Origin of the sequence: Streptomyces pactum, assembly GCF_002005225.1 — a bacterium.
Lineage (GTDB): Bacteria > Actinomycetota > Actinomycetes > Streptomycetales > Streptomycetaceae > Streptomyces > Streptomyces pactum_A.
This window is the reverse complement of record NZ_CP019724.1, coordinates 6,985,113-7,042,455: the sequence shown is the minus strand read 5'-3', so window position 1 is coordinate 7,042,455 and position 57,343 is coordinate 6,985,113. Positions and strand designations below refer to the sequence as shown.

Sequence of the window (57,343 nt, the reverse complement as noted above, 5' to 3'; positions counted from 1 at the left end):
TGACCCACATCAACTACGCGTTCGGCAACGTCACGGGCGGCAAGTGCGCCATGGGCGACGCCTACGCGGCGACCGATCGCGCGTACACCGCGGCCGAGTCCGTGGACGGGGTCGCCGACACCTGGGACCAGCCGCTGCGCGGCAACTTCAACCAGTTACTCAAGCTGAAGGAGAAGCACCCCGACCTCAAGATCATCTGGTCCTTCGGCGGCTGGACCTGGTCCGGCGGCTTCGCGGAGGCGGCGAAGGACCCGGCGGCGTTCGCCCGCTCCTGCCACGACCTGGTCGAGAACCCCAGGTGGGCTGACGTCTTCGACGGCATCGACATCGACTGGGAGTACCCGAACGCCTGCGGTCTGAGCTGCGACACCAGCGGACGGGACGCGTTCCCGAAGCTGATGAGCGCGCTGCGTGCCGAGTTCGGCCCGGACTACCTGGTCACCGCGGCGATCACGGCCGACGCGACGCCCGGCGGCAAGATCGACGCGGCCGACTACGCGGGCGCGGCCCAGTACGTCGACTGGTACAACCCGATGACGTACGACTTCTTCGGCGCCTGGGACGCCGCCGGTCCGACCGCCCCGCACTCGCCGCTGACCTCGTACTCCGGCATTCCGAAGGCCGGCTACCACACCTCGGCGACGATCGCGAAGCTCAGGGGCCTGGGCATCCCGGCGTCGAAGCTGCTGCTCGGCATCGGCTTCTACGGCCGGGGCTGGACCGGCGTCACCCAGTCCGCGCCCGGCGGCACCGCGACCGGCCCGGCGAAGGGGACGTACGAGAACGGCATCGAGGACTACAAGGTGCTCAAGTCCACGTGCCCGGCGACCGGCACGGTGGCCGGCACCGCGTACGCCAAGTGCGGGAACGACTGGTGGAGTTACGACACTCCGCGGACCATCGCCACCAAGATGGCGTACAAGAACCAGCAGGGTCTGGGCGGCACGTTCTTCTGGGAACTGAGCGGTGACACCGCGGACGGCGAACTGATCAGGGCGATCGACTGACCACGGCCACGGGGGCCCCCGGGCGGGGGCCGGCGCGGGCCTCCGCCCCCTCGTCCGTCAGCCGTCCCGGCGGGCGGGAGCCGGGGCCGGGTAGGCGGGGTCCAGCTCCTCGATGGCGCGCAGGGTTCCGCCGAGCGACTTCACCAGCAGGTCGCGCATGGTCTCGCGGGGCAGTTCGGGACGGCCGATCCAGTCGAGGGTGGCGCCCTCGACGCCGCACACCCAGGAGAGCAGCCCCATACGGGCCAGTTGTCCGATGTCGGAGCGGCCGTACGCCCCTTCGGCGATGGTGACGACTATCGCCTCGCGGACGCCGTCCCGGATGGCGTGCACCTCGGCGTCGAAACCGACTCCGCCGCTGACGATCGTGCGGTAGGCGGCCTGGTTCTGCTCGGCGTAGCGCAGATAGCCCTCGATGGTGCGGTGGACGCGGTCCACCTGGGGCAGTTCGGTGCCGCGCGCCGCGGTGGTGACCAGGTCGGCGACGGAGTCCTGGATGATCGCCAGGTAGTAGCCCCGCTTGGACTGGAAGTAGTAGTAGATCAGCCCTTTGGCGACATGCGCCTGGCGGGCGATGTCGTCCATCGAGAGCGCGTCGTACGACGTGTCGGCGAACAGCCTTCGCCCGATGGCGATGAGTTCGGCGCGGCGTGCCGCCGAGCGCTCCGTGCCGCGCGCCCGGGGACGGGCGTCGGCACGCTGTTGACTGATATTCAATTTCGACCCTGGTCTCCTACGGGCGGCGGGACATCCGCAGTATTGCAGGTCGGTTCGTGGGGCAGGTCACACGACGGTCACGTCACAGCAGGCCGAGCTGCACCACGAGCATCGCCATCACCACGACGAGGGTCCAGCCCATGACGTGCTCGAAGATCTTCGGGCCGTCGTCCTTGGGGCCGCCGGTGCGGACACGGGTGGCGGTGGCGGTGTGTGCGGTCATGGCTTCTCGCTGCTCTCGACGTTGGGTGGACTGCGCCCGGAGGCTCCCCTCGCGGTGACCCTGTCCACCTTGCCACCGTGAGCGGCTTTCGCGGCCGAGACCTCGGTCACAGCGACGACCCCCGGAGTGCTGCGGTTCCGGGGGCCGTCGTCACGGGCGGGCACGGGCGGGCACGGGCGGGGAGACAGCGGGTCAGCGCACGCCCACCGCCGCGAGGGCCCTGCGCTGGCGGGGGTTCGGATGGGCCGGGAAGTACAGGTAGCAGACGCCACCGGTGCCGGAGACGACCTTGCCGCTCGCGTTGTACCGCTTGGTCCTGAGCCAGATGTTCTCCCACTCGCGCCGTTTGTAGACACGGCGCACGGCCTCGTTGTCGTCCGAGGCGGGGTCGTTGGCGATCACGTCGCCGTCGGCGGTGAAGCCGATCACGGTCATCAGGTGCCCCGAGGTGCCGTAGCCGGCCCCGGTCAGCTCCTCCTCCAAAAAGGACTGGGACGTTATGGCCGGGATACCGGCCGCGATCAGCGTCTCCAGGTCGGTGAGGGAACCGAGGCGCGTGACCACGCCCTCAAGGCCCTTGAAGGTGGCCGCGTAGGCGGCGTTGAAGGGCCAGTTGCCGCAGCCCGCGTACTGGTAGTCGTACGTGTACCTGGCCGCGTGGCAGACCTGCGGGTCGGCGTACGAGGGATCGACCCAGGCGAGCTGCTCGTCGGTGAGCCGGCCGCCCCAGTACTCGATGATCATCTGCGAGGAGGTGGGGCTGCACCAGGCCTCGCCGCCGTTGTCGTACTCGGGGTACTGGCCCTTGTGGATCTCCTGCGAGTACCGCGGAACGCGCAGCTCCCGGGCGAGGCCCGGGGCGGAGGCCGGGACGGTGAAGCGGTCGGGGATGTCGGAGCCCATGGCACCGAGCCGCCAGACGGTGGGCGTCGCCCTCGCGCCGGGGCGGCGGTGGAGGGTGAGCCTGAGCCGGTAGGAGGCCAGGCGCAGGCCGGTGGAGGCGTCGTCGACGGCGAACGTGTCCGTCCACACGCTGCTCCTGCCGTCGCCCTGGTCGTCGACCGAGGTCCGCCGGATGTCCCGGTCTCCGTCGCCGGACGCCCAGCGGCCCATCACGTACCAGGGTGTGTCCGTGCCGTCGGAGTAGGTGCCCTTGAGTTCGACCTGGATCCAGGTGCCGCTCGGGGTGTGCGCGTTCCAGGAGGCGATGACCTCGGTCGAGGGCACGGCGAGCCGGTGCACGGGCGAGGTCCAGGTCGCGTACTCCCAGGCGGTGGTCCCGCCGGTGTGCGGGTCGGTGTAGTCGGTGGTGCCGGCCGGGGTGCCGATCACGACACCGGGCCGGGCGCCCGCGACGGCGCGCGCGCCCCGCGCGGTCCCGCTCCGCCAGTCGCGGAACGTGGTCCAGGCGCGGTGGTCGACCTGTCGGGCGGTGGCACGGTCGGGGTCCGCGCCGCCGGTGCCCGGGCCCGTGCCGGGCACGGCGTCGGCGGTGGCCGGGATCGCGCTGCCCGCCACGGCTGCGGCGACGGCTGCGGCCAAGACGGTTCTGCGGGACGGCTGTTCGGCTCTGCTCATGGGCGGAAGACCCCCAGGTGTCCGGGTCGGGCGGGTCCGTTGCACGGTTGTGCGCCAACTATGGCCGCAGGCGCCCACTCCTGCCAGCACCTCTGCGCCCGCCACGCCATGATTATTGGTATCGACCAGTGGCGTGGGCTCGGGGCCGAGGAGGAGTACGGCGGCGGGAGGGGGTGGGCCCGGCGTCACGGACCACGTGGCCGGCCCCGGCCCGTCGGATCGGCTGGGTGCGAACCGCGTGCGCGCGCCGGGGCGGGTTCGGTGGACGCGACCGGCGTCGGGCGTGACCGGTACCGGCCTTGGAGGCGTGGCCGGAGGCCGGATATGCCGGAGCCGGCGGGGAGACGCCACGCCGGTCGCGAGGCGCGACGCCCGCCGGGATACACACACCGGCCGCAAGACGCCACGCCGGCCGGGACACACCACCGGCCGCAAGACGCCACGCCGGCCGGGACACACCACCGGTCGCGGGGCGCCACGTCGGCCGGGAGACGCCACGCCGGCCGAGCGAGCGGGCGGGGAGGCGGGGAGGGCGGCGCCTCGCGAGGTGGCCGGGGTAGTCCGGGCGGCCGGGACTGCGGCGGACACGGTTAGAGTGCGGGCGAACGATGTCCGCCCCCTCGCGCCCGGGAACCGCCATCCACGACCTCGCAGCCCGGATCCACCGGCTTCCCCCCTCCTGCGGGCCCGTGCGTCTGGTCGGCGTCGACGGGTACGCCGGCTCCGGGAAGTCCACGTTCGCCGGACGGTTGGCCGCCGAGCTGGGCCGCGTGCCGGTACTGCACCTCGACGACATCGCCAGTCACGAGGAACTGTTCCACTGGACCGGGCGGCTGCTGAGCCAGGTGATCGAGCCCCTGCGACGCGGGGACACCGCGCACTACGCCCCCTACGACTGGCGGAGGCGGTCCTTCGGCGCGCCCCGCCCGCTGCCGCCGGCCCGCGTGGTCGTGGTGGAGGGCGTGGGGGCCGGCCGCGAGGCGCTGCGCCCGTACCTGGCCCACCTGCTCTGGATGGAGCTGCCGCGCGAGGAGGCGTGGGCCCGCGGGCGGGCGCGCGACGGAGCGGAGCAGCGGACGTTCTGGGACGATTGGATCCCGGCGGAGCGCCGACACTTCGCCGACGACCCTTCGCGCCCCTTCGCGCATCTTCTGGTACGGCAGAGGGAGAAGGGGTACGAGGTGGTTCCGGGACCTGCGGGAACCGCCTCACCGAGCCACTTCCTCACGCAGGGTGACGGACCGTCCGCAATGTGCTGAACTCGTGAAGATCACTGCCCGGCTGGCGCTCGGAGTGCCTCAACTCCGCTTGACCCGGGGACCGTACAGGTCTTACGTTCTGGATATGCGGCCACTCGGAGCCGCCCGCAGACGCGAAGCCCCCGGTTGTTCCCCCGTGACCGGGGGCTTCGTTCTGCCCTGAGCCCGGTTTCCTGCTGCTCGGCGGCGCGAATCGCTCACCCTCGGTCACCATTCCGTACGCTCCCCGTCCACTCCCACCTCGCGCAACGGCCTGCCCCGGCACCCTTCGGAGGAGGGACCGCCGCGGGTACGATGCCCTCGGTGCGACCTACGGGCGGTTGCCGCGCGCACCTTGCAACTCCGGTCCTCGGCGCAGCCGTTGGCCGAGGCGGTCGGCGGGCGACGGCTCGGCGGCATACCGACGGGGGCACGGTACGTGGGGGACGGGATGGACTTCGGCACGCAGGGCGCACAGGCCCCGGCCGACCTCGCCTGGCTGCGCGGCGTGGACGCCTACACCATGGGGGCGTATCCGCAGGCGGAGGAGGAGTTCCGGGTGGCGGTGCGCATCGATCCCACGATGGCCGACGGCTGGCTGGGACTGCACGCGCTGCGCGTCGACACCACCAACGCGCTGCTGCGGATGTTCCGGCACCGGGAGCGCTTCGGCGAGCAGCGCGCCCGCCACCGTCGCACGCTCAACTCCTGGTACTGGCTGGGCTGGTGGGTGCAGCCCGTGCTGGAGAGTTCCCGCGACCTGCTGCTGGCGCACGCCTCCCACTGGCTCGACGGCCGCCACGTCCCGGAACTGGACCGGGCTCTGGCCGGGCTGCCGCCCGTGGACACCGACCCCCAGGTGCGCTTCCTGCACGCCTGCCGCGCCTACCTCGTCAAGGACTGGGAACAGCTCGTCCGGCACACCGACCCACTGCTCGGCGACCCCCTTCTCGGCATCGAGGCCGGCCTGTTCAGCGGCATGGCCCGGGTGCGCCTGGAGATGTACGGACAGGCCGAGCCACTGCTGTCGGCGGCCCTCATGCGCTGCCGCAGCGAGCAGCCGCAGCGCAAGGAACTGCGCTACTGGCTGGCGCGGGCCCACGAGGGCACGGGCCGCAGCGCCGCGGCACTGCCCCTGTACCGGGCCGTGCACCGCGTCGACCCGGCCTTCATGGACACCTCGGCACGACTGGCCGCGATCGCCGAGAGCGACGGCTACGACGACTCCACCGATCTCGCGGGGCTCGCCCAGGCCGGTCTGGGACCGGAAGGCCTGGACGGTCTCGACCCCCTCTTCGGCACCGAGGAGCGCGACCTCAAGCTCTCCGTACCCGATCCCTCGCCGGCCGCCGCACCGCTCCCCTCGCTGAGCGGTCCGTCCGTGCGCGAGAAGGCCGACGGGCCGGACCCCTCCCTGCCCACCGGCCCCACCGACCCCGCCTTACTGGAGGAGGCGCTCGCGGAGCTGGAGCGCATGGTGGGGCTGGAGCCGGTGAAGCGCCAGGTCAAGGCCCTGTCCGCACAACTGAACATGGCGCGGCTGAGGGCCGGGCAGGGTCTGCCGGTCCAGCCGCCAAAGCGGCACTTCGTCTTCTCCGGCCCCTCCGGCACCGGCAAGACCACCGTGGCCCGCATCCTGGGCCGTGTCTTCTACGCCCTCGGCCTGCTCGGCGGCGACCACCTGGTGGAGGCGCAGCGGGCCGACCTGGTCGGCGAGTACCTCGGCCAGACCGCCGTGAAGGCGAACGAGCTGATCGACTCCGCGCTCGGCGGCGTCCTCTTCGTCGACGAGGCGTACTCCCTGTCCAACTCCGGCTACGGCAAGGGCGACGCGTACGGCGACGAGGCGCTGCAGGTGCTGCTGAAGCGGGCCGAGGACAACCGGGACCACCTGGTGGTGATCCTGGCCGGCTATCCGGAGGGCATGGACCGGCTGCTGACCGCCAACCCCGGACTGTCCTCCCGCTTCACGACGCGGGTCGACTTCCCGTCGTACCGGCCGCTGGAGCTCACCTCGATCGGCGAGGTGCTCGCGGCCGAGAACGGGGACGTGTGGGACGAGGAGGCACTGGACGAGCTGCGGTCGATCGCCGGGCACGTGGTGGACCAGGGGTGGATCGACGAGTTGGGTAACGGGCGGTTTCTGCGGACGCTGTACGAGAAGAGCTGTGCCTATCGGGATCTGCGGTTGTCCGTGTATCCGGGGACGCTGACCCGGGATGATCTGGCGACACTGCGGTTGCCGGATCTGATGCAGGCGTACGGAGAGGTGCTGTCGGGCCGGGGGCCGCAGGATCCGTCGGCCTTGTGAGAAGCGGCTCGGCGCCTACGTCGCCAGCGTCACCTCCCGGTGGGCCGGATCCCGTACCTCCCCGACCAGCAGCTCGAGTACGTCCTCCAGCGCGACCAGACCCAGTACCTTCCCCGACGCGTCCGTCACCTGGGCCAGGTGGGTCGCCGCGCGGCGCATCACGGTGAGGGCGTCGTCGAGGGGCAGTTCGGGACGGAGTGTGGTCATCGGGCGCCAGAGGTGCTGTGGGACGGCCCGGCCGGAGTCGTCGGAGTCCATGACCAGGTCGAGGACGTCCTTGACGTGGAGGTAGCCCATGAAGGCGCCCGCCTCCGCCGCGACCGGGAAGCGCGAGTAGCCGGTGCGGGCGGTGAGGTCGACGATCCCTGCCGGTGTGACGGACGGGCTGACCGTGATCAGGGACTCGCGTGCGAGGAGCACGTCGGTGACCGGGCGGGAGCCCAGTTCCAGGGCGTCCTCCAGGCGTTCCTGCTCCTCCGGGTCGAGCAGACCCGCCTGGCCGGCGTCCTCCACCAGCCGGTTGAGCTGCTCGCTGGTGAAGACGGCCTCCACCTCGTCCTTGGGCTCGACGTGGAAAAGCCGCAGGATGCCCCGTGCGCAGGCGCCGAGCGCGGCGGTGACCGGCCGGCAGAGGCGGGCGAAGGCGACCAGGCCGGGGCTCAGCCACAGCGCGGCTTTCTCCGGGGCGGCCATCGCGAGGTTCTTCGGGACCATCTCGCCGATGACGAGGTGGCAGAAGACCACGGCGGCCAGCGCGATGACGTAGCCGAGCGGGTGGATCACGCCGTGCGGCAGGTGGATCCACTCGAAGACCGGCTCCAGCAGATGGGCGACCGTCGGTTCGGCGACCGCGCCGAGGGTGAGGGAGCAGACCGTGATGCCGAACTGGGCCGCGGCCATCATCTGCGGCAGCCGCTCCAGGCCGTACAGGACCTGGCGGGCCCGTGCGGTGCGGAGCGGTTCGATCTGGCTGCGGCGGACGGAGACGAGGGCGAACTCGGCACCGACGAAGAAGCCGTTGGCGAGCACGAGCAGCGCGGCGAAGAGGAGTTGCAGGACGCTCATCGGGCTGCCTCCGGCACGGTGACCGGCGCCGTCCGCACCAGTCGTATGCGTTCGGCGCGGTAGTGGCCGACCTGGCGGACGGAGAGGCGCCAGCCGGGGAGTTCCGCCCGGTCGCCGACGGCCGGGATACGGCCGAGCAGGTCGGCGACGAGACCGGCCACGGTCTCGTAGGGTCCCTCGGGCGCGTCGAGGCCGACGCGCCGCAGCGCGTCGACGCGGCAACTGCCGTCGACGTCCCAGGCGGGCCGGCCGTCCTCGGGCGGGGCGGGGGCGAGTTCGGGGAGGTCCAGGCCGTCGTGCTCGTCGCGGACCTCGCCGACGAGCTCCTCGACGATGTCCTCCAGGGTGACGACGCCGGCCGTGCCGCCGTACTCGTCGACGACGACCGCGATGGGCTGCTCGCTGCGCAGGCGGGTGAGCAGGGGCCTGACGGGCAGGGTCTCGGGGACCAGCAGCGCCGGGCGGGCGATACGGCCGGCGGGGGTGCGCAGCCGGTCGTGCGCGGGGACCGCGAGGGCGTCCTTGAGGTGGACCATGCCGACGATCTCGTCGATCTTCTCCCGGTAGACGGGGAAGCGGGACAGGCCGGTGGCGCGGGTCAGGTTGACCACGTCCTCTGCGGTGGCCGAGGAGTGCAGGGCACTGACCTTCACGCGCGGGGTCATGACGTGCTGCGCGGTCAGCTCGCCCAGCGACAGGGTCCGGACGAAGAGGTCGGCGGTGTCCTGTTCCAGGGCACCGGCCCGGGCCGAGTGCCGGGCCAGGGAGACCAGTTCGCCGGGGGTGCGGGCGGAGGCCAGCTCCTCGGTGGGTTCGATGCCCAGGGCGCGGACCAGGCGGTTGGCCACGGCGTTCAGCGCGGCGATCACCGGGTGGAAGAGCCGGGCGAAGGCGTGCTGCGGGCCCGCGACGAAGCGCGCGACCTGGAGCGGCTTGGACACCGCCCAGTTCTTGGGCACCAGTTCGCCGATCACCATCTGCACCGCGGAGGCCAGCAGCATGCCGACGACGACACAGACGCCGGGGACGGCGCCGTCGGGGAGGCCGGTCGCGGTGAAGGGGCCGTCCAGCAGTTGGGCGAGCGCCGGTTCGGCGAGCATGCCGACGACGAGGGAGGTGATGGTGATGCCGAGCTGGGTGCCGGAGAGCTGGAAGGACAGCTCCTTGAGGGACTCGACGACCCGGCGGGCACGTCGGTCACCGCCGGCGGCGGCCTGCTCGGCGTCGGCGCGTTCGACGGTCACCAGGCCGAACTCGGCTGCGACGAAGAAGCCGTTGGCGAGGATCAGCAGGAACGCGGCGGTCAGGAGCAGCAGGGGGGTGGTCATGATGCCGCCGCCTGTGGGAAGTCACAGCAGGGAGCGGCGCAGGTACTGCAGGACGATCCGTCCATCGCCGGAGGGAGTCACTCCTCGGTCAGCAGGAACCCCCGCGCACCGGGCGGAGCGACAGGGGTGAGGACGCGACGGCCGCGTCGTCGTTCCCAGATTAATCACGAAAAGGGTGCCCGCGGCAGGGGCGCCGCTGCCGCGTCAGCCGCGGGGAGCCTCGGGGGCGGCGGCGGAACGGGCCTCGACGAGTGCGCGCAGAGCACGCGCGTCCTGGACGGCGCGCTGCCGGGCGATACCGGGCTGGATACCGAGCGCGGGCAGGCTGGTGCCGTCACTGAGGTCGAGGAAGGCCCAGGGATCGCCGTTGCGGAGGTTGACCCGGATGATCTCGGCCCAGGCGAGGCGCCGCTTGGCGGTGAGGTTGACGACGGTGACGCCCGCCTCGTCGGCGGTGACCCGGGGCCGGGCCAGCAGGAGCAGGACCCCGGCGAGGAGGAGGGCCGTCAGCGCGAAGCTGAGGCGCTCCCCCGTGCCGAGCCCGTCCAGCAGCATTCCGATCGCCGTGATGGTCGCGAACGTGCCGACGGCGAGGACGGTCAGGACCGCACGGGTGCGCCCCGGCCGGAAGGTCACCGGCAGTGCGGGCGGGTCCGGCGTGGCGGGAGGCGTGGTGTCGGGCATGGCGTCGCTCCGGGTCGCGCTCAGAGACGGCAGGCGTGGATGGCCGTGGTCAGGATGGCCCGGGCACCGATCTCGTAGAGGTCGTCCATGATCCGCTGGGCGTCCTTGGCCGGGACCATCGCGCGGACGGCGACCCAGCCCTCGTTGTGCAGCGGGGAGACGGTCGGGGACTCCAGGCCGGGGGTGAGTGCCACGGCCTTCTCCAACTGCTCCACACGGCAGTCGTAGTCCATCATCACGTACGTCCGGGCCACCAGGACGCCCTGGAGGCGGCGCAGGAACTGCTGCACCTTGGGTTCGGTGGTCTCGTCGGGCTCCGCGCCGGAGCGGCGGATCACGATGGCCTCGGACGTCATGATGGGGTCGCCGAAGACCTCCAGGCCCGCGTTGCGCAGCGAGGTCCCGGTCTCGACGACGTCCGCGATGACCTCGGCGACACCGAGTTCGATGGCGGTCTCGACGGCTCCGTCGAGGTGGACGACGGAGGCGTCGACGCCCTGGTCCGCCAGGTGCGCGGCGACGATGCCCTCGTAGGAGGTGGCGACGGTCCGGCCCTTGAGGTCCTCGACGCCGCTCGCGGTGCCCGGCTTGCCGGCGAAGCGGAAGGTGGAGCGGGCGAAGCCGAGCGGGAGGATCTCCTCGGCGTCGGCGCCGGAGTCGATCAGCAGGTCCCGGCCGGTGATGCCGATGTCGAGCTTGCCGGAGGAGACGTAGATCGCGATGTCGCGGGGGCGGAGGTAGAAGAACTCGACCTCGTTCGTCGGGTCGACGATCCGCAGTTCTTTGGACTCGCGGCGCTGCTGGTAGCCGGCCTCATGCAGCATCTCCCCCGCGGGGCCTGACAGGGAACCCTTGTTGGGGACGGCGATGCGCAGCATGAGGTCGGCTTCCTTTGCGTGAATGGGGTGGAAAACGGCGGTCGGGCTCTACAGGTGGGCGTAGACGTCGTCCAGGGAGATCCCGCGGGCGACCATCATCACCTGGACGTGGTACAGGAGCTGGGAGATCTCCTCGGCCGCCGCCTCCTTGCCCTCGTACTCGGCGGCCATCCAGACCTCGGCGGCCTCTTCGACGACCTTCTTGCCGATGGCATGGACCCCCTTGTCCACCAGCTCGGCGGTGCGGGAGGTGGCTGGGTCGCCGTCGGCGGCCTTGTGCTGGAGCTCGGTGAAGAGCTCCTCGAAAGTCTTCTTGGACATGGTGGCGCCCACTTTACGCGTAGTGCCCACCGGCCTGACGCCACGGTTCGGATACCGAGCGGAGCGTGGCCGCCGTGGCGACGGCCGCGGTCACCGCCTCGTGCCCCTTGTCCTCGGTGGAGCCCTCGAGGCCGGCCCGGTCCAGGGCCTGCTCCTCGGTGTCACAGGTGAGGACGCCGAAGCCGATGGGGACGCCGGTCTCCACGGAGACCTGGACGAGGCCCTGGGTCACGCCCTGGCACACGTAGTCGAAGTGGGGGGTGCCGCCGCGGATGACGACGCCGAGGGCGACGATCGCGTCGTAGCCGCGGCCCGCGAGGACCTTGGCGACCACCGGCAGCTCGAAGCTGCCGGGGACCCTGAGCAGGGTCGGCTCGTCGATGCCCAGCTCGTGCAGGGCGCGCAGCGCGCCGTCCACCAGTCCGTCCATCACCTTGTCGTGCCACTGCGCCGCGACGACGGCGACCCGCAGGTCTCCCACGTTGCGTACGGACAGCTCCGGTGCACCCTTGCCGCTCATGTCTCTCCTGGGGTCCTTGCTTACTGGTTGCCGCAGGTGGACACGGGCGTCGTGTCCAGCCAGGGCAGGTCGTGTCCCATCCGGTCCCGCTTGGTGCGCAGGTAGCGGAGGTTGTGCTCGCCGGCCTGGACGGGCATCGGCTCGCGGCCGGTGACCTCGATCCCGTGCCGGACGAGGGCGTCGCTCTTGTCCGGGTTGTTGGTCATCAGGCGCACGGCGCGCACGCCGAGGTCGTCGAGGATCTGGGCGCCGGCGCCGTAGTCGCGGGCGTCGGCGGGCAGGCCGAGTTCCAGGTTGGCGTCGAGGGTGTCCCGGCCACGCTCCTGGAGTTCGTAGGCGCGCAGCTTGGACATCAGGCCGATGCCGCGTCCCTCGTGGCCGCGCAGGTAGACGACCACTCCCCGGCCCTCGGCCTGGATGCGGTCCAGGGAGGCGTCGAGCTGGGGGCCGCAGTCGCAGCGCTGGGAGCCGAAGACGTCGCCGGTGAGGCATTCGGAGTGGATGCGGACGAGGACGTCCGTTCCGTCGCCGAGGTTGCCGTGCACGAGGGCGACGTGCTCGACGCCGTCGACGGTGGAGCGGTAGCCGTACGCCGTGAACTCGCCGTGCCGGGTGGGCAGCCGGACCTCGGCCTCGCGGCGGACGGTGGGCTCCTCGCCGCGGCGGTAGGCGATGAGGTCCTCGATGGAGATGATCGTCAGGCCGTGCTTGCGGGCGAACGGGATCAGCTCGGGCAGCCGCAGCATGCGCCCGTCCTCGCCGGCGATCTCGACGATGGCGCCGGCCGGGCGCAGGCCCGCCAGGCGGGCGAGGTCGACGGCGGCCTCGGTGTGGCCGTTGCGGACGAGGACACCGCCGGAGCGGGCGCGCAGCGGGAAGATGTGGCCCGGGCGGACCAGGTCGTCCGGCTCGGCGGTGCCGCTCGCCAGGAGCTGGAGGGTGGTGGCGCGGTCGGCGGCGGAGATGCCGGTGCTGACGCCGTGCGCGGCGGTGGCGTCCACCGAGACGGTGAAGGCGGTCTTCATCGACTCGGTGTTGTCGTCGACCATCTGCGGCAGGCGGAGCCGGTCGAGTTCGTCGCCCTCCATGGGGGCGCAGATCAGGCCGCGGCACTCGCTCATCATGAAGGCGACGATCTCCTCGGTCGCCTTCTCGGCGGCGATGACGAGGTCGCCCTCGTTCTCGCGGTCCTCGTCGTCGACGACCACGACCGGGCGGCCGGCGGCGATGTCGGCGACGGCCTGCTCGACGGGGTCGAGCGTGAGGTCGTCGAGGCCTTCGGTGCTGTAGAGAATGGGTGCCGTGCTCATGCGGGCGCTCCTTCCGGGACGGGCCGCGCCGCGGTGCGGGAGCGCAGCCACCAGTCGCGCAGGCCCCACAGGACGAGCGCGCCGTAGATGACGTAGACGAAGCCGGAGAAGGCGAAGCCGTTGGCGAAGTTCAGCGGGACGCCGACCAGGTCGACCAGCAGCCAGGCGAACCAGAACTCGACCATGCCGCGCGCCTGGGCGTACATGGCGACGACGGTGCCGACGAAGATGTACGCGTCCGGCCAGGGGTCCCAGGACAGCGAGGGATAGAGGGTGAACAGGCCTCCCACCGCGAGGGTTCCCACGACTGCGGCACCCACCAGAAGGAGTCGTTCGAGGCCGGTGGCGAACCGGACGGCGATGGTTCCGTCCTGGGTCTGCCGCCGGCCGCGGTTCCACTGCCAAAAGCCCCAGGCGGCGACGGCCATGACGACGATCTGCTTGCCCGCGCTGCCGGACAGGTGGGCGGTGGCGAAGGCGGTGAAGAGGACGAGCCCGGAGACGAACTGCACGGGCCAGGTCCAGATGGAGCGCCGCCAGCCGAGTGCGAGGCCGAGCAGACCGATCACGTTGCCGATCATGTCCGACCATTTGATGTGCTGGTCGAAGAGCGTGAACGCCTCGGAGTTGAGCCAGTTCACCGGGTGCCCCCCTGGACGCCGAGCAGCCGCTCCACGTACTTGGCGATGACGTCCACCTCGAGGTTGACCGGGTCGCCGGGCTGCTTCAGACCGAGCGTGGTCAGGGCGAGGGTGGTGGGGATGAGGCTGACGGTGAAGAAGTCGGGGCCGGCGTCGACGACGGTGAGGCTGATGCCGTCGACGGTGATGGAGCCCTTCTCCACGACGTAGCGGGCGAGGTCCGCGGGCAGGGAGATCTTCACGAGCTCCCAGTGCTCGGAGGGCTTGCGCTCCAGGATCTCGCCGGTGCCGTCGACGTGGCCCTGCACGATGTGCCCGCCGAGGCGGGCGCCGACGGCGGTGGGGCGCTCCAGGTTGACGCGGGAGCCGACGGCGAGAACGCCCAGGCTGGAGCGGTTCAGGGTCTCGGCCATCACGTCGGCGGTGAACTCGTCGCCCTCGTGGTCGACGACCGTGAGGCAGACGCCGTTGACGGCGATGGAGTCGCCGTGCCGTGCGCCGTCGGTGACCACGGGGCCGCGCAGCCGGAAGCGACAGGCGTCGTCGAGGGTTTCGACGGCGGTGATCTCACCCAGCTCTTCGACGATTCCGGTGAACACTTCCCGGGTCCTCCTGCCTCTTCGGGCACGGACTCCGGGGCTGTCGGAACGACAGAGATCGCGAGCGAGGACACCGGGAGCGACGCCGGACGGGACCCGCCCGGCAACGGGCGAGCCCAGAGATCGGCGGCGCGCACGTATGCTCGCCCGCCGCGCACTGCCTCCCATCCGGACTTTAACCGTCGGTCCAGGAATTTCACCTGGTCAACCGGTCGCTGGAGGCGACCGGGTCGCGGACTGTAACCGCCGGTTCGGACTTTCACCGACCCCGGAGTGCGCTGCTTCTGGTACACGGCCAGTGTGCCACGCCTGATCGCCGTCCATGCGGACGCAGCGTGTGCGGTAGCTCACAGCTTGCTTTACGAGAGGCCCGGGAGGCACGACGGTCGTCCCCAACTGGGCCACCACCCAACCACCTTGAGATTGGTCCATACCTATTGACTCACTGGTCTAGTCCTCTCTAGGGTCTGCGCAACTTCCGTGGAGAGGAACCGACTGTGCCTTCCCCGTCACCCTCCAGATCCCGCCACAGAGCGGGGCCGGCCCTGTTCGCGGCGGCCGCCGCCGTCGCCGGCCTACTGCTCGCCGGCCTCCCGGCGACCGCTTCGCAAGCCGCCGGCCAGGAGACCTGTCGTCCCGACGGGCTCTACCGGACCCCCGGCGTCAACGTTCCCTACTGCTCGGTCTACGACTCCGCGGGCCGGGAGAAGATGGGCGCCGACCACCCGCGGCGCGTGATCGGCTACTTCACGGGCTGGCGCACCGGCAAGGACGGCAAGCCCGCCTATCTCGCCTCGGACATCCCGTGGGACAAGATCACCCACATCAACTACGCCTTCGCGCACGTGGACGGCGGCAACAGACTCTCCGTCGGCTCGGACACCGCGAAGAACCCCGCGACCGGCATGACGTGGCCCGGGGTCGAGGGCGCCGGGATGGACCCGGACCTCCCCTACAAGGGCCACTTCAACCTGCTCAACAAGTTCAAGAAGCAGCACCCGGACGTCAAGACGATGATCTCGGTGGGCGGGTGGGCCGAGACGGGCGGCTACTTCGCGGACGACGGCACCCGCGTGGACTCGGGCGGCTTCTACTCGATGGCCACCCACGCCGACGGCTCGGTCAACCAGGCCGGCATCGAGACCTTCGCGGACTCCGCGGTCGACTTCGTCCGGAAGTACGGCTTCAACGGCGTCGACATCGACTACGAGTACCCGACGACGATGAAGGACGCGGGGAACCCGCTCGACTGGTCCTTCGCGAACGGCCGCCGGGCGGGGCTGGTCAAGGGATACGCGGCGCTGATGAAGACGCTGCGCGAGAAGCTCGACCGCGCGGGCGCCGCGGACGGCAGGCACTACCTCCTCTCCGTCGCCGCGCCGTCCTCCGGTTACCTGCTGCGCGGCATGGAGACCTTCCAGGTCCAGAAGTACCTGGACTACGTCAACATCATGTCGTACGACCTGCACGGCGCCTGGAACGAGCACGTCGGCCCGAACGCCTCCCTCTTCGACGACGGCAAGGACTCCGAACTCGCCGCCGCGGGTGTCTACACCACCTCCCAGTACGGCGGCGTCGGCTACCTCAACACCGACTGGGCCTACCACTACTTCCGCGGCTCGATGCCGGCCGGCCGGATCAACATCGGCCTGCCGTACTACACGCGCGGATTCAAGAACGTCACCGGCGGCACCGACGGGCTCTGGGGCAAGGCACCCTCCACGGACTGCCCGGCGGGCTCCGGCCTGACCAAGTGCGGTGACGGCGCGGTCGGCATCGACAACCTGTGGCACGACCTGGACACCGACGGCGAGGAGTCGCCCGCGGGCTCCAACCCGATGTGGCACGCCAAGAACCTGGAGAAGGGCATCGTCGGCGACTACGTCACCGACTACGGCTTCCCCGCCGACACGAAGCTGACCGGGACGTACGCCCGCAAGTACGACGCCACGCTGGTCGCCCCCTGGCTGTGGAACGCCGAGAAGAAGGTCTTCCTGTCCACCGAGGACGAACAGTCGGTGAAGGCCAAGGCGGACTACGTGGCCGACCGCGGCATCGGCGGCACGATGGTGTGGGAGCTGGCGGGCGACTACGCCTGGGACGCGGGCAGGGGGCAGTACGTGCCGGGCTCGACGCTGACGGACACGATGTACGACACGTTCAAGTCGGCCTCCCCCTACGGTGCCGAGCGCGCCACGATCGACATGCCGGCCGAGGCGCTCGACGTCGACGTGGCGTTCGGGGAGTTCCCGCTCGGCGACTCCAACTACCCGATCAGCCCCAAGCTGAAGATCACCAACAACACGAAGACGGCCCTGCCCGGCGGTACGGAGTTCCGGTTCGACTACGCCACCTCCGCGCCCGGCAACGCCAAGGACCAGTCCGGCTGGGGCACTTCGGTGATCCGCAGCGACCACACGGGCGCCAACGTCGGCGGCCTGAAGGGCGACTACCACCGCGTCTCACTGAGGCTGCCGGCCTGGCAGTCGCTGGCGCCGGGCGCCTCCACGACGGTGGACCTCGTCTACTACCTGCCGGTGTCGACCCCGTCGAACTGGACGGTCTCCTTCGGCGGGAAGACGTACGCCCTGGCGGGTGACCTGGCCCGCGGAACGACCGTCGTGGAGCCCGGGACCGGGACGCCGACCCCCACCCCGACGCCCACGCCCACGGGTTCCGGGTCCCCGAGCCCGAGTCCGAGCCCGACGGACGGCACCGGGCAGTGCGCGGCCCCGGCCTGGGACGCGGCCACCCCGTACGGCGGTGGCATCACGGTGTCCCACGAGGGGCACTCGTGGAAGTCGAAGTGGTGGACGAAGGGCGAGGAGCCCGGCACCACGGGTGAGTGGGGCGTCTGGCAGGACCTCGGCGCCTGCTGACCCCGGAAGGACCGGCCCGGCGGCGGTGACGAAGGCCCTTGCCCGCCGCCGGGTCTCCAACGCCCGCCGGGTCGCCCCGAGCGCGTCGCCGGGTCTGCCGAGGCGTCCGCCGCGCCCCCGGCAGGGTGAGACGCGTGACGACCCCGTCGGCCCCGTCTGTCCGGCCCGGCCTGCCGTATGCCCGGCCGGGCCGGGGAAGCCGCTCGCCGAGGACGTGGTCCGGTGGGGCGACGGCGGTGGCGAGGTCACCGCGCTCCGGCGCCCGGTCGGCGGCCGCCCGGAGGCCGTCCGCTTCGTGCAGAGCGGCCTCCCGTATTTCGCGGCCGGCCGGCACATCTGCGTCACCGGGGTCAACGGCGACGGCGCGCTGGTCGCACGGCCCGGCGCCCCGGTCGGCGGTGAAGGTGCCGCCCGCCGGGAAGGCTTACCGGGGGTTCCGTACGGGCGGGCACCCCGCGCCCGAAGGGGCGGTCGACAAGAGGACGTTCGAGGAGCATCCGGCGGTGCGCCTCGGACGGCGGGACGGACGGGCGGCGCGGATGAGCAGACGGGCGTGGCTGCGGTCGGGGCTGGGACTGCTGGCCGGTGCGCAGGTGGTGCTGGGGCTGTGGATCTCGCTGCTGCCCGAGTTGTTCTGGAAGTGGCCCTGGGTGTCTCACCTGCCGCCCTACAACGAGCACCTGCTGCGGGACTTCGGCGGGGCGAGCCTCGCCCTGGCGGTGGTGCTGTGCTCGGCGGTGGCGGCGATGGAACGGCGGTTGGTGATCACGGCGCTGGTGGCCTACCTGGTGTCCTCCGGCGCCCACCTCCTCTTCCACGCCCGGCACCTGGAGCCCCTGTCGGCGGCGAGCGGTGCGGGGTTCATGGCCCTGCTGGGGGCGGCGGTGGTGCTGCCGGCGGCCCTGTTGTGGCTGGCGGCGGACGGGGTGGCCTTCCGCGAGCCCGGGCCCGCAGGCCGCCGGTCCGCTCCCTGAGCACCCGCCGTCCCGGCACGCGGACCGGAGCGGATGGCCCGACGGAGCGGATGTTCCGACGGAACAGATGTTCCGACGGAACAGATGTCTCGGCGGAGCGGATGTCTCGGCGGAGCGGCACGTGATCCGGACGCTGTGCTGCGGGGACATCCGCTCCGGCCTGGGCGCTCCGGCCTGGGCGCTCCGGCCTGGGCGCTCCGGTCTGGGCGCTCCGGCCAAGACGATACGGGGCCACTCCGTCAAGGCCGCCCCGGCCTGGGGCCGCAGCGGTCAAGGCCGCCCCGGCGGCGCGAACAGTTCGTCCTGGGCGCGGTCGCGGGCGGTCAGCAGGGCCCCGCGCAGTACGGCGCCGCCGCCCAGCGTGCTGGGCCGGACCTCGGTGGCCAGCGGCGACATCCGGGTGAGACGGTCCTGGACACGGGCGGCGAGCGCCTCCGCGCCCGCTTGGCCGATCTCACCGGCCAGCACCAGACAGCCGGGGTCCAGGACGGAGACGACGGCGGCGGCCCCGAGGGTGACCCGGTCGGCGAGCGCGTCGAGGAACCGTCCGGCGGCCGGGTCCGGGGCGCCCGCGTACCGCTCCCGGTCCGTTACCGACCGGCGTACCGCCTCCCGTACCAGCGCGGCGGCGTGCGGCTCGGGCCCCTCGGGCGTCGCCGTCACGCCGTGCCGCGCCGCGAGGGCGGTCACCGCCGCCGCCCCCGCCACGGAGTGGAAACCGCCGTCGCAGTCGGTGGCCGACGGCAGGCCCGAGGTACCGGGCACCGGCATGAAGCCGACCTCCCCCGCGCCGCCGGAGACGCCCCGCCGCAGCGTGCCGTCGAGGACGACCGCGGCACCGATGCCCCGGCCGAGCCAGAGCAGGACGAACGTGTCCCGGTCCCGGGCCGCCCCGGCGCGCTGTTCGGCCAGGGCGGCGAGGTTGGTCTCGTTCTCGACGCCGACCCGCGCCTCGGGGAACTTCTCCCGCAACGCGGCCATCAACCGCCGGTGCCACTCGGGCAGGCCGGTGGAGTCGCGCAGCTCCCCGCTCGCCGGGTCGATCAGGCCGGGTGCGCCGATGCCGACGGTGTGCAGCCGGTCGGCCCCGGCCTCCTTCGCCGCCCGCTCGACCAGACCGACCGCCTGCTCCACCGCGGGCCCGGTGCCGGCCTCGTCACCGATCGGCACGGACGCCTCGGCCAGCACCCGGCCGAGCAGGTCGGAGACCAGTACGGCGACGCCCTCGGTGCGTACGTCGAGGGCGGCGAGGTGGGCGCGGTCGGCGACGATGCCGTACAGCTTGGCGTTCGGCCCCCGGCGCTGCTCGCCCGACTCCCCCGCCACCTCGATCAGGCCGGAGGCGGTGAGGCGTTCGACGAGGTCGGCCACGGTGGGGCGGGACAGGCCGGTCAGGGTCTTCAACTGGCCTGCCGTCAACGGGCCCTCCTGCTGGAGCAGGCGCAGGGCGAGCCGGTCGTTGATGGCCCGGGCGGTGCTCGGGGATGCGGGCATGCCGGGATCCTTCCAGATCGGCGGCGCGGGGGCCCACGCCGGTAATCGCCTATCTATCAGGCAGGGTTCCTGATAGTTTACGCGGCGCAGTGACGCCAGGAAGCGAGCCGGCCGCACAGACCCGACGGAGGGGCCCGAGAAATGAGCGCAGTGGTCTACGAGCAACACGAGGTGAGGAGCGCCCGGTACGCCGTGGCGGCCGTGTTCGCCGTGCACGGCGCCGTCACCGGCTCGTTCGCGACCCGCGTGCCGTGGATCCAGGACCACGCGGGGGTGAGCGCGGGCCAGTTGGGGCTGGCGCTCGCCTTCCCGGCGATCGGCGCGTCGCTCGCCATGCCGCTGGCCGGCGGCGTCAGCCACCGCTTCGGCGCCCGCACCGCGTTGCGCGGTCTGCTGGCCCTGTGGACGCTGGCGTTGGTCCTGCCGGCCCTCGCCCCGAACCTGCTCACCCTGTGCCTGGCCCTGTTCGTCTACGGCGCCACGGCGGGCATGTCGGACGTGGCGATGAACGCGCTCGGCGTCGAGGTCGAGAACCGGCTCGACAAGTCGATCATGTCCGGCCTGCACGGCATGTGGAGCGCGGGCGCCCTGATCGGTTCGGCGGCCGGTACGCTCGCCGCCCATCTCGGCTCGGACGCCCGGCTGCACCACGTCCTGGCCGCCGCGGTGCTGACGGTGGCGGGCCTGATCGCCTGCACGTGGGTGCTGGACCTCCAGCCCGCCGAGGACGAGGACCCGCCGCCGCGGTTCGCGCTGCCGCCCAGGTCGGCGTTGCTGATCGGCGCGGTCGGTTTCTGCGCGGTGTTCGCGGAGGGGGCGAGCCTGGACTGGTCGGCGGTCTACCTGCGGGACGAACTGGAGACCTCGGCCGGTCTGGCGGCGGCGTGCACGACGGGCTTCACGCTGACCATGGCCGTGGCCCGGCTCGCCGGCGACAAGGTGGTGGACCGGTTCGGCGCGGTGCGTACGGTCCGGGTGAGCGGTGTGCTGGCCACTCTCGGCGGTCTGCTCATCGTCGTCGGGGGCCATCCGGCAGTGGCGATGGCCGGCTTCGCCCTGATGGGGCTCGGCATCGCCGTGGTCGTCCCGCTGTGCTTCGCCGCGGCGGGCCGCGCCGGCTCCAATCCGAGCCTGGCCATCGCGGGCGTCGCCACCATCACGTACACCTCGGGCCTGGTCGCTCCGGGCGCGATCGGCGGTCTGGCCCAGGCGACCAGCCTGGTGGTGTCGTTCGGCCTGGTGACGGTGCTGGCCTGCTGCCTGGTGCTGTTCGCGAAGGTGCTGCGCGCCGGGGACCGCGACCGCCCGAAGATCAGTCCGTCGAGCGCAGCAGTGCCCGACCGGCGGTCCTGAAGGTGTCGCTCCACGGCGCCGGGCGCAGCGTCTCGGAGTCCAGCCGGACCAGCACCCGGGTGCCGTGCGCGTAGGTGGTCCCACCGTCCGCCGAGCAGAACCGGAAGCCGTACGTCAGCCCGGTCGTGCCGAGCCGGTCCAGCCAGAGGTGGACGGCGTACGCGCCGGGCCGGGTGACCGGCGCCTCGTAGCTGATCGTCAGTTCCCTGACCGCGTTGCAGGCGTCGCCGGCTGCCGCCCAGTCGCCCTCGAACCGGAAGCCGTGCTCGGTCCACAGCTCGGCCCAGGCCCGCTCGGCCATGACGGGGTAGCGGGCGTTGTGCAGCAGGCCGAGCGCGTCCAGGTCGTCGAAGTGGACGGTGACGGGGACGAGCCGGCCGTAGGAGAGGGCGGGGGCGGCGGGGGCTTCGGCGGTCACGGGCGGGGCTCCTGGTCTTGCTCGGCTGTGCTCACACAGGTACTCACGTACGGTCGATCCCCTCCATCCTAAGCGGACGCTCAGCATCAGCCGCCGGGAAGGTGCTGGTCAGCGGGGGGCGCGGGACGGGGGACCGTCCGGTACCCCTGACAATGGTGCGGACAGTCCTCACGTACAGAGAAAGCGAAACCTCACCATGGACCTCGGCGTGCGCTGGAAGCTGCACGGTGACGGGCGCACGCCCGCACCCGGAGCGGTGGTCCGCCCCGACGAACGGCTCTCGTGGCCCCGCACGGCCGGGCTCGGTGCCCAGCACGTGGTGGCCATGTTCGGGGCGTCCTTCGTGGCTCCGGTCCTGATGGGCCTGGACCCCAACCTCGCGATCATGATGTCGGGCGTGGCGACCGTCATCTTCCTGCTCGCCACCCGCGGCCGGGTGCCCAGCTACCTCGGCTGCTCCCTGTCCTTCGTGGGCGTCGCCGCGGTGATCCGCGCCCAGGGCGGCACCAGCGCCACGGTGACCGGCGCGGTCCTGGTGGTCGGTGCCGCGCTGTTCCTGGTGGGGCTCGCCGTGCAGCGGTTCGGGGCGCGGATCATCCACGCCGCGATGCCGCCGATCGTCACCGGCGCGGTGGTGATGCTGATCGGCTTCAACCTGGCCCCGGTCACCGCCTCCACCTACTGGCCGCAGGACCAGTGGACGGCCCTGCTGGTGATGCTGTTCACCGGTCTGGCCGTGGTCTGCCTGCGCGGTTTCTGGTCCCGGATCGCCATCTTCCTGGGGCTGGTCTTCGGTTACGTCCTCTCCTGGGCCCTCGACCGGGTCTTCGGCAAGATCCACTCGGTGGACGGCAGCGGCAAGCTCACCGACCACTGGCGGCTGGACCTCTCCGCCGTGGGACAGGCCGACTGGATCGGTCTGCCGTCCTTCCACGGGCCGAGCTTCGAGTGGTCGGCGATCCTGGTCGCCCTGCCGGTCGTCATCGCGCTGGTCGCGGAGAACGCCGGGCACGTCAAGGCGGTCGGCGAGATGACGGGCGACCCGCTCGACGACAAGCTCGGCACGGCGATCTCCGCGGACGGCGTCGGCTCGATGCTGTCCACCGCGGTCGGCGGCCCGCCCAACACGACGTACTCCGAGAACATCGGCGTGATGGCCGCGACCCGGGTCTACTCGACGGCCGCCTACTGGGCCGCCGCCGGCTTCGCGCTCCTCTTCGGCCTCTGCCCCAAGTTCGGCGCGGTCGTGGCCGCCATCCCCGGCGGTGTCCTCGGCGGCATCACGGTCATCCTCTACGGCATGATCGGCCTGCTCGGGGCCCAGATCTGGATCAACGCCGAGGTGGACCTGCGCAATCCGCTGAACCTGGTGCCGGCCGCCGCGGGCATCATCATCGGCGTCGGCAACGTCAGCATGGAGTTCACCGACACCTTCTCCCTCAGCGGCATCGCGCTCGGCACCGTGGTCGTCATCACCGGCTACCACGCCCTGCGGGCCTTCGCCCCGGCCCACCTCAAGACACAGCAGCCGCTGCTGGACGAGGGCACGTCGTCGTACGACGAGCAGGCCGAGGCGTCGTACGACGAGCAGGCCGGGGGCGACGACGGGACTCAGCGCGCCAAGTCGTAGGCGTACGACGGCGTGAAGGTGCCCGGCGTTCCCCTGCAGCCGTCCGACTCCCCCGGCAGCTTGACCCACAGGTAGGCGTCGACGCGCCCCATGCCGGTGGACAGCGTCGGTGCGCGGCCGAGCTTGCGGCCGGCCGGGTCGCACCACTCGCCGTCGGTCGGGGCGCCGTTGCCGTTGCGGCTGGTGTCGATGACGGCGCCCAGGCTCGCTGGGCCGCCGAGGGCGTCGAGGACCGCGCGGTCGTAGGCGACCTCGTCGGCGGTGGCGTGGAAGTTGGAGACGTTGCTGAAGATGCCGTCGGAGGAGTCGGCCGAGGCGGCACCCGCCTGCTTCAGCCAGCCCGCCTGCTTGGCGGGCGCGTGCCAGCCGGAGTGCCCGGCGTCGAAGTAGACCCGGGCCTTGGGGTTGGCGTCCTTGAGCACGCGCCCCGCGCGGGCCAGGGAGGCGAAGCGGTCGGCGCGTTCACCGGCGGACAGGCACTCCGCCTGGGCGACCGAGTCGGGCTCCAGCACGACGATGACGTCACCCGAGCCGAGCCCGGCGGCGAAACGGTCGATCCAGGCGTCGTAGGCGTCGAGGTCGGGCGCCCCGCCCTGGGAGTGGCCGCCGCAGTCGCGGTCGGGTACCGCGTACGGCACGACGACCGGCACCCGGCCCGCTTCCGCGCCGCCCGACGTGACGGCGCGGACCCGGGAGGCGATGGTCCCGGGCGAGTAGTCGGCGAACCACACGGCGGCCGGGTGACCGGCTATACGGGACTCGATGACGTCCCGGCGCGGGTCGTCGGGGTGGGCCCGGACCCAGTCGAGGACCTGGGACCTGGGGTGCCGGTAGAGCCGGGTGGAGGCCGGGGCGGTCCGGGACTCCTCCTGCCCGGCCCGCCCGGACTCCCCGGACGTCTTCTCCGGCTTCGGCGCGGGACCGGGGCTCGTCCTCTTCGCCGGGGCGGAGGGCGAGGCGGAGACCGACGGCGTCGCCGACGCGGACGGTACGACCGGCAGGGACTGCAGCCGCGGCGACCGCGTCACCTGCGGCCGGGCCTCGTCCACCCCGCCGCCGTCGTCGCCGAGCGCGGACAGCATGCCGGTCGCGGTGCCCACCGCGACCACGACGGACGCCGCCGCGACCATCGCGCCGCGGCGGGCGGCACGTCTGCGCTCGGCCCGCCGAACGGCCAGGCGCCGGGCACGAAGGCCTGACACGTGTGGTTCCCCCTCCCCCGCACGGCGGGCGCGTTCCCCCGTTCTGGGGAAGCGTCGGGTCCGCCGGCACTGCCGCCAGCCTAAAGCTGCGACCCTGCCGCCATGGCGCACTGCGAACAAGTCCCGGCGGCCGTCCGCACGGTGGACACGGTCCTGATCCGGATGCGCGCCCTCGACGCGGCGCTGCCCGTCCGGGACGGGGTGGCCGTCTTCAACCGCGTCTACCTGGCCGTCACCGAGGCGGTCGACCGGCACATCGACACCGGTCGCTTCGCGGACGCCCGGGCCGCGATCGCGCTGGACGTACGGTTCGCGGAGCGCTACCTGGCCGCCGTGGACGCGCTGGAGGACGGGCACCGGCCGCCCGCGTGCTGGCGGCCGCTGTTCCAGTTCCGCCGCCACCCCGGCGTACGGCCGCTGCAGTTCGCGCTGGCGGGCATCAACGCGCACATCGGCCACGACCTCGCGCTGGCCGTCGTGGACACCTGTCGTACGCTCGGCTGCGACCCCGTCGAGCTGGAGGACGAGTTCGACCGGGTGGGCGATCTCCTCGTGTCGCTGGAGGAGCGCATCCGTGACGAGCTGATGCCGGGCCCCGACCTCCTGCAGATCGCGGACCCGCTGACCCATCTGCTCGGCTCCTGGAGCCTGGAGCGCGCCCGCGACGCCACCTGGGCGGCGGCCCGCGCGCTGTGGGCGCTGCGCCGGCTGCCCGATGTCGCCGGCGAGTTCACCGAGCGGCTGGACGCGGCGGTGGGCCTCGCGGGCCGCATGCTGCTCACCCCGCTGCCGGACCGACCCCGCCAATATCCCCGGTGAGCGCTCCGGTGACCGCCCGGCGGCCGCAGTACGTTGAGAGTTGGGCAACATCGCGTCCCGACTGCGAAGGAGCACCCAGGTATGACGATCCGGCTCGGTCTCGGCCTCCCCCAGATGCGGCAGTACGACCTCGGCAAGGACGTCCCCGAAGTGGCCCGCGCGGCGGAACGGATGGGCTACGAGAGCCTCTGGGTCTTCGAACGGGCCCTGTTCCCCGAGCCCGCCTCCCAGGGGCTGTACGGCATCGAGGGCCTGCCCTGGCCGGACGAGTACCGCGACGTGGCGGAGCCGCTGGTCACCCTGACCCTCGCCGCCGCGGCCACCGAACGGGCGGAGCTGGGCTCCAGTGTCCTGGTCGCGCCGCTGCACGTCCCGTTCCGACTGGCCAAGGCGCTGGCTTCGCTGGACGCGGCCAGCGGCGGCCGGGTGGTCGCGGGCTTCGGGACCGGCTGGTCCCACGACGAGTACGCGGCGGCGTCCGTGCGGCCGTTCGCCGAGCGCGGGCGGGCCCTGGACGAGCTGATCGAGGTGTGCCGCGCGGTCTGGGGGCCGGACCCGGTGGTGTACGACGGCGAGGTCACCAAGATCGCGTCCGCCGTCGTCGGCCCCAAGCCCGCCCGGCCGATCCCGGTCCTGCTGGCGGCGGGCAGCGGCAGGGCCCGGCGCCGGCTGGTCGACCACGCCGACGGCTGGCTGCCCAACGCCATCGGCGTCGAGGCCGTGGCCGAGCAGTGGCGGGTACTGCGGGATCTGGCCGCCGAGCGCGGTCGTACGGAGCCGATCCGGACGGTGCTGCGGGCCAACGTCCGCTACCGGACGGCGCCCCGGGACGCCTCCGGCCGAAGCCCCTTCCACGGCGTCGTCGACCAGATCGTCGAGGACCTCGCCGCACACGCCGAGATCGGCCTGGACGAGATCCTCCTCGACTTCCAGAGCACGGCCCGGGACGCCGAGGAGCTCAAGGACATCGCCGCCGAGGTGTACGAGAAGGCGCGGGCGGGCGGGATCTAGTCCTCGGGCAGCTCGACCGGCGCGATCTCGTCGTAGACGTCACCCGGACCCGGGTTGGTCGCGTCGGTCTCCCCGCCGAAGTGGCGCATGACGCCCCAGACCGCGTTCAGCGCGGTCTGGACGGCACCCTCGGCCCAGCCGGCCGTCCAGGAGATGTCGTCGCCGGCGAGGAAGATGCCCCGCTTGTCCTCGGGCAGCTCCTCCTGCATGAAGTGCGTGAACAGGCGCCGCTGGTAGCGGTAGTGACCGGGGAGGTTGGCCTTGAACGCGCCCATGAAGTAGGGCTCGTTCTCCCAGGAGACCGTCACCGGGTTGCCGATGATGTGCTTCCTGATGTCGACCTTGGGGTAGATCTCGCCGAGCGACTTCAGCATGACCTCCATCCGCTCGTTCGCGGACAGCGGCAGCCACTTCAGGCTGTCGTCGCACCAGGTGTAGGAGAGGCAGATGACGGCCGGCTTGTCCGGTCCGTCGTCCAGGAGGTAGGTGCCACGGGTCATGCGGTCGGTGAGCGTCATCGACATGACGTCCCGCCCGGTGTCCTCGTCCTTGTCCAGCCAGAAGGGCCGGTCCACCGGGACGAAGAGCTTGGAGCTCTCCATGTAGTGGGTGCGCTCGATCGCGGTCCAGTGGTCGATCGGGAAGAGCGAGTCGTCGCAGGCGATCTTCGAGAGCAGCATCCAGGACTGGGCGGTGAAGATCGCCGCCTGGTACGTGCGGATGTCCCCGTCGGCGTCGGTCACGGTGATGCGGTTGCCGGCGGTGCGGTTCAGCCGGGTCACCGCCGGGCGCGGCTCCCCGTCCGCGTGCAGGGACTTCAGCGAGGTGCCGTACGGCCAGTGGACGATCTTCTCCGGCTCGCGCTCCCAGAGCCTCAGCGGCAACTGCTGGGAGCCGCCGACGATGCCGCGGTGGTGGTCGTCGGCCTCGGTGTAGACGACGCGGAGGATCTCCAGGATGGAGTTGGGGAAGTCGGTGTCCCAGCCGCCCGTGCCGAAGCCGACCTGGCCGAAAATCTCGCGGTGCCGGAAGGACTTGAAGGCCTCGGAGTCGCAGAGGAAGCCGTAGAAGGTCTGGTTGTCGAACTTCTCGACCAGTTGCGCCCAGATCTCGCGGATGCGCGGGACGTCGCGCTCGCGCAGGGCGCGGTTCATGTCGGAGAAGTCGGCGCCCTCTTCGAGACACTTCGCCCAGGCGTCGGCGACGTCACGGTAGACCTGGGGCAGGTCGTCGAGCGCCTCGGCGTAGTGCGACTCGCCCTTGAGGTCGACGACGGTCGAGGGTGTCGCCTCGGCGAGGGGGTTGGGGAACGAGCGGGTCTCGAGCCCCACCAGGTCGATGTAGTGCTGGAGGGCGGTGGAGGACGGCGGGAAGCGCATCGCGCCCATCTCGGCGGTCAGGGACGGGTCGCACCCGTCGAAGCCCACGGTCCGCAGTCGCCCGCCGATCCGGTCGGCCTCGTACACGACGGGCTTGAGGCCCATCTTCATCAGCTCGTAGGCGGCCACGATGCCGGAGAGACCGCCGCCGATGACCGCGACCTCGGTGCCGTGCTCGGTCGCGGGTATCTGCCCGAGGCCCGCCGGGTGGGCGAGGAAGTCGTCGTACGCGTACGGGAAGTCCGGCCCGAACATGGTGATCGGCGGCTGCTGCTCGTCTGCGTGCTCGATCGCGTTGGGCACGGTGGACGTCATGGGGTACGGACTCCTTGCGAGGGCGGGGTGGAACAGGGGGGCCGGGGGCTCGGGACTCAGGCGAGGGCCCCGTAGAGGCCGGGACGGCGGTCCTTCAGGTACGGGTTGGTCTCGCGGGAGGCGGCGAGGAAGACCGGGTCGACGTCGGCGAGGACCAGTTCCTCGGCACGCCCGGCTCGGGCGCGGGCGGTACCGTCGGGCCCGGCGAGGGTGGAGAGCCCGACGAACTCGAACTCGCCCTCCCGGCCGACGCGGTTGACGTACGCCACGTACATCTGGTTCTCGAAGGCCCGCACCGGCACGACGGACTCGGCGACGAACTGGAAGGGGTGCATCTGCGCGGTCGGGACCAGCAGCAGGTCGGTGCCGGCCAGGGCGTGGGCGCGGACGTTCTCCGGGAACTCCACGTCGTAGCAGATCATCAGGCCGACGGTCACTCCGTCGAGTTCCGCCTGGACGACCGGCTGCCCGCCCGGCGTGAAGTGGTGGCGCTCGAAGCAGCCGAAGAGGTGGGTCTTGCGGTAGTTCGCCAGTCGGGTGCCGTCGGCGGAGACGAGCTGGACGGAGTTGAAGACGCCCTCGCCGGCCCGCTCGGGGTATCCGTAGGCGATGGCGAGTCCGTGGCGCCCGGCAATCTCCGCGACGGCGTCGGCCGAGGCGCCGTCGGCGGGCTCGGCGAGGACGGCGACGTCGTCGCCGATCGCGTACCCGGTCAGGAACAGCTCGGCGGTGACCAGCAGCCCGGCTCCCGCGGCGGCGGCCCGGCCCGCGGCCTCGTCGAGGACCTTGAGGTTCTCGGCGGTGGAGCCGGGCCTGCCGGAGCTCTGGAGCAGGGCGGTGCGCATGCGTGTTCCTCACCGGTGGGAGGGGGTCGGGGGGCCAGATAGACGGTACGGTCGGCGGACACGGCCGGACAAGAAGGACCCGTTGCGCGCCGGTGAGTGGATCGTTGCGTTGGCGGGGCACCCCACGGCGATTCGTTGTGCACCCCCACGGCCGGACCGCCCTCGGCGCCGCGCACGGCCCCGGCATCCGCCCGTCCTGCGCCCGCCGCCCCGGCTACCCGCCCGTCCACGGCCGCCGGCCCCCTCCTGACCATGTGCCGGCCCCGCGCGCGCGGGAGCGCGGACCGGCCGGCCCAGCGGCCTGCCGTCTGCCGTCTGCCGTCTGCCGTCTGCCGTCTGCCGTCTGCCGTCTGCCGTCTGCCGTCTGCCGTCTGCCGTCTGCCGTCTGCCGTCTGCCGTCTGCCGCCTGCCGCCTGCCGCCTGCCGCCTGCCGCCTGCCGCCTGCCGCCTGCCGCCTGCCGCCTGCCGCCTGCCGCCTGCCGCCTGCCGCCTGCCGCCTGCCGCCTGCCAGGGTAGGCCCGGCCTCGCCGACGGCAGGCGGCTCCGGAACTCACGGCGTTGGGACTCGCGGCTGCGGAGCCCACGGCTCCGGGGCCGCCCGCGGACGTACCCCCGGCTCCTCCCGAGGAGGCAGACCGTGCCGCTCCTCCCCCGCCGCGCGGCGGAGGGCGGCCCCGTCCTGAGCGCGATGTGGCGAGAGCGCGGCGCCGGGACAGTGGTGGGTGTTCAGTTCGCCAGTTTCCGCCTGCGAGAGGACCGCCGTGAAACGCCGTACGATGACCGCCGCACTCTGTACCGCACTGCTTCTCACCGCCGTGACGACGGGCGCCGCGGTCGCCTCCGGCCCCCACGAGGAGCGCCCCCCGAGGGAGGCCGCCGCCCTCACCGGCACCGCCAAGCTGTACCGGTCGGCCGGGGACGACATCACCTTCACCTTCGACGCGCATCTGGCGGCCGAGGACAACGACGACCCGCTCAAGGCCACCGGAACGTTCGAGTTCAGCCACTACGTGAACGGCGAGGGCGCCCGGGCACAGGTCGCCGTCGACTGCCTGCTGACCGGCGGTGACGTGGCCGTCGTCTCGGGTCTCGTCACCGACTCAGACCTGCCCGGCGCCGAGGGCGAGCGGGTCGGCGTCACCGTCCACGACCGCGGCCGCCACGACCGCCTCGGCTATAGCTGGGCCGCGACGGGCAGCCCCGCGGAGGGCGGGGAGCTGCCCAGGTGCGTGTCGTCGGCACCCTTCGAGAAGGTCAGGAAGGGGACCGGCGACTTCGAGGTCGTGCCCTGGCAGCCGCGGCTGTAGTGCGGGCGGCGGTGGCCAGCAGCAGCGCCGTCAGCAGGTACGGCGCCGCGGACAGGGCGAACGCGGTGCCGTGCCCCGTGACCGTGGCGGCCGCCGCATACGCCCCGAAGGTGGTGAGGGTGCCCAGCTCGGTGCCCAGGCCGGCGACCGAGGTCAGGGTGGCTCGGCCGGTGTCGTCGATGCGCTCCTGGAGACGGGCGTCGGCCAGCACGGTCGCGAGCTGGAAGCCGCCGAACGCCACCGCGACCAGGACCAGGGCGGCCGGGGTGCCCGCCACGGCGCCCACCGCCAGGGCGAGCGCCGAGCCGGTGAGCAGGGCGGCGAACCCGGTCGTGGTCAGGCGTCCGGCGGTACCGGCCAGCAGGCTGCCGGCCGTGGCCCCGGCCCAGATCACGAGCAGCAGCCAGGGGACGGTCTCCCGCGCCACGCCGGTGTCGCGCACCAGCAGCGGCGTGTACTCGTCGAGGGCGCCCCACACCGCTGTCACGGCCGGTACGAGGAGCAGCGCGCCGCGCACGGACCGGTCGGTGCGGGCGGCCGCGAGTCCGGTGCGCAGGGCGGCGGACCACCGGTCCCCGTCGGCGGACGGTGCGCGGTGCTCGGGGAACCGTGTCGCCACGGCCGCCCCGGCCAGGCAGACCAGCACGCTCGCCGCGCCCACCGCGTCGTAGCCGCCCCGGGCGAAGACCGGTCCGGCCAGGCCCATCGCGGTCATCGTCGCGGCGATACCGACCGCCCGCGCCCGGCCCATGACGCGGGCGTACCGGTCGGCGGCGCCGGCCCGGTCCAGTTCGTCGTAGACCAGCGCCTCCAGCGCTCCCGAGCCGAGCGCTCCACCGGCGCCCCACAGCACGAAGCCGAGCGCGAAGGCGCCGTAGGAGGGCACGAGCACCCACAGGGCGAAGCCGGCGGCGGTGAGCAGCGGGGCGAGCACCAGCAGCAGCCGCCGGGAGACGGCGTCGGCCCAGGCGCCGGAGGGTACCTCCAGGACCACGCTGGTCAGCGACCACAGGACGAACAGGGAGGACATCTGCCAGACGGACAAACCGGTGTCGCTGAACAGCAGCGCGTACACCGGGTACAGCAGGACGAAGTCGTCGCAGAACGCGGAGGCGTACAGCGTGCGCGTCAGCCGCCGGGTACCGGCGGTGGCGGGGGCACGCCCGGGTGAGAGAGTCATGAGGCCTTCCCGAGGGGGCGGATCGGACACCGGGGGTACGGCGTCCGAGGCGGCCCTCGGGAGGAGGCACGGCTGGTGGATCAATGTCGCCAGGTCATGGCACCGATGCTAGACGGCACCGGGCCCGCTGCCCACCGATTACCGGAGGCTGCCCCGGCTACCGGAGGCAGCCCCTGCTCACGTGGGCGATCCCGACGAGAAGCGCCGAAGCAGTGGCGAGAGCACGAGCACGGACCTGGTCCGCTCCACGAACGGCTCGCCGGCGATCCGCTCCAGGACCCGTTCGAAGTGCCGCATGTCCGAGGCGAAGACCTGGGCGACCGCGTCCGCGTCGCCGGTGACGGTGGACGCGGCCACCACCTCCTGGTAGCGCTCCAGGCCCCGCTGGATGGTCTCCGGCGAGGTGTTGCGGCGGCAGAAGATCTCGACGAACCCCTCGGTCTCCCAGCCGAGCGCGGCGGGGTCGACCCGAACGGTGAACCCGGTGATGGCTCCGGTGGCGCGCAGCCGGTCCACGCGCCGTTTCACGGCGGGCGCGGAGAGGCCGACCGACTGCCCGATGTCCGCGTAGGAGCGGCGGGCGTCCTCGGCGAGGGCGTGCACGATGCGTTCGTCGAGATCGTTCAGCACTGCGGGTCGTTCACTTCACTTCTGGTGCGTCTGGACTTGTGAGGTGTCCGGCGTGGCGAGCCGGGAGCGGCGATGGCCGTACCCGAAGTAGAACACGAGCCCGACCGCCATCCAGACACCGAAGACCACCCAGGTGACGGTGGACAGGCTGCCCATCATCCAGACGCAGAAGGCGAGGCCCAGCGCCGGCAGAACCGGCGACAGCGGCACCCGGAAGGTGCGGGGCATGTCCGGACGGGTCCGGCGCAGCACCACGACGGCCACGTTGACCAGGGCGAAGGCGAAGAGGGTGCCGATGCTGGTGGCGTCGGCGAGCTGCCCGAGCGGGACGGCGGCGGCCAGGACGCCGCAGAACAGCGAGACGATCAGCGTGTTGGCGCGGGGCGCGCCGGTCTTCGGGTGGACCCGGGCGAACACCTTGGGCACCAGTCCGTCGCGGGACATGGCGAACAGGACGCGGGTCTGGCCGTAGAGCACCGTCAGGACGACGCTGGCGATGGCGATGACGGCGCAGAACGCCAGCAGGGTGCCCCAGAAGTCCTGGCCGGTGACGTCGGTCATGATCTGGGCGAGGGAGGCCTCGGAGTCGGTGAAGTTCCGCCAGGGCTTGGCGCCGACGGCGACCGCCGCGACGAGGACGTAGAGCACCGTGACGATGACGAGGGACAGCATGATCGCGCGGGGCAGGTCGCGCTGGGCGTTCTTGGCCTCCTCACCGGCGGTGGAGGCGGCGTCGAAGCCGATGTACGAGAAGAAGAGCGTCGCGCCGGCCGCGCTGACGCCGGCCATGCCGAGCGGCATGAAGTTCTCGTAGTTGCCGGAGCGGAAGCCCTGCACGCCGATCGCGCAGAACAGCACCAGCGCCGCGATCTTGACGACGACCATGATCGTGTTGGCGCGGGCGGACTCGCGGGCACCGCCCAGCAGGAAGGTCATGGCGAGGAGCACCACGATCAGCGCCGGCAGGTTGAAGATGCCGCCGTCGCCGGGCGGGGCCGAGAGCGCCGCCGGGATGGTGACGCCGATGGTGCCGTCGAGGAGTTCGTTGAGGTACTCGCCCCAGCCGACGGCGACGGCGGCGACCGACACGCCGTACTCCAGGACCAGGCACCAGCCGCAGACCCAGGCGACCAGCTCGCCCATGGTGGCGTAGGCGTACGAGTACGAGGAGCCGGCGACCGGGATGGTGCCGGCCAGCTCGGCGTAGGACAGGGCCGAGAAGAGCGCCGTGAGGCCGGCGATGACGAAGGAGAGCGTGACGGCCGGGCCGGCCTTGGGGACGGCTTCGCCGAGGACGACGAAGATGCCGGTGCCGAGCGTGGCGCCGATGCTGATCATCGTGAGCTGCCACAGGCCGAGGGAGCGGCGCAGCGTGCCGCCCTCGCCCTGGCCGCCCTCCGCGACCAGGCGTTCCACGGGCTTGCGACGCATGAGGCGCGCGGCCAGGCCCGGGGAAGAAGGGGTGGCCGATGCGTCGTGGTGCGGGGGTGCGCCTTGGTCGAGCACGCGTTGACTCCTCTGTCGCTGCCGGTCGCACCGCCGGTGGTGAGCGGGAGGGCTCTCGGCGGGCTGCTGGAGCGGCGGGGACCGGCGGACACTCCCGTGCAGAGCGGGAACCCACCGAGCGGGGTCCCCGCCACGCCACGTACAGCGCAGAACACTACGAGCGGTGCGGCCCCCCGGTAATGCAGCAACCTTGCGCATCTCCGCACGATCGTTGCGTTCACCGGGACAGGGCGCGTGTTCGTTGCGCGGAGGCTGTGGAGCGCCCCGCACCGGGGTCGGTGGGCGGTGGATCTGCCCTGGTCAGCGACCATCCGGCTCCCCGTGGCCGGCCGTGTCCCAGTCGCGTCGGCCCCGTCGCGACCGAGCCTCCGGGGCGGTCGGGTGCGCGTTCCGGGCCCCGCACCGACGCGTGCGCGCCTCCCGGGCGCCCTGCTCGCCGGTGCGCGGCGCGGCCCCGATCCGCCGCCAGGAGGCGGCCGGCCCCCGGGCCGCGCGGACGGCGAGCCGGGCCCGTGGGCGGCGAGCCGGGCCCGTGGGCGGCGAGCCGGGCCCGTGGGCGGCCTCGCGGGCCGCCGCCTCGCTCAGTGCGGGCCGTTGGAGGAGCCGGGTGCGGTCTAGGTGTATTGATCACGAGCCTTGTTAACGCCGGCGGGGCTTGATCACGGCGAAGACCTCCGGTGTGGTGAAGCTGTCTAGGAACGCACCACACGGAGGTCTTCATGTCCCACCGTAATGCCCGGCTGACCGTTCACGGCAGGCGGCTGCTGGTCGAGCGTGTCCGTTCCGGCCGTCCGGTAGCGCATGTCGCGGCCGAGATGGGCGTCTCACGGCCCACGGCTCACAAATGGCTGCTGCGCTGGCGAGCAGAGGGCGAGTCCGGCCTGCACGACCGTTCCAGCCAGCCCCGCAGGACGCCGCACCGGACCCCGGCCGCGCTGGAGGACCGGGTCTGCCGACTGCGGCAAGAACGCAAGCTGGGCCCGGCCCGCATCGGACCGATCCTGGGCCTGCCCGCCTCCACCGTCCACCGGGTCCTGGCCCGACACGGCCTGAACCGTCTGGCCTTCCTGGACCGCCCCACCGGACAGGTCATCCGCCGCTACGAACGCAGCCGGCCCGGCGAGCTCGTCCACGTCGACGTCAAGAAACTCGGCCGCATCCCCGACGGCGGCGGATGGCGCATCCACGGCCGTGCCGCCTGCCCCGACCGCCGCCGCACCACCGGCTTCGACTACATCCACTCCGCAGTCGACGACCACAGCCGCCTCGCCTACAGCGAAGTCCACCCGGACGAGAAGGCCGCCACCTGCGCGGCCTTCCTGCAGCGGGCCGCAGCCTTCTTCGCCACCTGTGGCATCCTCCGCGTCGAACGCGTCCTGACAGACAATGCCTGGCCCTACCGCAAGAGCTTCGCCTGGCGGCAGGCGCTTGCCGACCTCGGCGCGTCCGGCAAGCTCACGCGCATCTACCGGCCGCAGACCAACGGCAAGGTCGAACGCTTCAACCGCACCCTGCTCGACGAATGGGCCTACCTGCGGCCCTACACCAGCAACGCTGAACGCACCGCCGCCCTGGCAGACTTCCTGCACACCTACAACCACCACCGTTGCCACACCGCACTCGGCGGCCACCCACCCATCAGCCGCGTGAACAACGCTTCAGGTCAATACATCTAGGGCCTCCTCGCCACCGGCGTCCCCGGCCGGGGACTCACCTCACGTCAGGGTGGCTCGACGTCAGCCGCCCTGACGACACCAGGGCCGGCACCAGGACCCGGCACCGGTGCCCGACACCATGGGCCGGGCGCCCGGACTCGGGCGCGGTCAGCCCCAGCTCGCGTGCAGCGGCTTGCCCTCGGCGTAGCCGGCCGCGCTCTGGATGCCGACGACGGCCTTCTCGGCGAACTCCTCCAGGGAGGCGGCACCGGCGTAGGTGCAGGAGGAGCGGACGCCCGCGATGATCGAGTCGATCAGGTCCTCGACGCCGGGACGGGTCGGGTCGAGGAACATCCGGGAGGTGGAGATGCCTTCCTCGAACAGCCCCTTGCGGGCCCGGTCGTAGGCCGACTCCTCGGAGGTGCGGTTGCGCACCGCGCGCGCGGAGGCCATGCCGAACGACTCCTTGTAGGGGCGGCCGTTGGCGTCGTGCTGGAGGTCGCCCGGGGACTCGTACGTGCCCGCGAACCAGGAGCCGACCATCACGTTCGACGCACCGGCCGCGAGGGCCATCGCCACGTCGCGCGGGTGCCGGATGCCACCGTCGGCCCACACGTGCTTGCCGTACTTCCTGGCCTCGGCGGCGCACTCCAGGACCGCGGAGAACTGCGGCCGGCCGACGCCGGTCATCATGCGGGTGGTGCACATGGCGCCGGGTCCGACGCCGACCTTGACGATGTCGGCGCCCGCCTCGATCAGGTCGCGCACGCCCTCGGCGGAGACGATGTTGCCCGCGACGATCGGGACCCGCGGGTCGAGGTCGCGCACCACCTTGACGGCGCCGATCATCGACTCCTGGTGACCGTGCGCCGTGTCGATGACGAGGGTGTCCACACCCGCGTCCAGCAGTTGCCCGGCCTTGCCCGCCACGTCGCCGTTGATGCCGACGGCGGCGGCGACGCGCAGGCGGCCCCGCTCGTCGGTGGCCGGGGTGTAGAGGGTGGCGCGCAGGGCGCCCTTGCGGGTCAGGATGCCGGCGAGGCGGCCGTCCTTGTCCACGGCGGGCGCGTAGCGGCGGTTGGCGGTGTCGAGGGTGTTGAAGGCCTCGCGCGGGTCCATGTCCGCGTCGATGAGGATCAGGTCCTTGGACATGACCTCTTCGAGCTGGGTGAAGCGGTCCACGCCGCTCAGGTCGGCGTCGGTGACCACACCGACCGGCTTGTAATCCTCGTCGACGACGACGCCGGCGTCGTGCGCGCGCTTGGGCAGCAGGGACAGCGCGTCGGCCACGGTCTGGTGCGGGGCCAGCACGATCGGGGTGTCCAGGACGTGGTGGCGGCTCTTCACCCAGGAGACGACGTCGGTGACGACCTCGATCGGGATGTCCTGCGGGATGACCACCAGGCCGCCGCGCCGGGCCACCGTCTCGGCCATCCGGCGGCCCGCGATGGCGGTCATGTTGGCGACGACGAGCGGGATGGTGGTGCCCGTGCCGTCCGGGGAGCCGAGGTCCACGCCCTGCCGGGAGCCCACGGCGGAGCGGCTCGGCACCATGAACACGTCATCGTACGTCAGGTCGTACGAGGGCTGGATGTCATTCAGGAAACGCACGTGCTGCACATCCCAGTCGATCAGAGGTGGCCCCCGGACAGGTCAGCCAGGGGGAAAGAGCACGTACTTCATTCTCCCACGGCGGACGCCCGGCAACTCCCGGTCGGATCATCCAGGCTGGTCAGCGACCTCTTTGGACGATCCTCCAGGCCCGAGGGTCACGAAGAGCCCCGGACCGCGGTCCGTCGCCTCGGCGAAGACCTCCTCGGCGACCGCCCACTCGCCCGGCCGCGCCTCGGCGTACTCCCGCCAGCCCCGCACGACGAGGACCAGCCCCCGCTCCACCGAGCCCTCGGGCCAGACGGAGGGGTCGGCGAGGGAGTCGGCGAGCGCGTCCCAGTTCCGGCCGAACCAGTCGGGCAGCGCCAGGTCACGGGCGCAGCGGTCCATCAGGCCCGCCTTGTCCGTAACCCCGTCGAGGTCCAGCGTGACCACGAGCCGCCCCGCGAAGTCCTCGATCATCTCGCGCCCTTCTCCCTCTCGTGAGCGCCCGGTCGCCCGATCGCCCGATCGCCCCGTCGTCATCCGGTCGTCCGATCGCCTGATCACCTGACCGGTCGTCAGACCCCGTCGGGATCCGTCCGGTTGAGCGTCGACTTGGGCGCCGAGCCCGACGTCATCAGGTAGTCCGCGGCCGACGTGTCCGTGACCAGGCTGGTGACGAGACCGGAGCGCAGCACCGCGTCGATGGCCCCCGCCTTGCGCTGCCCGCCCGCGATCGCCACGACCTCGGGGATGCGGCGGAGCTGGTCCGCCTTGACCGTGATGCACCGCTCCCCCAGGTCCCGCCCGACCCGGCGCCCCTCGGCGTCGAAGAGGTGCGCGGACATCTCGGCGGCGACACCGAGCGAGGCGTAGTGCGCGCGCTCCTCGTCGCTGAGCATGTCGTGCACCGTCGAGATGCCCGGCTCCCAGGAACCGATGGAGACGCAGGCGACCGTGACCTTGTCGAAGTACTCGAAGGCCCGGGCGATCCCGGTCTGGTGGCGCAGCGCCTGCGCGGTGGCCGCGTCCGGCAGCAGCATCGGCGCGTAGATGGGGTGGGCGTCACCGCCCGACACCTGGGCGGCGCGGCGCACGGCCTCCACCGAGCCGCGCTCGGCGGTCCCGGCGTCGTACACGCCCGTCAACTGCACCACCGTGCACGGCGGCAGCTTGTCGAGCGCCGCGGCCATGTGGATGGTGGAGCGGCCCCAGGCCAGGCCCAGCACATCCCCCTCGTTGACCAGCTCACCGAGCAGGTCGGCGGCCACCTCTCCCAGGTTCTCCGGGTCGGGCGTCTCCTCGGCGTCGGCCGGGGACTCCACCACGACGGCGTGCCGGAGGCCGTAGCGGGCCCGCAGGGCGTCCGAACGCTCGGCGTCCAGCTCGGCCGGCACCCGGATCTCGATTCGTACAAGGTCTCTCTCGAGGGCGGTCTCGAGAACCCTGGCCACCTTGAAGCGGCTGACGCCGAACTCCTCCGCGATCTGGATCTTGGACTTGCCCTCGAGGTAGAAGCGGCGGGCCATGGCCGCCGCCTGGACCAGCTCAGCGGGTCCCATCCGCATGGCTGAACGGCCCGCCGACATACCCGACACGGCGATCTCCTCACTGCTGTTCACACTCTGGATACGCCGTTCATCCTTGCAGATTCGGCGCACTTGATCAGCCCTGATGAGAGCCGTTCACTTTCTGTTCCTCAGTGGTCGCACGCCCAAGACGCCTTGGCGGTCGCCGCCTCGGCCTGCGTGCGCAATGCACGTACCGCCTCGGCCGGGTCGGACGCCCCGTACACGGCGGAACCCGCGACGAAGACGTCGGCGCCGGCGTCGGCGCACTGCTCGATCGTCGATGCCGACACCCCGCCGTCGACCTGGAGCCACAACTCCAGACCGTGCTTTTTGATCAGCTCACGGGTGCGCCGGATCTTCGGGAGCATGATGTCGAGGAACGCCTGCCCGCCGAAGCCCGGTTCAACCGTCATGATCAGCAGCATGTCGAGTTCGGGCAGCAGATCCTCGTACGGCTCGATCGGCGTCGCGGGCCGCAGCGCCATGGACGCGCGGGCGCCCTTGGCCCGGATCTCCCGGGCCAGCCGCACCGGCGCGGCGGCCGCCTCCACGTGGAAGGTGACGGAACCGGCCCCCGCCTCCACGTACTGCGGCGCCCACCGGTCCGGGGCCTCGATCATCAGGTGGCAGTCCAGCGGGGTGTCCGTCGCCCTGGCCAGGGACTCCACGACCGGCACGCCGAGCGTGAGGTTCGGGACGAAGTGATTGTCCATGACGTCGACGTGGAGCCAGTCGGCTCCCCCGACCGCCTTGGCCTCGTCCGCGAGGCGGGCGAAGTCGGCGGACAGGATGCTGGGGTTGATCTGCGCGGCCATGCCCCAAGACTGCCATGCTCGGCGGGGGCGGGGGGCGGCGGTCCCGGGGTACGCGGTTGTTTCGCGGGTGCGGGCGGGACATGGCTGGTCGCGCGGTTCCCCGCGCCCCTTGGAGCGCGTCCCGGCGGGCGGGCGGAACCAGGGGGCCGCCGCGCCCGCCGACGTGAGGCGCGGTTACGCGGTGCGGCGGATCAGGGCGAGGTACATCGCGTCGGTGCCGTGCAGATGGGGCCAGAGCTGGATGTCCGGGCCGTCGCCGAGGTGCGGTACACCGGGGAGCAGGGGGCGGGCGTCGAGCAGTTCCGTGTCGGGGAACTGCTTGAGGACGTCCGCGACGACGGCGCGGGTCTCGGCGAGGTGGGGCGAGCAGGTCGCGTAGCCGACGACGCCGCCGGTCCGTACCGCCTCCAGGGCGCCGCGCAGCAGCCCGCGCTGGAGCGGGGCGAAGCCGTCCAGGTCCTCCGGGCGGCGCCGCCAGCGTGCCTCGGGGCGGCGGCGCAGTGCGCCCAGCCCGGTGCACGGCACGTCGACCAGGACGCGGTCGAAGCTGCCGGGCCGCCACGCCGGGCGGGTACCGTCGGCCGCGATCACCTGGTACGGCCCCGGGTTCCCGTCCAGTGCCCTGGCCACAAGACCGGCCCGGTGCGGCTGCTTCTCGGAGGCGAGCAGGAAGGCACCGCGCTCGGCGGCCAGCGCCCCGAGCATCGCGGCCTTGCCGCCCGGCCCGGCACACCCGTCCAGCCAGCGCCGGTCCGGTCCGTCCAGGGGCGCGTTCGCCAGCGCGAGGGCGACGAGCTGGCTGCCCTCGTCCTGCACGCCGGCCCGGTTCTCCCGGACGGCCTCGACGGCTCCGGGCTCGCCTCCCTCGCTCAGCCGCACGGCGTACGGCGACCAGCGCCCCGGCACGGCGGCCTCCTCGCCCAGCAGCTCGTCGGCCGTGGCGCGCCCGGGGCGGGCGACCAGGGTGACCTCGGGCCGCTCGTTGTCCGCGGCGAGCAGTTCCTCGATGCCGGCCCGGCCGCCGCCGAGCGAGTCCCACAGCGCGGAGACGACCCAGCGCGGGTGCGAGTGCACGACGGCGAGGTGGTCCTCGGGGTCCTCGTCGTAGGGCGGGGCGACCCGCTCCAGCCATCCGTCGAGATCGTCCCGTGCGACCTTGCGCAGCACGGCGTTGACGAACTTGGCCCGCCCGTCGCCGAGCACGACCCGCGCCAGCTCCACGGAGGCGGACACGGCCGCATGGGTGGGAATCCGCGTCCCGAGCAGTTGGTGGACACCGAGGCTGAGCACGTCCAGCACCGGCGGATCGACCTCCCGCAGCGGCCGGTCGACGCAGTCGGCGATGATCGCGTCGTAGGTCCCCTGCCGGCGCAGCGTCCCGTACACCAGCTCGGTCGCCAGGGCGGCGTCCCGGGCGTCGAACTTCTCGGGCCCCTCCTTCTCCCGCGCCTTGCGCAGCAACGGGGGCAGGACGAGGTTGGCGTAGGCGTCCCGCTCGTCCACGGCCCTGAGCGCCTCGAAGGCGAGGACGCGGACGGGGTCCTTCTGAGGCCTGCGGTACGGCTTGCCGGGCTTGCGGGGACGACGAGGCTGCTCGCTCACGAAAAAGGTGCTCCGGGTGTGGGGTGAAGTGCGCTCACCAGCGTACGTCGGGCCGGCGAACGGTGATACGGAGGCGGTGGTCAGCCGCCCAGCAGCTCGCCCTCGGCGATCCGCGCGCCACGCGCCCAGTCGGCGGCCCGCATCGGCTTTTTGCCCTGGGCCTGCACCCACAGCAGCTCGACGGCGTGCGAGCCGGTACCGACGTGCACGTTGTTCTTGCCGGCGGCGAGCCGCCCCGGGGGGAGGTCCGTCCGGTCGGGCGCGGGCACGGCCTGCACGAGCTTGAGCCGCTCGCCCCGGAAGGTGGTCCAGGCCCCCGGGGCCGGGGTGCAGCCGCGGACCACCCGGTCGACGCGCAGCGCCGGGGCGGCCCAGTCGACCCGGGCGTCCTCGACGGTGATCTTCGGGGCGAGGGTGACACCGTCGGCGGGCTGCGGCACGGCCTTCAGGCTGCCGTCCTCGATGCCGTCCATGGTGGCGGCGAGCAGCCCGGAGCCGGCGAAGGCGAGCCGGGTCAGCAGGTCACCGCTGGTGTCGGTGGGCCGGACGGTCTCGGTGACCGTCCCGTAGACGGGGCCGGAGTCGAGGCCCTCCTCGATCAGGAAGGTGGACGCCCCGGTGATCTCGTCGCCCGCCATCAGCGCGTGCTGCACGGGAGCGGCGCCGCGCCAGGCGGGCAGCAGCGAGAAGTGCAGGTTGACCCAGCCATGGGCGGGCACGTCCAGCGCGACGCGGGGCAGCAGGGCGCCGTAGGCGACGACGGGGCAGCAGTCGGGCGCGATCTCGCGCAGCCGCTCCAGGAAGTCCGGGTCGCGCGGCTTCGCGGGCCTGAGCACCTCGATCCCGGCCTCTTCCGCGCGCTCGGCCACGGGAGAGGCGACCAGCCGGCGCCCGCGCCCGGCCGGAGCGTCGGGCCGCGTGACGACGGCGGCCACCTCGTGGCGCCCGGAGGCGATCAGGGCGTCCAGGGCGGGAACGGCGACCTCGGGGGTACCGGCGAAGACGAGCTTCATGGGTGGGACGGGCCTCTCGGGCGGGGGTGGTTGCGGGCGACGCACCAGTCTACGAGCCCGGACGCGGCGGAAGGCCTCCGACGGCTCGGCACCCGGGGCGGTGGGCGCCCGCCCGCCCTCCGGCCGGCCGCGGGTGGTGCGCCGGTGGTCCACGGACGGGAGGGGAGCCCGAGGCCGAAGAGCGAGGCGCACAGCACCGCGGGCGGCGCACGCATATGCCGCCACGCCCCCACCCCGTGACCCGCGGAGCGCCCACGCGTTGGTCAAGGAAGAGTTGACCCCGGGCCGCCCGCGCGGCCCGATTCCTTTCAACGCCGGTTCGAGAGGCTTGTTCATGGCCGACCACGCAACCCACGACGCCCAGGCTCGGGCCAGCCTGCACTTGCTGGTGCGGGACATCGAGCGGGTCCGCCGGCAGGTGGACGCGCTGCGCACCCTCACCGCCCAGCTCGGCAACGTCTACCGCCCGCGCCGCTCCGGTCCCTCCACGGGCTTCGTCGTCTACGGACGCGCCCCCGCCCCGACGGTCCGTCTCGCCCAGGAACTCCGGGACAGTGTCGAGACCCTGGTCACGGCCGCCGTGGACTTCGACCGTTCGCTCGGTTTCTCGTGGGACGCGGTGGGCTCCGCGCTCGGCGTCACCAAGCAGGCGGTACACCGCCGCTACGGCTCCCGCCGCGCCGCGGCCCAGGCGGCCCCCACCATCACCGAGGCCCCCGAGCACGCACCGGAACCGGCGGGCGCCCACCCGGTCAACTCGGGCTCCGGCCTCCCCGCCGTGCCCACGGTCCCGGCCGCCCGTTCCATGCCGACCCAGCCGACGGCGGGCAGTCAGGCCCTGCGCGACGACGTCCGGCCGACCGCCTTTCCCGGCCCGCGCAACGGCTGAGCCGCTACGCCCGAGTCGCTGCGGCCCAAGCCCGCCGTCCTCCCGGTCCACAGGAGGACGGCGGGCTCCTGTGTGCGGGCCTCGGCCGGTCACACCTGCGCGCACGTCCTCACCCGATGTCGGGCGGATCGATCCGCACCCACACCGCCGCCTCGCTCCCCCGCGCCATCCGTGCCGCCTGAGCGGCCTTCAGCGCCCCGGCCAGCGCCGCCCCGCGCCCCGGCGGCACCCGCACCAGCGCCCGCTCCCAGTGCTCCCCGGGAGGCGGCGCACCCACCCGCCGCGGCCGCCCCGCGGCCGTGACCGGCAGCGGCACCGGGCCCAGCACCTCGGCCTCACGGGGCAGTTCGACGGCGCCCAGGAAGCCCGCCACCGCTTCGGCCGGCCCCGCCACGGCCGCCATCCGCGACACCGGCGGAAAGCCCAGCTCGGCCCGCTCGGCCAGTTCCCGCACCGCGTGGCCGACGGGGTCCCAGCGCACCAGCGCCTGCACCGGCCGCAGGGTCGGCTCGGCCACCGCCACGACGGTGCCCCCGGCGCTCTGCGGGCGCACCAGGGCGGCGGCGGCCAGCCAGCGCCGCAGCGCGTCCTCGCCGGCGCGCAGGTCGGGCCGCCCGAGCATCGCCCAGCCGTCGAGCAGCAGGGCCGCCGCGTAGCCGCCTTCGGCGACGGGCTCGGCACCCGGGGTGCTCACCACCAGCGCGGGCGTCTCCGGCACGGTGTCCAGCACCTGCTCCCGCCCCGAGGTGCGCACCGGCACCGCCGGGAACGCCCGCCCCAGTTCCTCGGCGGTGCGGCGCGCCCCCACGACCTGGGCGCGCAACCGGAACGCCCCGCACTCAGGGCAGTGCCACCCGCCCTCCTCGCGCCCGCACCAACTGCACCGCAGCGCGGCACCGGACTCCTGCCCCTCCAGCGGCCCCGAGCAGTGCCGGCACCGCGCGGGCGTCCGGCACGCGGCGCACGCCATCCGCGGCACGTAACCCCGCCGGGGCACCTGCACGAGCACCGGTCCCCGCCGCAGCCCGTCCCTGACGGCCTGCCAGGCGAGGGTCGGCAGCCGAGCGGCGCGGGCGGCCTCGTCCCGGGCCAGGTCCTGGTCCCCCACGGTCCGCACCAGCGGGGCGGCGGCCCGCACCTGCTCCCGCGCGGCGACCAGCGGCCGTGCCCAGCCGGTCTCCACGAGCTGGGCGGCCTCCACGGTGCAGCTCCAGCCGCCCAGGAGGAAGGCACACCTGTCCTGGGCGGCGCGCAGCAGCAGCACCTCGCGCGCGTGCGGCTGCGGGGCGTGCGGCTCGCTGTGGCTGTCGTCGCCGTCGTCCCAGAGGGCGACCAGCCCGAGGTCCCGGACCGGCGCGAACATGGCGGCGCGGGTCCCGATGACGGCCCGTACGGACCCCCGGCGCACCGCGAGCCACTGCGCGTACCGCTTCTCGGGCCCGGCGTCGGCGGTGAGCACTGCGTGCCGTCCCGCGCCCAGCAGGGCGGTCAGCGCGGCGTCGGCGCGTGCGACGGCCCGCCCGTCGGGGAGTACGACGACCGCGCCGCGGCCTGAGGCCAGGGTCGCCGCGACGGCCCGGGCCAGTTCCTCGGCCCACTGCGGGCCGGGCAGCGCGTTCCACACCGCGCGCGGCGCACCCCCCGAGGCGAGGGCCGCGACGAACGCGGCCCCCTGCTCGTACCGCGCCCAGGGCCCCGGCTCCGGCACCGGCGGCGGGGGCAGCGGATCGGGTGACGCGCGCTTCTCGGCGCGCGCGTTGCGCGGCGGTACGGCGAGCTGCAGCACATCGGCGAGGCTGCCCGCGTACCGGTCGGCGACCGCCCGTGTGAGTCCGAGCAGTCCCTCGTCCAGCACCCGCTCGGGCGAGACGACCTGGGCCAGCGCGGCGAGGGGACCCGAGTAGTCGGACTCGGCGAGCCGCTCGATCAGGAACCCGTCGACGAGCCCCCCGCCCTCGCGCCGCCCGTCCCGCACCCGGTGCCGCCCCGCGCCGAACCGCACCCGCACCCGCACTCCGGGCCGGGCGTCCGCGTCCAGCTCCTCGGGCACGGCGTAGTCGAAGTACCGGTCGAGGTGGAGCACGCCCTTGTCGACGAGGACCCGGGCGACGGGCAGCTCCTTGGCGAGCGCGGCTCCGCGCCAGGTCCGCGGTTTGGCCCGCGGCGTCTTCGCCCGGCGCACGCTCTCCCGGATGAGCGCGAGCTGCTCGGGCGGCGCGTCCTGCGCGCCACCACCCGCCGGTTCGTTCTCGCTGCTCACGCCTGCATTCCTACCAAAGACCACTGACAACCGACGGCGCCCGGGCTCGCACCCCCGCGCCGCGTACCCGCCCGCGGACACGCCGAGGCCCGGCGCCCCCCACCGGGGACACCGGGCCTCGCGACGTACCAGTCGGGCGGGGCGCTCGGGCTCTTACAGCCCCGCCGCCTGCCGCAGGGCGTCCACGCGGTCCGTGCGCTCCCAGGTGAAGTCGGGCAGCTCACGGCCGAAGTGGCCGTACGCCGCGGTCTGGGCGTAGATCGGGCGGAGCAGGTCGAGGTCGCGGATGATGGCGGCCGGACGGAGGTCGAAGACCTGGTCGATCGCCTTCTCGATCTTCTCCGTGTCGACCTTGGCGGTGCCGAAGGTCTCCACGAAGAGGCCGACCGGTTCGGCCTTGCCGATGGCGTAGGCGACCTGGACCTCGCAGCGGGCGGCGAGGCCCGCGGCGACGACGTTCTTGGCGACCCAGCGCATCGCGTACGCGGCGGAGCGGTCGACCTTGGACGGGTCCTTGCCGGAGAAGGCGCCACCGCCGTGACGGGCCATACCGCCGTACGTGTCGATGATGATCTTGCGGCCGGTGAGGCCTGCGTCGCCCATCGGGCCGCCGATCTCGAAGCGGCCGGTCGGGTTGACCAGGAGGCGGTAGTTCTCCGTGTCCAGCTTGATGCCGTCCTCGAGCAGCGCCTTGAGCTCCGGCTCGACGACGAATTCCTTGATGTCCGGAGCCAGCAGGGACTCCAGGTCGATGTCGCTCGCGTGCTGGGAGGAGACGACGACCGTGTCGAGGCGGACGGCCTTGTCGCCGTCGTACTCGATGGTGACCTGCGTCTTGCCGTCCGGGCGCAGGTACGGGATGGTCCCGTTCTTGCGGACCTCCGACAGGCGCTTGGACAGACGGTGCGCCAGGAAGACCGGGAGCGGCATCAGGGTCGGCGTCTCGTCGGACGCGTAGCCGAACATCAGGCCCTGGTCGCCCGCACCCTGCCGGTCCAGCTCGTCCTCGTCGCCCTCCACCCGGGTCTCGTAGGCCGTGTCGACGCCCTGCGCGATGTCCGGGGACTGGGCGCCGATCGAGACCGAGACACCGCAGGAGGCGCCGTCGAAGCCCTTCTTCGAGGAGTCGTACCCGATCTCCAGGATCTTGCCGCGGACCAGCGTGGCGATGTCCGCGTAGGCCTTGGTCGTGACCTCGCCGGCCACGTGCACCAGACCGGTGGTGATCAGGGTTTCGACGGCGACCCGGGAGGTCGGGTCCTCACGCAGTAGCGCGTCGAGAATCGTGTCGCTGATCTGGTCAGCGATCTTGTCGGGGTGACCTTCGGTCACGGACTCCGAGGTGAACAGGCGACGGGACACAACGCTCCCTGGGGTTGCAGCGGCTGCTGGCTGATCATTGGTGGACGGCACGGGGAGCTGCACCCGGCGACGTCCGAGAACAGTTTATCGGTCGCGCTCCGCCACGGGCCCACCCTCCCCCACTCACGGCTGCGCTCGAGCGGGGCCCCCACCGCTTTTCGGAAGGGCTGTGACCTGCGGCACGGGCATTCTGCCCGGAACGGAGCGCCCTTGGCCAGGGCCGCCACGCTCGAATGCGGCGGGGTTCGCGGGCCGGATGGAGTGAATGAGTCATTCAGCCGAGCCGTTCCGCCACAAGGTCCCACACGGTTTCGGCCAGGGCTTCCTTGGGGCCGTGCGCCACCGGGGTCTCGCTGCCGTCGGCACCGAGGACCACGGCCTCGTTCTCCTCGGAGCCGAAGGTCTTGCGCTCCCCCACCTCGTTGACCACGAGGAGGTCGCAGCCCTTGCGCTTCAGCTTGGCCCGGCCGTTGGCCAGGACGTCGTCGGTCTCGGCGGCGAAGCCGACGACCACCTGTCCGGAGCGGGGCCGGTCCGCGGCGATCTCCGCGAGGATGTCGGGGTTGCGCACCAGGGCGATCGGCGCGGGTTCCTGGTCGCCCTTCTTCTTGATCTTCCCTGCGGCGTACGCCGCGGGGCGGAAGTCCGCGACCGCCGCGGCCATGACGACGGCGTCGGCGTCCGCCGCGGCGCGCAGCATCGCCTCGCGCAGTTCCACGGCCGTGCCCACCGGAACCACGTCCACGCCGGCCGGGTCCGGCAGCGACGCGTTCGCCGCGACCAGCGTGACGCGGGCGCCCCGGGCGGCGGCGGTGCGGGCGAGGGCGTAGCCCTGCTTGCCGGACGAGCGGTTGCCGAGGAAGCGGACCGGGTCGAGGGGCTCCCGGGTGCCGCCCGCGCTGACGACGACGTGCCGTCCCGCGAGATCCGGCTCGGCCACGCCGCGGGCGAGCACCCGGCGGCAGACCTCGAAGATCTCGCCCGGGTCGGGCAGCCGGCCCTTGCCGGTGTCGACGCCGGTGAGGCGGCCGACGGCCGGCTCGATGACCACGGCCCCTCGGCGGCGCAGCGTCGCCACGTTCTCCCGGGTGGCCGGGTGCTCCCACATCTCGGTGTGCATGGCGGGCGCGAAGACGACCGGGCAGCGAACCGTGAGCAGTGTGTTGGTGAGGAGGTCGTCGGCGAGGCCGTGGGCCGCCTTGGCGAGCATGTCGGCGGTGGCCGGGGCGACGACGACCAGGTCGGCGTGCTGGCCGATGCGCACGTGCGGGACCTGGTGGACGTCGTCCCACACCTCGGTCGAGACGGGATTGCCGGACAGGGCGGACCAGGTGGCGGCGCCGACGAAGTGCAGCGCGGAGGCGGTGGGGACGACCCGGACCTCGTGCCCCGACTCGGTGAATCTGCGCAGCAGCTCACAGGCCTTGTAGGCGGCGATGCCGCCGCTGACCCCCAGAACGACCTTGGGCTTGTCCACCGTCTCTCCCCGACTCGGATATCGCGTACGACCCATCACACACCACAGGCCCGGCAGTCGGACTGCCGGGCCTGTGGAAAAGTCAGCTTCTAGCTGAAAATACTACCGCCGGTGTTACTGCGCCGGACCCTCGATGGCCTCGGAGGTCAGCAGCCCCGCGTTGATCTCGCGCAGGGCGATCGAGAGCGGCTTCTCGTGGACGTGGGTGTCGACGAGCGGACCGACGTACTCGAGGAGACCCTCGCCGAGCTGCGAGTAGTACGCGTTGATCTGGCGGGCCCGCTTGGCCGCGTAGATCACGAGGCTGTACTTCGAGTCCGTGGCCTCGAGGAGCTCGTCGATCGGCGGGTTGATGATGCCCTCGGGCGCGGAGATGGAAGAGGACACGCTCTACCTTCCGATGGATGGGAAAGATTCAGCCGGGCGATCGGCCGGCCGATCGGTGGGGATCAGCGGACCAGTGACGATCACACGACGTTCGTCAAGGCTAGCAGCTCGCGCGCCACGTCCTCGACGGAGGTGTTGACCAGGGTCTGGTCGAACTCCGGCTCGGCCGCCAGCTCGATCCTGGCCGCGGCGAGGCGGCGCTCGATCACTTCCGGCGGCTCGGTGCCCCGGCCGGTGAGCCTGCGCACCAGCTCGTCCCAGGAGGGCGGGGCCAGGAACACCAGTTGGGCCTCGGGCATGGACTCGCGGACCTGCCGCGCGCCCTGGAGGTCGATCTCCAGGAGCACCGGCTCACCGGCCTCCAGGCGCTCCAGTACGGCCGCGCGCGGCGTGCCGTAGCGGTTGCCGGCGAACTCGGCGCACTCCAGCAGCTCGCCGTTGGCGATCAGCTTGTCCATCTCCTCGTCGGTGACGAAGAAGTAGTGGACACCGTGCCGCTCGCCGGGGCGGGGCCTGCGGGTCGTCGCCGAGACCGACAGCCATACCTCGGGGTGTTCCTTGCGCATATGGGCGACGACCGTGCTCTTGCCGACCCCCGAGGGGCCGGAGAGCACGGTCAGCCGCGGACGTGCGTCCGGGGGTACGGGGGACGTCCCCCGGGGTGTTGCAGCCATGCAGCGATTATTCCAGCAATCCCGGAGTGGTCCGGACTCAGCCGCCGGTGCTGCCGAACTCACGCTCCAGGGAGGCGATCTGGTTGGAACCGAGACCACGCACGCGGCGGCTCTCGGAGATACCCAGTCGCTCCATGATCTGCTTGGCGCGGACCTTGCCCACGCCCGGCAGGGACTCGAGGAGGGCGGAGACCTTCATCTTGCCGATGACGTCGTTCTCCTGGCCCTGCTTGATGACCTCGTGGAGGGAGGCGCCGGAGTGCTTGAGTCGATTCTTGACCTCGGCCCGCTCCCGGCGAGCCGCGGCGGCCTTTTCGAGCGCGGCTGCGCGCTGTTCAGGGGTAAGGGGCGGAAGAGCCACGCCTACGTCACCTCGGATGTCGAACTGTCGGATACGGACCGGTGAGGAACCTAGTCGCCCCACACCTGGGGAGCCACGAGCAACACGCTAGCCCGTTGACTCTCGTCGGAGACTAGCGGTCAAGTCCGCCAGAGTCAGCGAGAACAGCGGAAAAGTCCTGGTCAGCCTCCGTCAGGACGGGCATTTAGGACATACTGCCTCGGATTTGAGGATGTATCCAGGGTCAGGCCGCCGCGAGCGCGGTCCTGATCTCCTGTGCGAAGCGGTCCGCGGCCGTCCGCAACGCGGCCACATCGGGACCGTGACGCAGAACACCCCGGCTGACATTGGGAACGACGTCGCGCACCGCGGTGCCGAAGACCCGCGGCAGATCCGCGGGGGTGGCCCCCTGGGCGCCGATGCCGGGTGCCAGGAGCGGGCCGTTGATGCCCAGGTCGTACGACGACAGGTCCCCCAGGGTGGCGCCGACCACCGCGCCGAAGGAACCGAGGGGGTCCTCCCCCGCGTTCTCGGCGGCCAGGTGCGCCAGCACCGTCGCCGCGACGCTCCGCCCGTCGGCCCGGACTGCGTGCTGGACCTCGCCGCCCTCCGGGTTGGAGGTCAGCGCCAGCACGAACAGGCCCGCGCCGCTCTCGCGGGCCATGTCGACGGCCGGCTTCAGGGACCCGTAGCCGAGGTACGGCGACACGGTCAGCGCGTCCGAGAACAGCGGGGCGCCCTCGCTCAGGAAGGACTCGGCGTACGCGGCCATGGTCGAGCCGATGTCGCCGCGCTTGGCGTCCATCACGACCAGGGCGCCCGCCGCCCGTGCCTCCTCGACCGACTTCTCCAGAACGGCCACGCCGCGCGAACCGAAGCGCTCGAAGAAGGCGCTCTGCGGCTTCAGCACGGCGACACGGTCGGCGACCGCCTCCACGACGGTGCGGCTGAAGCGCTCCAGGCCGGCCACGTCGTCGTTCAGACCCCACTCGGCGAGCAGGGAGGCGTGCGGGTCCACACCGACGCACAGCGGGCCGCGCTCGTCCATCGCGCGGCGCAGGCGCGCGCCGAAGGGCTCGGTCGTACCGGTCATCGGGGCTTCCTCACATCGGCGCCGACCGCGTCGGCGAGGGTGGCGTACGGGCTCTGCCGCAGGCGCGCGGCGAGCCCCTTGTGGAGATCGCGAGCGTAGAACGGCCCCTCGTAGATGAACGCGCTGTAGCCCTGGACCAGCGTGGCCCCGGCCAGGATGCGCTCCCAGGCGTCCTCGGCGGTCTCCACGCCGCCGACGCCCACCAGGGTGATCCGGTCGCCCACGCGCGCGTAGAGGCGGCGCAGCACCTCCAGGGAGCGCGCCTTGAGGGGTGCGCCGGACAGACCGCCGGTCTCCCGGACCAGGACGGGCGAGGACGTCAACCCGAGTCCCTCGCGCGCGATGGTGGTGTTGGTGGCGATGATCCCGTCCAGGCCCAGCTCCACGGCCAGGTCGGCGACCGCGTCGACGTCCTCGTCGGCGAGGTCGGGCGCGATCTTGACCAGGAGCGGCACGCGCCGCGCGGTGACCGCGCGGTCGGCGGCCTCGCGGACGGCGCTCAGGAGCGGACGCAGGTGGTCCACCGCCTGGAGGTCGCGCAGCCCGGGCGTGTTCGGGGAGGAGACGTTGACGACGAGGTAGTCGGCGTGGGGAGCGAGCCGCTCGGCGGACTTCACGTAGTCGCCGACGGCCTCCTCCTCCGGTACGACCTTCGTCTTGCCGATGTTGACGCCGACGACGGTCCGGAAGACGGGCGTGCGGGAGGCCAGGCGGGCGGCGACGGCCAGTGAGCCGTCGTTGTTGAAGCCCATGCGGTTGATCAGGGCCCGGTCGTCCACCAGCCGGAACAGCCGCTTTTTGGGGTTGCCGGGCTGCGGCTCCCCGGTGACCGTGCCGATCTCCACGTGGTCGAAGCCGAGCATCGCCATGCCGTCGATGGCGACCGCGTTCTTGTCGAAGCCGGCGGCGAGTCCGAAGGGGCCGTGCATGCGCAGCCCGAAGGCCTCCGTGCGCAGCTCCCGGTAACGGGGCGCGAGCGCGGCGGCGACGAAGGTGCGCAGCACGGGGATGCGGGCGGCGCGCCGGATCCAGCGGGAGGCCAGGTGGTGGGCCTGCTCCGGATCCATGCGGGAGAAGAAGAGCTTGAAGAAGGTCTGGTACATGGTGTCCTCGTGAAGCCACGGAGAGGGCTCATCGGAAAGGCTCGTGGGCAGGGCTCAAGAAGAGGGGGACACCGTTTCCGGTGTCCCCCTCGGGGCTGCTAGTCGCGGGCCGCGATCAGGAACTCGGCGTGTTCCTGGAGCGAGCGCACTCCCACGTCGCCGTGGTTGAGGGCGTCGATGCCCTGGACCGCCGCGGCGAGCGCCTGGACCGTCGTCAGGCAGGGCACGGAGCGGGCCACCGCCGCCGTACGGATGTCGTAGCCGTCGAGGCGGCCGCCGGTGCCGTACGGGGTGTTGACGATGAGGTCGACGCCGCCGTCGTGGATGAGCTGGACGATGGTCTTCTCGCCGTTCGGTCCGGTGCCCTCGGACTGCTTGCGCACGACCGTGGCGTTGATGCCGTTGCGCCTGAGGACCTCGGCGGTGCCGGAGGTGGCGAGCAGCTCGAAGCCGTGGGCGACCAGCTCGCGGGCCGGGAAGATCATCGAGCGCTTGTCGCGGTTGGCGACCGAGATGAACGCCCGTCCCCTGGTGGGCAGCGGGCCGTAGGCGCCGGCCTGCGACTTGGCGTACGCCGTGCCGAAGACCGAGTCGATGCCCATGACCTCGCCGGTGGAGCGCATCTCCGGGCCGAGGACCGTGTCGACGCCGCGGCCGTGGATGTCCCGGAAGCGGGACCACGGCATCACGGCCTCCTTGACGGAGATCGGCGCGTCCAGCGGCAGCTCGCCGCCGTCGCCGGTGGCCGGGAGCAGGCCCTCGGCGCGCAGCTCGGCGATGGTCGCGCCGAGCGAGATGCGGGCGGCGGCCTTGGCCAGCGGCACCGCGGTCGCCTTGGAGGTGAAGGGGACGGTGCGCGAGGCGCGCGGGTTGGCCTCCAGGACGTAGAGGATGTCCCCGGCCAGCGCGAACTGGATGTTGATCAGTCCGCGCACACCGACGCCCTTGGCGATGCCCTCGGTGGAGGCGCGCAGCCGCTTGATGTCGAAGCCGCCGAGCGTGATCGGGGGCAGGGCGCACGCCGAGTCGCCGGAGTGGATGCCGGCCTCCTCGATGTGCTCCATGACGCCGCCGAGGTACAGCTCCTGGCCGTCGTAGAGCGCGTCGACGTCGATCTCGATCGCGTCGTCCAGGAACCGGTCGACCAGGACCGGCCGGGACGGGCTGATCTCGGTCGACTCGGCGATGTACGCCTCCAGGCGGGTCTCGTCGTAGACGATCTCCATGCCGCGTCCGCCCAGGACGTAGGAGGGCCGCACGAGGACCGGGTAGCCGATCTCGTCGGCGATCGCCTTGGCCCCGGCGAAGGTGGTGGCGGTGCCGTGCTTGGGGGCGGGCAGGCCGGCCTCCGCCAGGACCCGGCCGAAGGCGCCCCGGTCCTCGGCGGCGTGGATGGCCTCGGGCGGGGTGCCGACGACCGGCACGCCGTTGTCCTTGAGCGCCTGCGACAGGCCCAGCGGGGTCTGGCCGCCGAGCTGGACGATCACGCCCGCGATCGGGCCGGCCTGCTGCTCCGCGTGGACGACCTCGAGCACGTCCTCCAGCGTGAGCGGCTCGAAGTACAGCCGGTCGGAGGTGTCGTAGTCGGTGGAGACGGTCTCCGGGTTGCAGTTGACCATCACGGTCTCGTACCCGGCGTCGCTCAGCGCGAAGGAGGCGTGGACGCAGGAGTAGTCGAACTCGATGCCCTGGCCGATGCGGTTCGGGCCGGAGCCCAGAATGATGACGGCCGGCTTCTCGCGTCGCGCGACCTCCGTCTCCTCGTCGTAGGAGGAGTAGAAGTAGGGCGTCTTCGCGGCGAACTCGGCGGCGCAGGTGTCGACCGTCTTGTAGACCGGGCGGACGCCGAGCGCGTGCCTCACCTCGCGGACGACGTCCTCGCGCAGGCCGCGGATCTCGCCGATCTGCTGGTCGGAGAAGCCATGCCGCTTGGCCTCGGCGAGCAGGCCGGCGGTCAGCTCCGGCGCCTCGGCCAGCTCGTCGGCGATCTCCTTGATCAGGAAGAGCTGGTCGACGAACCAGGGGTCGATCTTCGTGTACGCGAAGACCTCCTCGGGCGTGGCGCCCGCGCGGATGGCCCGCATGACGGTGTTGATCCGGCCGTCGGTCGGGCGGACGGCCTCCTCCAGGAGAGCCGCCTTGTCGCCGGGCTCGCCGACGAACGTGAACTGGCTGCCCTTCTTCTCCAGCGAGCGCAGCGCCTTCTGGAAGGCCTCGGTGAAGTTGCGGCCGATGGCCATGGCCTCGCCGACCGACTTCATGGTGGTGGTCAGGGTGGAGTCCGCGCTCGGGAACTTCTCGAAGGCGAACCGCGGGGCCTTGACGACCACGTAGTCGAGGGTCGGCTCGAAGGAGGCCGGGGTCTCCCGCGTGATGTCGTTCGGGATCTCGTCCAGCGTGTAACCGACGGCGAGCTTGGCCGCGATCTTCGCGATCGGGAAGCCGGTCGCCTTGGAGGCGAGCGCCGAGGACCGCGACACGCGCGGGTTCATCTCGATGACGATCACGCGACCGTCCACGGGGTTCACCGCGAACTGGATGTTGCAGCCGCCGGTGTCGACGCCGACCTCGCGGATGATCGCGATGCCGACGTCGCGCAGCACCTGGTACTCGCGGTCGGTCAGGGTCATCGCGGGGGCCACGGTGATGGAGTCGCCGGTGTGGACGCCCATGGGGTCGAAGTTCTCGATGGAGCAGACGACCACGACGTTGTCGTGCTTGTCGCGCATCAGCTCCAGCTCGTACTCCTTCCAGCCGAGGATGGACTCCTCCAGGAGCACCTCGGTGGTCGGCGAGAGGGTGAGGCCCTGTCCGGCGATGCGGCGCAGCTCCTCCTCGTCGTGGGCGAAGCCGGAGCCGGCGCCGCCCATGGTGAAGGAGGGACGGACGACGACCGGGTAGCCGCCCAGCTCCTCGACGCCCTTGAGGACGTCGTCCATGGAGTGGCAGATGTAGGACCGGGCCGACTCGCCGTGGCCGATCTTCTTGCGGACCTCCTCCACGACCTCCTTGAACAGGTCGCGGTCCTCGCCCTTGTTGATCGCCTCGACATTGGCGCCGATCAGCTCGACGCCGTACTTCTCCAGGACGCCGTTACCGTGCAGCGAGATGGCGGTGTTGAGCGCGGTCTGACCGCCCAGGGTGGGCAGCAGCGCGTCGGGGCGCTCCTTGGCGATGATCTTCTCGACGAACTCGGGGGTGATCGGCTCGACGTAGGTGGCGTCGGCGATCTCCGGGTCGGTCATGATCGTCGCCGGGTTGGAGTTCACCAGGACGACGCGCAGGCCCTCGGCCTTGAGGACGCGGCACGCCTGGGTACCGGAGTAGTCGAACTCGGCGGCCTGGCCGATGACGATCGGGCCGGAGCCGATGACCAGGACGGACTGGATATCGGTGCGCTTAGGCACGCTGGCCCTCCATCAGGACTGTGCTCATCAAAGACGTGAAGCGATCGAACAGGTAGGCGGCGTCGTGCGGGCCCGCTGCCGCTTCGGGGTGGTACTGGACGCTGAAGGCCGGCCTGTCGAGGAGCTGGAGGCCCTCCACCACGTTGTCGTTGAGGCAGACGTGGGAGACCTCGGCGCGCCCGTAGGGGGTGTCGGAGACCGTGTCGAGCGGGGCGTCGACGGCGAAGCCGTGGTTGTGCGCGGTGACCTCGACCTTGCCGGTCGTACGGTCCTGCACCGGCTGGTTGATGCCGCGGTGGCCGTACTTCAGCTTGTACGTGCCGAAGCCGAGCGCACGGCCCAGGATCTGGTTGCCGAAACAGATGCCGAACAGCGGGGTGCCGCGCTCCAGGACCGCCTGCATCAGGGCGACCGGGTGGTCGGCGGTGGACGGGTCGCCGGGACCGTTGGAGAAGAACACACCGTCGGGGTCGACGGCGTAGACGTCGTCGACGCTCGCGGTCGCCGGCAGCACGTGCACCTCGATGCCGCGCTCGGCCATGCGGTGCGGGGTCATGCCCTTGATGCCGAGGTCGACGGCGGCGACGGTGAACCTCTTCTCGCCGATCGCCGGGACCACGTAGGCCTCGGTGGTGGCGACCTCGGCGGAGAGGTCGGCGCCGGTCATCTCGGGGGCTTCCCGGACGCTGGCCAGCAGCGCGGCGTCGTCCTGGATCGCATCCCCGCTGAAGACGCCGACGCGCATGGCGCCCCGCTCGCGCAGGTGGCGGGTGAGGGCGCGGGTGTCGATGCCGGAGATGCCGACGACGCCCTGGGCGGCCAGCTCCTCGTCCAGCGTGCGGGCCGAGCGCCAGCTCGAGGGGACGCGCGCGGGGTCACGCACGACGTAGCCGGAGACCCAGATCTTCTTGGACTCCATGTCCTCGTCGTTGACGCCGGTGTTGCCCACGTGGGGGGCGGTCATCACGACCACCTGGCGGTGGTACGACGGGTCGGTGAGGGTCTCCTGGTAGCCGGTCATGCCGGTGGAGAACACGGCTTCGCCGAAGGTGGCCCCCACGGCCCCGTAGGCGCGGCCGCGGAAGATCCGGCCGTCCTCCAGGACGAGTACGGCGGGAGACGCCTCTTTCCTCTTCGAGGCAGTCCCCGGCTTGGAGGTCGTCATCGTGCGCCTTCCGTTTCCGTCTTGTCGATCATGTCGTTCAGGGTTTCGACCCACTCGTTGTGCTCGGCCGCGTGGTCGGAGCGGAAGCCGGAGTCGATCAGCTTGTCGCCGTGCTCCCAGGTGACGACCAGCAGGCCGCCCTCGGTGAGGACCTTCCCGGCGATGCCCTTGTCGAGGCGGGCCTCGCGCAGTGCGGCGACGGGGACGAAGAAGTCGTTCGCGCCGGGGCGTACGACGTCCAGTCCCGCCTCCGTCAGGGTGAGCTCGACCCGGCTGCGGGTGCCCAGGCCGTGCGCCACGATGCGGTCCAGCCACTGACCGGCGGTGGTGGAGCCGTGGTAGCGGCCGCTCATCGACAACACGGTCAGTCTCGCCGCACCGGGCGAGTCCGGCGCGGTGGGCAGGTCGGGCAGGTCACCCTGGAGGGTGCTGCGCCACTTCCAGCCCTCGCGCATCAGCCAGTAGACGAGCGCGACGAACAGGCCCAGGCCGACGACCCAGCCGAGGCGGGCGGCCCAGTCGGTCACTTCCGCCGATTCCTTCTCGGCGGCCAGCAGGATTACAGGTGTCACGTGAGCTTCCCGTCGACGAGCGTGGCCTTGCCCCGCAGCCACGTGTGCGTCACACGGCCCGGCAGCTCGCGGCCCTCGTACGGGGTGTTGCGGCTGCGCGAGGCGAAGCCCGCGGGGTCCACCTGGCCACGGTATGCCGTGTCGACGAGGGTGAGGTTGGCGGGCTCACCAGCCGAGACGGGACGGCCGTGCCCGGTGGCCCGTCCGATCTGCGCGGGCTTGAAGGACATGCGGTCGGCGACGCCGGCCCAGTCCAGCAGGCCCGTGTCCACCATGGTCTCCTGGACCACCGACAGCGCGGTCTCCAGACCCACCATGCCCATGGCGGCGGCGGCCCACTCGCAGTCCTTGTCCTCGTGGGGGTGCGGGGCGTGGTCGGTGGCGACGATGTCGATCGTGCCGTCGGCGAGCGCCTCGCGCAGGGCCGTGACGTCACGCTCGGTGCGCAGCGGCGGGTTGACCTTGTAGACCGGGTTGTAGGAGCGGACCAGTTCGTCGGTGAGGAGCAGGTGGTGCGGGGTGACCTCGGCGGTGACGTCGATGCCGCGGGACTTGGCCCAGCGGACGATCTCGACGCTGCCGGCGGTCGACAGGTGGCAGATGTGGACGCGGGAGCCGACGTGCTCGGCGAGCAGCACGTCCCGGGCGATGACCGACTCCTCGGCGACGGCGGGCCAGCCGCCGAGGCCCAGCTCGGCGGAGACGACGCCCTCGTTCATCTGGGCGCCCTCGGTCAGCCGGGGCTCCTGGGCGTGCTGGGCGACGACGCCGTCGAAGGCCTTCACGTACTCCAGGGCGCGCCGCATGATCACGGCGTCGTGGACGCACTTGCCGTCGTCGGAGAAGACGGTGACGCCCGCCGCGGACTCGTGCATGGCGCCCAGCTCGGCGAGCTTGCTGCCCTCCAGGCCGACCGTGACCGCGCCGATGGGCTGCACGTCGCAGTAGCCGGACTCCTTGCCGAGCCGCCAGACCTGCTCGACGACGCCGGCGGTGTCGGCGA

At 72.3% G+C, this 57,343-nt stretch carries 50 protein-coding genes and 1 riboswitch (2 of these 51 only partly in view); of the genes, 12 read left to right on the top strand and 38 right to left on the bottom strand.

What is annotated here, in order from left to right:
- On the top strand, positions 1–1,007 hold the 3' portion of the coding sequence (locus tag B1H29_RS30410; RefSeq protein WP_055415877.1) for a glycoside hydrolase family 18 protein. It extends 247 nt beyond the left edge of the window; only the last 1,007 of its 1,254 coding nucleotides appear in the window; the start codon falls outside the window, past its left edge; it ends in the stop codon at positions 1,005–1,007.
- Positions 1,008–1,064: 57 nt separating this feature from the next.
- On the opposite strand, the gene B1H29_RS30405 is transcribed toward B1H29_RS30410, so the two are convergent.
- From B1H29_RS30405 to B1H29_RS30400, 3 genes are all read right to left on the bottom strand, one after another.
- A complete protein-coding gene (locus B1H29_RS30405) occupies positions 1,065–1,724 on the bottom strand; it encodes a TetR/AcrR family transcriptional regulator (protein ID WP_055415878.1) in 660 nt (219 codons plus the stop codon).
- Between the two features lie 82 nt (positions 1,725–1,806).
- Complete coding sequence (locus B1H29_RS37700; protein ID WP_107095205.1) at positions 1,807–1,947, bottom strand: SCO1431 family membrane protein; 141 nt, start codon at positions 1,945–1,947, stop codon at positions 1,807–1,809.
- Between the two features lie 192 nt (positions 1,948–2,139).
- Positions 2,140–3,525: a peptidase C39 family protein gene (locus B1H29_RS30400; RefSeq protein WP_055415879.1), complete on the bottom strand. Its 1,386-nt coding sequence runs from the start codon at positions 3,523–3,525 to the stop codon at positions 2,140–2,142.
- Between the two features lie 608 nt (positions 3,526–4,133).
- Between B1H29_RS30400 and B1H29_RS30395 the strand changes: the two genes are divergently transcribed.
- Together B1H29_RS30395 and B1H29_RS30390 are read left to right on the top strand one after the other, a co-directional pair.
- Positions 4,134–4,784 carry a uridine kinase family protein gene (locus tag B1H29_RS30395; RefSeq protein WP_055415880.1) on the top strand — a complete coding sequence of 217 codons (651 nt, stop codon included), beginning with the start codon at positions 4,134–4,136 and terminating at the stop codon, positions 4,782–4,784.
- A 430-nt stretch (positions 4,785–5,214) separates the two neighbouring features.
- Entirely contained in the window at positions 5,215–7,074 is a 1,860-nt protein-coding gene (locus tag B1H29_RS30390) for an AAA family ATPase (protein ID WP_055415881.1), read from the top strand.
- A gap of 15 nt (positions 7,075–7,089) precedes the next feature.
- Here B1H29_RS30390 and B1H29_RS30385 read toward each other — a convergent pair whose 3' ends face one another.
- The 9 genes from B1H29_RS30385 to B1H29_RS30345 form a co-directional block, all read right to left on the bottom strand.
- Complete coding sequence (locus B1H29_RS30385) at positions 7,090–8,139, bottom strand: hemolysin family protein (RefSeq protein WP_055415882.1); 1,050 nt, start codon at positions 8,137–8,139, stop codon at positions 7,090–7,092.
- Positions 8,136–9,467 (bottom strand): hemolysin family protein, encoded by a 1,332-nt coding sequence (locus B1H29_RS30380; RefSeq protein ID WP_055415883.1) that lies wholly within the window; start codon positions 9,465–9,467, stop codon positions 8,136–8,138. Before B1H29_RS30380 ends, B1H29_RS30385 begins: the two co-directional genes overlap by 4 nt.
- Before the next feature lie 204 nt (positions 9,468–9,671).
- Positions 9,672–10,151: a PH domain-containing protein gene (locus B1H29_RS30375; protein ID WP_055415884.1), complete on the bottom strand. Its 480-nt coding sequence runs from the start codon at positions 10,149–10,151 to the stop codon at positions 9,672–9,674.
- Between the two features lie 20 nt (positions 10,152–10,171).
- Complete coding sequence (gene hisG / locus B1H29_RS30370) at positions 10,172–11,029, bottom strand: ATP phosphoribosyltransferase (protein WP_055415885.1); 858 nt, start codon at positions 11,027–11,029, stop codon at positions 10,172–10,174.
- Between the two features lie 48 nt (positions 11,030–11,077).
- Positions 11,078–11,350: a phosphoribosyl-ATP diphosphatase gene (locus B1H29_RS30365; protein ID WP_055417649.1), complete on the bottom strand. Its 273-nt coding sequence runs from the start codon at positions 11,348–11,350 to the stop codon at positions 11,078–11,080.
- A gap of 13 nt (positions 11,351–11,363) precedes the next feature.
- On the bottom strand, positions 11,364–11,870 hold the full coding sequence (ribH, locus tag B1H29_RS30360; RefSeq protein ID WP_055415886.1) for a 6,7-dimethyl-8-ribityllumazine synthase: 507 nt from the start codon (positions 11,868–11,870) through the stop codon (positions 11,364–11,366).
- A gap of 20 nt (positions 11,871–11,890) precedes the next feature.
- Entirely contained in the window at positions 11,891–13,180 is a 1,290-nt protein-coding gene (locus B1H29_RS30355) for a bifunctional 3,4-dihydroxy-2-butanone-4-phosphate synthase/GTP cyclohydrolase II (RefSeq protein ID WP_055415887.1), read from the bottom strand.
- Positions 13,177–13,821 carry a nicotinamide mononucleotide transporter family protein gene (locus B1H29_RS30350; protein ID WP_055415888.1) on the bottom strand — a complete coding sequence of 215 codons (645 nt, stop codon included), beginning with the start codon at positions 13,819–13,821 and terminating at the stop codon, positions 13,177–13,179. The genes B1H29_RS30355 and B1H29_RS30350 overlap by 4 nt, the downstream gene beginning before the upstream one ends.
- Positions 13,818–14,420, bottom strand: coding sequence for a riboflavin synthase (locus B1H29_RS30345; protein WP_055415889.1), 603 nt, complete (start codon positions 14,418–14,420; stop codon positions 13,818–13,820). The genes B1H29_RS30350 and B1H29_RS30345 overlap by 4 nt, the downstream gene beginning before the upstream one ends.
- Before the next feature lie 150 nt (positions 14,421–14,570).
- Positions 14,571–14,701, bottom strand: a riboswitch (FMN riboswitch).
- A 216-nt stretch (positions 14,702–14,917) separates the two neighbouring features.
- On the opposite strand from B1H29_RS30345, the gene B1H29_RS30340 reads away from it, so the two are divergent.
- Together B1H29_RS30340 and B1H29_RS39895 are read left to right on the top strand one after the other, a co-directional pair.
- On the top strand, positions 14,918–17,299 hold the full coding sequence (locus B1H29_RS30340) for a chitinase C-terminal domain-containing protein (RefSeq protein ID WP_055415890.1): 2,382 nt from the start codon (positions 14,918–14,920) through the stop codon (positions 17,297–17,299).
- Positions 17,300–17,838: 539 nt separating this feature from the next.
- Entirely contained in the window at positions 17,839–18,273 is a 435-nt protein-coding gene (locus B1H29_RS39895; RefSeq protein WP_267891921.1) for a hypothetical protein, read from the top strand.
- Positions 18,274–18,543: 270 nt separating this feature from the next.
- Here B1H29_RS39895 and B1H29_RS30330 read toward each other — a convergent pair whose 3' ends face one another.
- The gene (locus B1H29_RS30330; RefSeq protein WP_055415891.1) at positions 18,544–19,767 is read right to left on the bottom strand and encodes an ROK family transcriptional regulator; all 1,224 of its coding nucleotides are present in this window, start codon (positions 19,765–19,767) and stop codon (positions 18,544–18,546) included.
- A gap of 141 nt (positions 19,768–19,908) precedes the next feature.
- Here B1H29_RS30330 and B1H29_RS30325 point away from each other — a divergent pair, with 141 nt between their 5' ends.
- Positions 19,909–21,120 (top strand): MFS transporter, encoded by a 1,212-nt coding sequence (locus B1H29_RS30325; RefSeq protein WP_055415892.1) that lies wholly within the window; start codon positions 19,909–19,911, stop codon positions 21,118–21,120.
- On the opposite strand, the gene B1H29_RS30320 is transcribed toward B1H29_RS30325, so the two are convergent.
- The gene (locus B1H29_RS30320; RefSeq protein ID WP_055415893.1) at positions 21,080–21,538 is read right to left on the bottom strand and encodes an acyl-CoA thioesterase; all 459 of its coding nucleotides are present in this window, start codon (positions 21,536–21,538) and stop codon (positions 21,080–21,082) included. The two genes, B1H29_RS30325 and B1H29_RS30320, sit on opposite strands and share 41 nt — an antisense overlap.
- Before the next feature lie 196 nt (positions 21,539–21,734).
- Here B1H29_RS30320 and B1H29_RS30315 point away from each other — a divergent pair, with 196 nt between their 5' ends.
- Positions 21,735–23,168 carry a uracil-xanthine permease family protein gene (locus B1H29_RS30315; RefSeq protein ID WP_055415894.1) on the top strand — a complete coding sequence of 478 codons (1,434 nt, stop codon included), beginning with the start codon at positions 21,735–21,737 and terminating at the stop codon, positions 23,166–23,168.
- Here B1H29_RS30315 and B1H29_RS30310 read toward each other — a convergent pair.
- Entirely contained in the window at positions 23,150–24,298 is a 1,149-nt protein-coding gene (locus tag B1H29_RS30310) for a glycoside hydrolase family 6 protein (protein ID WP_055415895.1), read from the bottom strand. The two genes, B1H29_RS30315 and B1H29_RS30310, sit on opposite strands and share 19 nt — an antisense overlap.
- A gap of 174 nt (positions 24,299–24,472) precedes the next feature.
- Here B1H29_RS30310 and B1H29_RS30305 point away from each other — a divergent pair, with 174 nt between their 5' ends.
- Positions 24,473–25,189, top strand: coding sequence for a DUF5995 family protein (locus B1H29_RS30305; RefSeq protein WP_055415896.1), 717 nt, complete (start codon positions 24,473–24,475; stop codon positions 25,187–25,189).
- Between the two features lie 81 nt (positions 25,190–25,270).
- Positions 25,271–26,200, top strand: coding sequence for an LLM class F420-dependent oxidoreductase (locus B1H29_RS30300; protein ID WP_055415897.1), 930 nt, complete (start codon positions 25,271–25,273; stop codon positions 26,198–26,200).
- Here B1H29_RS30300 and B1H29_RS30295 read toward each other — a convergent pair.
- Positions 26,197–27,894, bottom strand: a complete 1,698-nt coding sequence (locus B1H29_RS30295; protein ID WP_055415898.1) for a flavin monoamine oxidase family protein — start codon at positions 27,892–27,894, stop codon at positions 26,197–26,199. The genes B1H29_RS30300 and B1H29_RS30295 overlap by 4 nt on opposite strands.
- 56 nt (positions 27,895–27,950) lie before the next feature.
- The gene (locus B1H29_RS30290) at positions 27,951–28,739 is read right to left on the bottom strand and encodes a carbon-nitrogen hydrolase family protein (protein WP_055415899.1); all 789 of its coding nucleotides are present in this window, start codon (positions 28,737–28,739) and stop codon (positions 27,951–27,953) included.
- A 761-nt stretch (positions 28,740–29,500) separates the two neighbouring features.
- Here B1H29_RS30290 and B1H29_RS30280 point away from each other — a divergent pair.
- On the top strand, positions 29,501–30,046 hold the full coding sequence (locus tag B1H29_RS30280; RefSeq protein WP_199832260.1) for a Repetin: 546 nt from the start codon (positions 29,501–29,503) through the stop codon (positions 30,044–30,046).
- Here the strand turns inward: B1H29_RS30280 and B1H29_RS30275 are convergent.
- From B1H29_RS30275 to B1H29_RS30265, 3 genes are all read right to left on the bottom strand, one after another.
- Positions 29,994–31,226 carry an MFS transporter gene (locus B1H29_RS30275; protein ID WP_055415901.1) on the bottom strand — a complete coding sequence of 411 codons (1,233 nt, stop codon included), beginning with the start codon at positions 31,224–31,226 and terminating at the stop codon, positions 29,994–29,996. The genes B1H29_RS30280 and B1H29_RS30275 overlap by 53 nt on opposite strands.
- Positions 31,227–31,403: 177 nt before the next feature.
- Positions 31,404–31,856 (bottom strand): Lrp/AsnC family transcriptional regulator, encoded by a 453-nt coding sequence (locus tag B1H29_RS30270; protein WP_055415902.1) that lies wholly within the window; start codon positions 31,854–31,856, stop codon positions 31,404–31,406.
- A 15-nt stretch (positions 31,857–31,871) separates the two neighbouring features.
- On the bottom strand, positions 31,872–33,362 hold the full coding sequence (locus tag B1H29_RS30265) for an amino acid permease (protein ID WP_055415903.1): 1,491 nt from the start codon (positions 33,360–33,362) through the stop codon (positions 31,872–31,874).
- A 719-nt stretch (positions 33,363–34,081) separates the two neighbouring features.
- On the opposite strand from B1H29_RS30265, the gene B1H29_RS30255 reads away from it, so the two are divergent.
- The gene (locus B1H29_RS30255) at positions 34,082–35,038 is read left to right on the top strand and encodes an IS481 family transposase (protein ID WP_055415905.1); all 957 of its coding nucleotides are present in this window, start codon (positions 34,082–34,084) and stop codon (positions 35,036–35,038) included.
- Between the two features lie 147 nt (positions 35,039–35,185).
- Here the strand turns inward: B1H29_RS30255 and B1H29_RS30250 are convergent, their stop codons facing one another.
- The 6 genes from B1H29_RS30250 to fmt form a co-directional block, all read right to left on the bottom strand.
- Complete coding sequence (locus B1H29_RS30250; RefSeq protein WP_055417650.1) at positions 35,186–36,628, bottom strand: GuaB1 family IMP dehydrogenase-related protein; 1,443 nt, start codon at positions 36,626–36,628, stop codon at positions 35,186–35,188.
- Between the two features lie 108 nt (positions 36,629–36,736).
- Positions 36,737–37,090: a barstar family protein gene (locus tag B1H29_RS30245; protein ID WP_055415906.1), complete on the bottom strand. Its 354-nt coding sequence runs from the start codon at positions 37,088–37,090 to the stop codon at positions 36,737–36,739.
- Between the two features lie 98 nt (positions 37,091–37,188).
- Complete coding sequence (locus B1H29_RS30240) at positions 37,189–38,232, bottom strand: sugar-binding transcriptional regulator (protein WP_055415907.1); 1,044 nt, start codon at positions 38,230–38,232, stop codon at positions 37,189–37,191.
- A gap of 77 nt (positions 38,233–38,309) precedes the next feature.
- Positions 38,310–38,996 (bottom strand): ribulose-phosphate 3-epimerase, encoded by a 687-nt coding sequence (gene rpe / locus B1H29_RS30235; RefSeq protein WP_055415908.1) that lies wholly within the window; start codon positions 38,994–38,996, stop codon positions 38,310–38,312.
- Between the two features lie 174 nt (positions 38,997–39,170).
- Positions 39,171–40,598, bottom strand: a complete 1,428-nt coding sequence (locus B1H29_RS30230) for an RsmB/NOP family class I SAM-dependent RNA methyltransferase (RefSeq protein ID WP_055415909.1) — start codon at positions 40,596–40,598, stop codon at positions 39,171–39,173.
- A gap of 80 nt (positions 40,599–40,678) precedes the next feature.
- Positions 40,679–41,611, bottom strand: coding sequence for a methionyl-tRNA formyltransferase (gene fmt, locus B1H29_RS30225; RefSeq protein WP_055415910.1), 933 nt, complete (start codon positions 41,609–41,611; stop codon positions 40,679–40,681).
- Between the two features lie 334 nt (positions 41,612–41,945).
- Between fmt and B1H29_RS30220 the strand changes: the two genes are divergently transcribed.
- Positions 41,946–42,500 (top strand): hypothetical protein, encoded by a 555-nt coding sequence (locus B1H29_RS30220; protein ID WP_055415911.1) that lies wholly within the window; start codon positions 41,946–41,948, stop codon positions 42,498–42,500.
- 109 nt (positions 42,501–42,609) lie between these two features.
- Here the strand turns inward: B1H29_RS30220 and B1H29_RS30215 are convergent, their stop codons facing one another.
- The 12 genes from B1H29_RS30215 to B1H29_RS30160 form a co-directional block, all read right to left on the bottom strand.
- The gene (locus B1H29_RS30215) at positions 42,610–44,760 is read right to left on the bottom strand and encodes a primosomal protein N' (protein ID WP_055415912.1); all 2,151 of its coding nucleotides are present in this window, start codon (positions 44,758–44,760) and stop codon (positions 42,610–42,612) included.
- Between the two features lie 153 nt (positions 44,761–44,913).
- Entirely contained in the window at positions 44,914–46,122 is a 1,209-nt protein-coding gene (gene metK / locus B1H29_RS30210; RefSeq protein ID WP_055415913.1) for a methionine adenosyltransferase, read from the bottom strand.
- A gap of 274 nt (positions 46,123–46,396) precedes the next feature.
- Positions 46,397–47,599, bottom strand: coding sequence for a bifunctional phosphopantothenoylcysteine decarboxylase/phosphopantothenate--cysteine ligase CoaBC (gene coaBC / locus B1H29_RS30205; RefSeq protein ID WP_055415914.1), 1,203 nt, complete (start codon positions 47,597–47,599; stop codon positions 46,397–46,399).
- A gap of 114 nt (positions 47,600–47,713) precedes the next feature.
- A complete protein-coding gene (gene rpoZ / locus B1H29_RS30200; protein WP_003977348.1) occupies positions 47,714–47,986 on the bottom strand; it encodes a DNA-directed RNA polymerase subunit omega in 273 nt (90 codons plus the stop codon).
- An 80-nt stretch (positions 47,987–48,066) separates the two neighbouring features.
- The gene (gene gmk / locus B1H29_RS30195; RefSeq protein ID WP_055415915.1) at positions 48,067–48,660 is read right to left on the bottom strand and encodes a guanylate kinase; all 594 of its coding nucleotides are present in this window, start codon (positions 48,658–48,660) and stop codon (positions 48,067–48,069) included.
- A gap of 37 nt (positions 48,661–48,697) precedes the next feature.
- Complete coding sequence (locus tag B1H29_RS30190; RefSeq protein ID WP_030420865.1) at positions 48,698–49,021, bottom strand: integration host factor; 324 nt, start codon at positions 49,019–49,021, stop codon at positions 48,698–48,700.
- A gap of 223 nt (positions 49,022–49,244) precedes the next feature.
- Positions 49,245–50,093 carry an orotidine-5'-phosphate decarboxylase gene (pyrF, locus tag B1H29_RS30185; protein WP_055415916.1) on the bottom strand — a complete coding sequence of 283 codons (849 nt, stop codon included), beginning with the start codon at positions 50,091–50,093 and terminating at the stop codon, positions 49,245–49,247.
- A complete protein-coding gene (locus B1H29_RS30180) occupies positions 50,090–51,196 on the bottom strand; it encodes a quinone-dependent dihydroorotate dehydrogenase (RefSeq protein ID WP_055415917.1) in 1,107 nt (368 codons plus the stop codon). The genes pyrF and B1H29_RS30180 overlap by 4 nt, the downstream gene beginning before the upstream one ends.
- Positions 51,197–51,294: 98 nt before the next feature.
- Positions 51,295–54,603, bottom strand: a complete 3,309-nt coding sequence (gene carB, locus B1H29_RS30175; protein WP_055415918.1) for a carbamoyl-phosphate synthase large subunit — start codon at positions 54,601–54,603, stop codon at positions 51,295–51,297.
- Positions 54,596–55,768 carry a glutamine-hydrolyzing carbamoyl-phosphate synthase small subunit gene (gene carA, locus B1H29_RS30170; protein ID WP_055415919.1) on the bottom strand — a complete coding sequence of 391 codons (1,173 nt, stop codon included), beginning with the start codon at positions 55,766–55,768 and terminating at the stop codon, positions 54,596–54,598. Before carA ends, carB begins: the two co-directional genes overlap by 8 nt.
- Positions 55,765–56,340 carry a hypothetical protein gene (locus B1H29_RS30165; protein ID WP_055415920.1) on the bottom strand — a complete coding sequence of 192 codons (576 nt, stop codon included), beginning with the start codon at positions 56,338–56,340 and terminating at the stop codon, positions 55,765–55,767. The genes carA and B1H29_RS30165 overlap by 4 nt, the downstream gene beginning before the upstream one ends.
- Positions 56,337–57,343, bottom strand: the 3' portion of a protein-coding gene (locus tag B1H29_RS30160) for a dihydroorotase (RefSeq protein ID WP_055415921.1). 280 nt of this gene lie beyond the right edge of the window; 1,007 of the gene's 1,287 nt are visible here — the last part of the coding sequence; the start codon falls outside the window, past its right edge; the stop codon is at positions 56,337–56,339. Before B1H29_RS30160 ends, B1H29_RS30165 begins: the two co-directional genes overlap by 4 nt.

Excerpts from the sequence above, each read along its gene's own strand:
- B1H29_RS30315 (WP_055415894.1), top strand. The coding sequence starts at position 21,735 with ATGGACCTCGGCGTGCGCTGGAAGCTGCACGGTGACGGGCGCACGCCC.
- B1H29_RS37700 (WP_107095205.1), bottom strand. The coding sequence starts at position 1,947 with ATGACCGCACACACCGCCACCGCCACCCGTGTCCGCACCGGCGGCCCC.
- B1H29_RS30400 (WP_055415879.1), bottom strand. The coding sequence starts at position 3,525 with ATGAGCAGAGCCGAACAGCCGTCCCGCAGAACCGTCTTGGCCGCAGCC.
- B1H29_RS39895 (WP_267891921.1), top strand. The coding sequence starts at position 17,839 with ATGAGCAGACGGGCGTGGCTGCGGTCGGGGCTGGGACTGCTGGCCGGT.
- B1H29_RS30385 (WP_055415882.1), bottom strand. The coding sequence starts at position 8,139 with ATGAGCGTCCTGCAACTCCTCTTCGCCGCGCTGCTCGTGCTCGCCAAC.
- B1H29_RS30275 (WP_055415901.1), bottom strand. The coding sequence starts at position 31,226 with ATGACTCTCTCACCCGGGCGTGCCCCCGCCACCGCCGGTACCCGGCGG.
- carA (WP_055415919.1), bottom strand. The coding sequence starts at position 55,768 with ATGACGACCTCCAAGCCGGGGACTGCCTCGAAGAGGAAAGAGGCGTCT.
- B1H29_RS30325 (WP_055415892.1), top strand. The coding sequence starts at position 19,909 with ATGAGCGCAGTGGTCTACGAGCAACACGAGGTGAGGAGCGCCCGGTAC.
- B1H29_RS30290 (WP_055415899.1), bottom strand. The coding sequence starts at position 28,739 with ATGCGCACCGCCCTGCTCCAGAGCTCCGGCAGGCCCGGCTCCACCGCC.
- pyrF (WP_055415916.1), bottom strand. The coding sequence starts at position 50,093 with ATGACCGGTACGACCGAGCCCTTCGGCGCGCGCCTGCGCCGCGCGATG.
- B1H29_RS30365 (WP_055417649.1), bottom strand. The coding sequence starts at position 11,350 with ATGTCCAAGAAGACTTTCGAGGAGCTCTTCACCGAGCTCCAGCACAAG.
- B1H29_RS30255 (WP_055415905.1), top strand. The coding sequence starts at position 34,082 with ATGTCCCACCGTAATGCCCGGCTGACCGTTCACGGCAGGCGGCTGCTG.
- rpe (WP_055415908.1), bottom strand. The coding sequence starts at position 38,996 with ATGGCCGCGCAGATCAACCCCAGCATCCTGTCCGCCGACTTCGCCCGC.
- ribH (WP_055415886.1), bottom strand. The coding sequence starts at position 11,870 with ATGAGCGGCAAGGGTGCACCGGAGCTGTCCGTACGCAACGTGGGAGAC.
- gmk (WP_055415915.1), bottom strand. The coding sequence starts at position 48,660 with ATGGCTGCAACACCCCGGGGGACGTCCCCCGTACCCCCGGACGCACGT.
- B1H29_RS30390 (WP_055415881.1), top strand. The coding sequence starts at position 5,215 with ATGGACTTCGGCACGCAGGGCGCACAGGCCCCGGCCGACCTCGCCTGG.
- B1H29_RS30220 (WP_055415911.1), top strand. The coding sequence starts at position 41,946 with ATGGCCGACCACGCAACCCACGACGCCCAGGCTCGGGCCAGCCTGCAC.
- B1H29_RS30180 (WP_055415917.1), bottom strand. The coding sequence starts at position 51,196 with ATGTACCAGACCTTCTTCAAGCTCTTCTTCTCCCGCATGGATCCGGAG.
- hisG (WP_055415885.1), bottom strand. The coding sequence starts at position 11,029 with ATGCTGCGCATCGCCGTCCCCAACAAGGGTTCCCTGTCAGGCCCCGCG.
- B1H29_RS30295 (WP_055415898.1), bottom strand. The coding sequence starts at position 27,894 with ATGACGTCCACCGTGCCCAACGCGATCGAGCACGCAGACGAGCAGCAG.
- B1H29_RS30380 (WP_055415883.1), bottom strand. The coding sequence starts at position 9,467 with ATGACCACCCCCCTGCTGCTCCTGACCGCCGCGTTCCTGCTGATCCTC.
- B1H29_RS30310 (WP_055415895.1), bottom strand. The coding sequence starts at position 24,298 with ATGGTCGCGGCGGCGTCCGTCGTGGTCGCGGTGGGCACCGCGACCGGC.
- fmt (WP_055415910.1), bottom strand. The coding sequence starts at position 41,611 with ATGAAGCTCGTCTTCGCCGGTACCCCCGAGGTCGCCGTTCCCGCCCTG.
- B1H29_RS30300 (WP_055415897.1), top strand. The coding sequence starts at position 25,271 with ATGACGATCCGGCTCGGTCTCGGCCTCCCCCAGATGCGGCAGTACGAC.
- B1H29_RS30330 (WP_055415891.1), bottom strand. The coding sequence starts at position 19,767 with ATGCCCGCATCCCCGAGCACCGCCCGGGCCATCAACGACCGGCTCGCC.
- B1H29_RS30375 (WP_055415884.1), bottom strand. The coding sequence starts at position 10,151 with ATGCCCGACACCACGCCTCCCGCCACGCCGGACCCGCCCGCACTGCCG.
- B1H29_RS30355 (WP_055415887.1), bottom strand. The coding sequence starts at position 13,180 with ATGAGCACGGCACCCATTCTCTACAGCACCGAAGGCCTCGACGACCTC.
- B1H29_RS30305 (WP_055415896.1), top strand. The coding sequence starts at position 24,473 with ATGGCGCACTGCGAACAAGTCCCGGCGGCCGTCCGCACGGTGGACACG.
- B1H29_RS30395 (WP_055415880.1), top strand. The coding sequence starts at position 4,134 with ATGTCCGCCCCCTCGCGCCCGGGAACCGCCATCCACGACCTCGCAGCC.
- B1H29_RS30245 (WP_055415906.1), bottom strand. The coding sequence starts at position 37,090 with ATGATCGAGGACTTCGCGGGGCGGCTCGTGGTCACGCTGGACCTCGAC.